This window comes from Cutibacterium sp. 37298 (assembly GCF_023838685.1).
Lineage (GTDB): Bacteria > Actinomycetota > Actinomycetes > Propionibacteriales > Propionibacteriaceae > Cutibacterium > Cutibacterium acnes.
This window is the reverse complement of the sequence record NZ_JAJNRJ010000005.1, coordinates 1-57,671: the sequence shown is the minus strand read 5'-3', so window position 1 is coordinate 57,671 and position 57,671 is coordinate 1. Positions and strand designations below refer to the sequence as shown.

The window sequence follows — 57,671 nt, the reverse complement described above, 5'->3', positions numbered from 1 at the left end:
CCGACCTCATCAGCCAACTGGCAACACGCCTGCGGGAGGAGCCGAACGCCACCGGCATGACGGTGGGCAACGAGTTCCCGCAGTACACAGCTCTGGCCCCGGACCATCATCATCCGACGCGCAGTGAGTGCACCGTCGATGAGGCCCAGACGTGGTTGGAAACGATGCTCGGGACCATGCGGGACCAGTGGCCGGACGGACGGTTCTGGTTCGGGTTCGACGACGACCTCTGGTTCGTCGACGACCATCCGTTCACCCCACGTCACGCCGTAACTCAGGGATCCGCTACGACCGTCCATTCTTGGGTGTTCGCCCAAGTAGGCCCCCGTTTTGGAGAGGGACATCCCGCCCTGACATGGTTCCCCCGCTATCTGCTCGAACTGGCCCGAGCCTGGAGCCCTAACCCCCAACGCCCACTCTGGCTGCAAGAAATAGGAGCACCTCGAACCCACGTACCCAACGCCATCGCCGCCACCTTCATGACAACAACGATGACATCACTAACCTCAACACCAGGCCTAGAAGCCATCACCTGGTGGTGCTCCCACGACGTCTCCCATGACCTACTCGATTTTCCAAAACTGGAATACTCACTCGGCCTATTCACCAACGACGGCAAACCAAAACCAGAAGCCCTGGCCCTATCAGACATCCTGCCCGACCTGCACAACGCCCAACCCCAGAACCAACTCGACGAACCACTCGAGTTCAGCGCCAACTGGGATACCGGTCAAGGCCGCTCAACGTGCTCCCCGATAGGCGATCTCTTCGCTCAGTGGGTTGACCAGGCAGAACGAACCGGGAAGGCTCCGCGGCTTCGCCGAGTGCGAACGCAACATTGCCCTGTGCCCTGAGCGATGGGCGCTTATTAGCATCGTTGTATGCGTATTTTAGTTGTAGCAGCCCGTGGAACAAATGGAAAAGGTAACCACCTTGTTTCGCAATCATGACCGTACGATGATTGAAGTAGGCAGGTCTGAGGGTGAGATTCTGTGCGACATCAGCAATGAAATACATCTGGATTCATTGTGGCGGCAGGCGGTCCATATTGACGCCGTAGCGTGCGCATCGGGGACGACACCCTTCGCACCCTTGAAGGAGTTGACCTTAGCCAATTTCAACGATGACTGACAAAACAAGGCGCTTTCCCAAATAAACCTCGTGCGTACAGGCATTAATCATATTTTCCGAGCGGGGATCCTTCACCTTGACGAGCGGAATCCTCTTCCGTGATCCTATTCCCAAGGGATCGGCAACCGATGTCGCCAACGCTTTCCGAAAATCATAACTCCCAAAGAGGAATGGTGCGAGCAGAGTTCTCCAATATCTGAAGAAATCATTAATGCGGGAATCTTTCATGCAACGCGGTATTAACCATTCCCGGCACAAACTCGGATACATTGCCGCCATTACAAGCAGCAGAGCGAATCATCGAGGAGCTGATCGTGCCGAATTCACGGCCAGCCGGGAGCAAAATGGTTTCAATACCGCTCATGGCCTTATTGAGGTGAGCCATCTGGAGTTCGTAGTCGAAGTCGCCACCAAATCGCAACCCGCGGATGATTGCGTCAGCTCCCATTTCGGTGCAGAAGTCGACCAGCAGTCCGTCAACGAGCGCCACCTCGACACCGGGAATATCAGCGACAGCATCCTTAACGAAGGCCACCCGCTCATCCATGGAGAAGATGCCGTTCTTCGCGGAGTTCACGGCCACTCCGACGACGACCTCGTCGATGAGTTCGGCTGCTCGGGTCACGATGTCAACGTGACCGAGGGTGATGGGGTCGAATGACCCTGAAAAGACTGCTTTCACTGCTGCTCCCTGCCCGCATCTGCCTCCGGCTCACCGGTACGTTGGGCGTAATAGACAACTGTCTCGCCGTAGCGAGAATTCCACGACTCGTATCCATCCGGAAAACGGGGATCCCGACTTCTCCGTGATCTCTCAACCACTAGCAGACCGTTGTGGGCGAGGGCCCCGTCGCACGCTGTCAAGATGAGGCTATCCATATCATCGGCGGCGAGGTCGTAGGGCGGATCGAACCAAACGACATCAAAGACGCGGTGGTTCTCGGCGAGGAAAGCCGTCACCGTCTGGGATAACACTTCGATCCTCAACCGGGTTGTCCGAGAATTATCTTTCATGACATTGCAGGCGCAGCGATCGCGGTCGACGGCAACCACCGTTGTGGCCCCCCTACTGGCAGCCTCTAAGGCCACGGCACCTGAACCAGCGAACAAATCGCAGAATGTCTGACCGGCCAATTGGTCCTCGGGAACCTCGTCAGCGGTCCCGTTCCATGCTGCCAAAGCGGAGAACACAGCCTCGCGTACCCGGTCGGTCGTCGGACGGGTCAGTCGTCCCGGCGGGGTAGTCAGACGTTTCCCGCCGGCACGTCCCGCAATAATCCTGCTCACTGCTCCAGGCTAGCGGTACCAGATTCCCATTTCTCCAGCCGCGTGCAGGGGTCATGTGATATTCCAAGGTGAAGAACCTCGGTAACTTTGTGCCAGTCGACTCCCGAAGTGCGCCGCATTCCGGAAGAATAGGCCCATGATCAATGAGGAGAACCCGATCACCGAGGTCCCGGAGGATAGCTGCTGGGGCTACCTGGATACCGCTGAGGTCGGTCGCCTGGCCACTAGTGTCAATGACCAGCCCGAGGTATTCCCCGTCAACTACGTCGTTGACGGACAGAGCATCGTCTTCCGCACTGCTGCTGGTAGCAAACTGGAGGACATAGTCACGAACAACCGCGTCGCCTTCGAGGCGGACGGCTGGACCGAGGAGGCCGGCTGGTCGGTCGTTTTGCGTGGCAAGGCCGAAATCATCACTGACGACGCCGAGCTTGCCCTGTGCGACAAGATGCCGCTACTCCCCTGGGTTCCTACTGTTAAGCGCAATTACGTTCGTGTCGAGGCTGATCAGATCACCGGACGCACCTTCGCCTTCGGGCCGGAACCGAAAGGCAACTGAGACTATTTCAGTAGGCCCGGATCGCTCTCGCGGTTCGGGCCTTCATGATGCTTCATAGCCGACGTGGCGGAGGGTCGGCTCAGTCTTCTTTAACGGGGGCGGCTCAACCCTGTTCCATGAGGTCACCCTCAGCGAGCATCTCGGTGGCGGTCACGACGTCAAGGAGTCTCGGATCATCGGGGGCTTCGGCCACCCACCGTTCGGCCAGGTCTTTCGATGCCGTCACAATCTCAGCGTGGTCGAGCACCCGCAACAGGCGTAGCGGGGACGAATAACCGGCTTGAGAGGATCCCAGCACATTGCCTTCATGACGCTGAGCTAGGTCAAGTTCGGCTAGTTCAAATCCATCACGGGACGCGGCCACGGCGTCCAAACGCTCGCGCGCCACCGATCCGGGCGGCGCCGTCGTCACCAGCAGGCAGAGCCCCGGCAGGTTGCCTCGACCGATCCGACCGCGCAACTGGTGCAGCTGCGAGACGCCAAACCGGTCGGCGTCCATGATGACCATCATGGTGGCATTGGGGACGTCGACGCCGACCTCAATCACCGTTGTGGAGATAAGCACCTGCAACTCACCCTTGATAAACCTGTCCATAACGAGGTCTTTCTCGGACGAATCTAGCCGGGAGTGCAGGGCCTCAACTCTTAATCCGGCGAGAGGTCCCGTCGCCAGTTGAGGAGCGAGCTCTTCGACGGCAGCTGCGGGAGGACGCCCACCTTCGACGTCGTCAGCGTCGTCGGAATTGATGCGAGGGCAGACCACAAACACCTGATGTCCGGCATCACACTCCTCCCGGATCCGCTGCCAGGCGCGGGTGAGCCAGGATCCGTGGGCGGGCAGGTCGACGACCGTGGTCTGAACGTCGGCACGTCCAGTCGGTAATTCTCTTAAGCTCGAGACCTCGAGGTCACCGAAGACCGTCATCGCCACCGTTCGCGGAATCGGGGTCGCGGTAAGAACGAGTTCGTGGGGGCGTGCGCCGTCCCCAGTGGTGAGAACACTGCGTTGCTCAACGCCGAAGCGATGCTGCTCATCGACGACGACTAATCCAATGTCGTTGTAAATCACTCGGCCCGACAGCAGGGAATGGGTGCCGACGATAATTCCAGCGACTCCTGAAGCAATATCGGCCAGTGCCGCCCGGGTGCCCGCAGCCTTCACCGAGCCGGTCAGTAGCGCCACACCCGTGGAGATCTCCGGGGCATCCAATCCCCCGCCGGACGCCAAGTCGCCCAACATATTGATAATGGTTCGGTAATGCTGCTGAGCAAGGACTTCGGTCGGCGCCAGCAGGACAGCCTGGTGCCCAGCGTCAACAACCTGCAACATCGCTCGCAGCGCGACGAAGGTTTTTCCCGAGCCAACTTCTCCTTGCAATAATCGGTGCATGGGACGATCTGCCGAGAGGTCGGCGTCGATCGCCCGACTCACCTCGTCCTGGCCAACAGTCGGGGTAAAGGGCAGGCGGTCCTCAAAGGCTGCCAGCAATCCGCCGTCGCGACGCGAACACACCGGGGCATCATGACGCTCTGCACTGCGGCGTCGCACCGCCATCGTCGCCTGGGTGGCTATCGCTTCTTCCCAGATAAGTCGTTCGGTGCCGCGATCAGCCTCAGCCACCGAATGCGGGTGATGGATGGCGTGGTAAGCTTCCCATAAACTCGGTAGGTCAGCTTCTTGACGTAACCATTCAGGCAGGGTGTCCTCGAGTTCGGGCGTGGATTCGAGCAGCATCGACTCCACTGAGGCGATTTCCCAGGTACGCAATTTCGACGTCTGCGGGTAAAGGCCCAGCAAACCATGACGTTGCACCTGGGCAGCCATCACCTTACCCTCCTCGCGACCTGCCACGACCTTCCCGTTGCGGTCAATCATGACGAAGTCGGGGTGGACGAGCTGCGGGTTCCCGCGAAACTCCCCCACCTTACCGACAAAGATGCCGTGAGTATGGGCCGAAAAAATGCGTTGCCAGTAGGACACGATGTGGGGTTTACCGAAGAACGTAACGGGCAGGCGCGCTTTACCGTCAGAAAGCATGACTTCCAGACGTTGACGCGGGCGTCTCTCCCTGCCAGTGACGGTCTTGTTGGTGTGAACCTCGACGCCGACAACATCGGCCACCAAGGCGACTTCAGTGTCAATGACTAAGTGGGACAAGTCGGTGGTTTCGGTGCCGGTGAGGTAGCGACGCGGAAGATGACCAAGGGCCTCTCCCACCGTGCCAACATGCAGCGCAGAGAAGGCCTTGGCCGTCTTGGCTCCCACCGCCTCCGCTAAGGGACGATGAAGCTCCTTCTGGGTGCGGGTACGCCACCTGGTCACTGCATTCACATCGTCACCGTATCGACCCATAACGACAAAGAACCCGCCTTACGGCGGGTTCCATCGTCAAACGCGGCGCTCAGCGGCTGACTCGACCAGCCTTGAGGCACGAAGTGCACACGTTCATGCGCTTATGCGTGCCGTTCTCGACGACACGGACGCGCTGAATGTTCGGGCTCCACCGGCGATTGGTCTTCTTCTTCGACCAGGGGACGTTGTGTCCGAAACCGGGGCGCTTAGCGCAGATGTCACACACAGCAGCCACTGGGAGATCTCCTGTTCAGGGCCGGGTGCACAACGCACCCGACGCAATCGTTGGGTTCGGCGGTTCCTTCAGGAACTGGACAAGACTATACGTTGAAGCGCCCGGAACCCAAATCGGATTCGGGGAGCCGGCGACCACACTTCAGATTTTGACGACGACAGGCACGATCATAGGCCGACGCCGCAGAGACCGCGATACCCACCGACCAATGGTCCGACGAACCACCTGTTGCAACCGGTGGGTATCGTCCATACCACCGGCCATCGCCTTCTCTAGCTCGGCGACAATCTGGTCGGTGATCTCCGCGAAGACCGAGTCACCCTCGGCAAAACCACGCGCCTGGACCGCCGGGCGAGACACCACTGACGCCGAGCGGGTGTCGACCACGGTGACGACTGACAAGAATCCCTCCTCACCGAGGATACGGCGATCAGTGAGCGTGTCCTCAGTAAGCTCCCCCACCCCAGATCCGTCAACAAGGATGTACGAGGCATCGACCTTGCCGACAACGCGCGGTACTCCGTCGACAAGGTCAATAACCCCGCCGTCCTCGACAAGTACTACGTTCTTCTCATCGACACCGGTGGCCTTGGCCAGATCGGCATTAGCGACGAGGTGACGCACCTCACCATGAATCGGCATTACAGCGCGTGGCCGCACGATGTTGTAGGCGTACAGCAGCTCTCCGGCTGCGGCATGGCCGGAAACGTGGACCAAAGCGTTGCCCTTATGTACCACGGTAGCGCCAAGCTTTGTCAGGCCATTGATCACCCGATAGACGGCATTCTCATTGCCCGGGATGAGAGAGGATGCCAGCAAAACGGTGTCCCCCTCCCCCACCTCGATGTCTCGGTGCTCTCGGTTGGCGATCCTTGCTAGGGCCGAAAGTGGCTCTCCCTGGGACCCAGTGGAGATGATGACGACCTCGTTATCCCGGTAGTGGTCGAGGTCGCGCAGCTCGATGACAGTGTTCCCCGGAACGTCAAGGTAGCCCAGGTCCTGAGCAACAGCCATATTGCGGACCATTGAACGACCGACGTAGCAGACCTTGCGGTGATGACGCACGGCCATATTGAGCACTTGCTGGACGCGATGCACATGGGAGGCGAAGCAAGCCACAATAAGCTTCTTTTTCGCCTTCTCGAAGACTCTCTCGATAGCAGGCTCGATCTCAGTCTCGGACTTCACGAACCCCGGAACCTCGGCATTCGTGGAGTCAACCATGAACAGATCGACCCCCTCCTCACCGAGTCGCGCGAAGGCACGCAGATCGGTGATGCGTCCGTCTAGCGGAAGCTGGTCCATCTTGAAGTCGCCGGTGTTAATGAGAGTTCCGGCATCGGTGCGCACACACACTGCCAAAGCGTCAGGAATGGAATGGTTAACGGCGATAAATTCCAGGTCAAACTGCTCGCCAACCTCAGCGACGTCGCCCTCGTGAACAACATTGAGTTTGTAGCCTTTAATGCGGTGTTCACGCAGTTTCGCCTCGACCAGCGCCAGGGTCAGCTTAGACCCGTAGATCGGGATATCGGAGCGACGTTTAAGCAGGTACGGCACCGCACCAATATGGTCTTCGTGACCATGAGTGAGCACTAGAGCCTTCACCCTGGCCAGCTTCTCCTCGTCGAGGTAGTCCAGCCCGGGAAGCAGTAAATCAACCCCGGGGTGGTCGTCCTCGGGGAAGAGCACCCCGCAGTCAATGACGAGCATCTCCCCGTTGATTTCATAGCACGACATGTTGCGCCCAACATCCCCCAAGCCTCCGAGGGGGATGATGCGCAAAACGTCCGGTTGCAGGTCCGGGGGTCTCATCAGTCCAGTCTCAGCCACATCCTCCAGGTTATCGGTAGACGACGACAGTACTCATACCGATCACGCCATGCTCGAGCTCGCCGCAAATCGGCCTGGTGATAGTAAAGGTCTTTGTTGGGATGGATTGAGCACGCCGGCAACAAAAGTATCGCCGCTAAGCAGTATTGGGATTGCTGAAGCTGCGCCAACGGCGACATCTTCTGGCGGGGCTCATAGACGTCCTCCCAAACCAACCGGGCAGAACGCCTTGTCCTGGCTACCCAGCATTGCTTCGTCATCCCGGGACGTATCGCCGACAATATCGAATCCCTCCTCGACGACGAAGGTGATGAACCCTCCCACGACGGCAAGGGCGCACGGAGCCACATATGTGATTCAGCTGGGCCGATACGTCTCTCGGATCACGTCCCATGAATCAACGAGGGGCCGCCACCTGTGCGGTGACGGCCCCACCGAGTCGCGACGGTCAGAAGCGAGGAATGTTCCTCATATTGGACGTGGCCATCGACACCGCTTCACCAGCACCACGATTGAGCACGATCTTGCTCATGGCGGTGGCAAACCCGATCATCTGCTCGCCCTTGATCTCAGGCGGCAGGGACAAGGCGTTGGGGTCAGTGATCACCTCGACTAGGGCTGGACCGTCAAAGTCCATAGCATCCGTTAGGGCACGGCGAATGTCGCGTGGGTCATCAACCCGCTCAGCGTGAAACCCAATCGCTTTGGCGAGGCCTGCATAGTCGACGTCGTGGACGTCGGTACCGAAATCAGGTAACCCGTTCACGAGCATCTCCAGTTTGACCATGCCGAGAGTGGAGTTATTGAAGGCAACCACCTTGATCGGCAAGTTGAGCATACGCGCTGTCACGAGCTCTCCAAGAAGCATCGAGAGGCCACCATCACCAGACACCGAAATAACCTGACGCCCCGGGTGGGAAGCCTGGGCGCCAATGGCGTGCGGCAGGGCATTGGCCATCGATCCATGCAGGAAGGATCCGATAAGACGGCGGGTGCCAAGGGGATCAATGTAACGAGCCGTCCACACGTTGCACATACCAGTATCGGCAGTGAAGATGGCATCACGGTCAGCTACCTCATTGAGGACGTGAGCGACGTACTCAGGGTGGATCGGCTTCATGTGCTCGACATTGCGAGTGTACGAGCCGACCGGGGCCTTCATAATCTTGGCGTGGCGCTTAACTGTGGCCTTAAGGAATTTGTCATCATGCTGTTTCAGCAGCGGGGTGACGGCGTCGCACAGGGCTTTCACATCGGCATGGATCGGGAAGGACACGTCAGTACGGCGTCCCAGCTTCTCCGGACGGTTCTCAACCTGGACAGTGAGGGTATCTGGGAGGAACTGGTTGTAGGGGAAATCGGTTCCTAGCAGGATGAGAACGTCGGCATCATTCATACCCTCGGCAGCAGCGCCGTAACCCAGCAAGCCGGTCATACCGACGTCAAAGGGGTTGTCGTATTGGATGAAATCCTTACCACGCAGGGAGTGGCCGATAGGGGCTTTGAGCTTATCGGCCAGAGCAAGGACCTCATCGTGAGCGCCTTCGACACCCGCGCCGGCAAAGATGGCGACTTTCCTGACGTCGTTAAGCAGCTTGACCAGTTGACGGACGTCCTCCGGGTTCGGCTCGATAGACGGCCGACGACTCGGGATGAAAACCGGGGAGGGCGCTGCAGCCTTCTTGTCGGAGATGTCGCCGGGAAGGGTGATGACGGAGACGGTGCTACCAGCAACGGCATGGCGGATGGCCGAATTCACGACGCGCGGAGCCTGCTCCGGGGTAGAAACCAGCTCACAGTAGTCGGAGCACTCCACAAACAGACGGTCCGGGTGAGTCTCCTGGAAGTAGCTCATGCCGATCTGGACGCTAGGAACGTGAGATGCGATAGCCAACACCGGAACTTGGGAACGGTAGGCATCGAACAGACCATTGATGAGGTGCAGGTTGCCCGGCCCGCAGGAGCCCGCACACACCGCGAGCTCACCGGTCAAGGTCGCCTCTGCAGCGGCTGCGAAGGCCGCGGCCTCCTCGTGACGGACGTGTACCCAATCAATGCCGCCCTTGACGGAGCCGCCCGTCTTACGAACCGCATCAACGACCGGGTTGAGGGAGTCACCGACGATGCCGTAGATCCGCCGCACCCCCGCATCGAGGAGCTGTTGGACGAGCTGTTCGGCAACATTCATGAAAGGGACCTCCGCGGTACTGACGACATGGGACAAGCGGCCGACCGGCCGCATACCAGCATACGACTTATCGTCCTAGCCTCACCTCACTCTTCGCGCGAAGCGGATCACCGTCCCGTGAGATCAGACAGTTTCACTTCGGTGCCAACCAGAGAGAAGTCGAGACCTTGTGGCGTCGCTTTAAGGGATTCATAATGCAGATTTCCCAGATTAGGAAGAGTAAACCGTGCGGTAATCCCTTCTAGGATCGGTTTGAGCAACACGTCAGGGATTGGGATGTCATCGAGGCTCGCCGACGGACTACTCAAGGTCACCCGCCGAGACGTGGCCTCGACCCCGGGTACGGCGGTAATACTGACGTCTACCCGAGCTCCCAATACCGACATCTCCCGCACGATCGTCACCCTGCCGGTTTCCCCGGTGTTGTCGTTATAGGTGATTTTTGCACCCGCCAACCGCGACAGCTCAGACCAGTCAACACGGCCAGAGGCTGACATCGTCTCGGCCACTGTCTGGGATTTCTCCCGGACATGCCGAATTCCATTGGCATGAACGTCGACGTCATGGAAGGTCACCGTGGTGTCGTCTCTGGTCACAGTCGCCTTCGGAATGGTCGCATCAAGCCCCTGCAACTCGTCGGTGACTAGCGCTTTGAGGAAAGGACGGTTGTGAATCGTCACCCCAACCGTCGAGGCATCGGCTCCCACGGACGTCGCAATAGTCGTTGCAATGTCCTTTTCAGCTCTCGCCCGAAATGTCTGATCAACAATCATTGCTGCGACCGCAAGCAACGCAACGACGACAATGGCAATCAGCCACTTAATAAAGCGATGGCGATGGCGGTCACGGTCGACCGTCACCACCGTGTCAGAACCGGTCCGTGGCCTCGGCGGAAGTACCTGAGTCGGCTCGCTTGGCGTCATCGAGAACGTAGGACGCTCATTCAAGTCCCAGCAACCCTTCAATACCAACAGTCAGACCAGGACGATCCAGGACTCCGCGAACCCCCGTCAGGACACCCGACATGAAGGAGACTCGGTCCATGGAATCGTGTCGGATCGTGAGAGTCTCTCCCTCAGCTCCGAATAGCACCTCCTGGTGGGCGACGAGACCGCGTAGACGCACGCTATGGACGTGAACCCCCTCAACGACAGCTCCACGGGCTCCGTCGAGCTGACTCTTCGTTGCGTCCGGGACCTCTCCCAAACCGGCCTCTTGACGCGCTGCCGCGATCTTGGTCGCGGTTGTGCGGGCAGTACCGGAAGGCGCGTCAACCTTATTGGGGTGATGCAGCTCGACGATCTCCGCAGACTCGTAGAACCTTGCGGCCTGCTCGACGAAGTGCATCATGAGGACAGCGCCGATAGAAAAGTTCGGGGCCACCAAGCAGCCGATGTTCGGATGGTCGGCGAGCTGGTCGCGCAGAACCTGATACCGCTCATCGTCAAACCCAGTCGTGCCGACGACAGTGTTAATGTCATGGGAAATCGCCCATGACAGGTTATCCATAACGGCGTCCGGAGTGGTGAAGTCGACGATGACGTCGGCTCCCGAAGCGTCGGAACGGTCGCCACCGCTATCAACAGCCGCAACAAGCTCGGTGTCCTCAGCTTCCTCGACGGCCTGGCACACCGCAGTTCCCATACGTCCCTTGGCTCCGAACACAGCGACCTTAATCATCTGGACCTTCCTTCCTGACGACGGCACCTCTCCTGGCGCCCGAACCAGACTACCTAGCAGGGCTGACGTTCCTGGGCCATGTTCAATCCGTGCGCAACGAACGGGCTGCCCCAGCACAATGCCGGGGCAGCCCGCAAACGTCAACTCCCTCAGTGAGAGTTACGACTCACTCATCAGCGTCGTCTTCGTCGGAAGCCAGCACCAAAGAGAGCTTGCCACGGTCATCGACCTCGGCGATCTCCACCTGGATCTTCTGACCGACCGACAGCACGTCCTCGACGGCCTCGACGCGTTTACCGTCGTTAAGGTCACGCATCTTGGAGATGTGCAACAGGCCATCCTTGCCGGGCAGCAGAGAGACGAAAGCGCCAAAGCTCGTCGTCTTGACGACGGTGCCGAGGTAACGCTCACCGACCTCGGGCATCTGTGGGTTAGCGATCGCGTTGATCATCGAACGGGCAGACTCGGCCGAATCTCCGTTATCAGCCCCGATGAAAATCGTGCCATCGTCCTCAATAGAGATATTGGCGCCAGTGTCGTCCTGAATCTGGTTAATCATCTTGCCCTTGGGGCCGATGACCTCACCGATCTTGTCCACTGGGATGTGGACGGTAATGATGCGCGGAGCAGTCGGGGCCATTTCATCGGGAGAATCGATGGCCTCGTTCATCACCTCAAGGATCGCGGTGCGAGCCTCCTTAGCCTGCTTGAGAGCACCGGCGAGCACGTCGGCAGGGATCCCGTCGAGCTTGGTGTCCAGCTGCAGCGCAGTGACGAACTCGCTAGTACCGGCCACCTTAAAGTCCATGTCGCCGAGGGCGTCCTCAGCACCGAGGATGTCGGTGAGAGCCCGGTACTTGGTCTTGCCGTCCTCGTCAGTCTCGCTCATGAGGCCCATGGCGATTCCAGCGACTGAGGCGCGCAGCGGCACACCGGCATTGAGCAAGGCGAGGGTGGAGGCGCAAACCGACCCCATCGAGGTCGAACCATTAGAGCCAATAGCCTCGGAAACCTCGCGGATGGCGTAGGGGAACTCCTCGCGGGTCGGCAACACCGGAATGAGGGCCCGCTCGGCGAGGTTACCGTGACCAATCTCGCGACGCTTCGGGGAACCAACACGGCCGGTTTCACCGGTGGAGTACGGCGGCATGTTGTAGTTGTGCATGTACCGCCGGGTGTTTTCCGGGGAGAGGGTGTCAAGCTTTTGCTCCATATCGAGCATGTTGAGAGTCGACACGCCCAGAATCTGGGTCTCGCCGCGCTGGAACAGGGCTGAACCGTGGACCCGCGGAATAATGCCGACCTCAGCCGACAGGGAGCGGATATCACGCGGTCCACGACCGTCGATTCGCACGCCTTCATCAAGGACGCGCTTGCGGACGATCTTTTTCATGACGGCCTTGAACGCTCCGGAAATCTCAGCCTCGCGTTCCGGGAACGTCTCAGCGAGCTCGGCCTTGATGCGGGCCTTGAGCTCGGACTCAGCCTCCTGACGCTCCAACTTCGCAGCAATCTGCTCGATGCGGGAGAGCTCGTCAGCAGCCTTCTCCTCGACGGCAGCGTAGACGTCATCCTCGTAGTCCTTGAAAACCGGGAAGTCGTAGGTCTCCTTAGGCAGCTTGGCAGCCAGAGCGACCTGAGCGTCACACAGCACCTTGATGAAAGGCTTGGCGGCCTCCAGACCGGTAGCGACGACTTCCTCCGTCGGAGCGGTGCGCCCGCCGCGCACGAGGCCCCAAGTAGCCGGGGTTGACTCTGCCTCAACCATCATGATGGCAACGTCGCCGTCGGCTAGCGCACGACCAGCGACGACCATATCGAAGGTCGACTCCTTACGCTGATCGACGGAAGGGAAGCACACCCACTGGTCGTCGATGAGAGCCATCCGGACGCCACCAACCGGCCCGGAGAAGGGCAGACCAGCAAGCTGGGTGGACATCGAGGCGGCATTGATGGCAACGACGTCGTAGTAAACGGCCGGGTTGAGAGCCATGACAGTGACGACGACCTGGACCTCGTTGCGCAGTCCCTTAACGAAGGACGGACGCAGCGGGCGGTCAATGAGGCGGCAGGCGAGGATGGCACCCTCGGACGGGCGTCCCTCACGGCGGAAAAAGGAGCCGGGGATACGCCCGGCGGCATACATGCGCTCCTCGACGTCGACCGTCAGCGGGAAAAAGTCGATGGAATCGCGAGGAGTTTTAGCGGCCGTAGTGGCCGACAGCAGCATGGTGTCACCATCAAGGTAGACGGCGGCGGATCCATCCGCCTGCTGAGCCAGCAGTCCCGCCTCAAAACGGACGACATGCTTACCAAACTTGCCGTTATCGATAATGGCCTCGGTGAACTCGAGTCCAGGTCCCTCCACAGGGATATCCTTTCGCAGGGCCGACCACCGCCCGCAGGCGCTCCACAAGGCGCCCCTTTAGAGACCACACCGGTCTTCGATCGAAGCCGCCGGGATCGCGCCCCGGTGGCCACTACCGAGGACCCATGTGTCATGGGGAGGCAGTCGACGGTTACAGTGATTCTTAGTGTGGTTATGAGTCTACGGCATCAGCGACCAATCCCACGAATTGCCGCGATGCACACGGTGACCATCGCGGGTTCAGACGAGACCCGCGCATCGTGCGAACATAGCGAACGGGGCGCCCGTAGGGACACCCCGTCACATATGATCTAGAGCGCTCAGCGGCGCAGACCCAGACGAGCGATTAACTCACGGTAGTGCTCAATATCATTCTTCGCGATGTAATTGAGCAACCGACGACGCTGACCAACCATAAGCATCAGGCCACGACGAGAATGGTGATCGCCCTTATGAACCTTAAGATGCTCAGTGAGCTCGGCAATGCGCTTGGTGAGGATGGCAACCTGAACATCGGGGGAACCCGTGTCTCCAGGATGGGTCGCGTACTCTTCAATGATCTTCTTTTTCTCGGCAGCATCCATCTCAGTAGGTCCCTTTCTGTCCGTTGCGCGGCGTCCCCGACGCTCTTACTGCAGGAGACTCTTCCAAGGCCGCGGCCGTTCTGACGGCAACTGGGAGAGAATATCAACTCTGCCCATTAGGCGCGAATCCTGATGCGAGATGAGATATTGCCGACCGGGGAGAAGCCCCCAAAGAAATTCCACGCTCAGCGGGCTCAACTGACGCCCCAAGAGAACCGGACCCGCCCAGGCCGCACCCCTCAGGACAAAACTCGCTTGGCTGTCTCGACATCGTCGGCCATCTGAGAGATCAATGGCTCAATCCCATCGAACTTGATCTGGCCGCGCAGCCTCTCAGCGAAGGTCACCGCGATGTCCACCCCGTACAGCTCCAGGTCATCACGATCAATGACGTAGGTCTCGACGCGACGCTCGACCCCATCGAAAGTCGGATTGGTGCCCACCGAAATTGCCGATGGAAGTCGACGGCCAGCGTCCGGACCGCTGGTGGGCTCCAACCATCCGGCGTATACACCGTCGGCAGGAACAGCGCGGTCCTGGGGCACCACGAGGTTGGCCGTCGGGAATCCGAGTTCACGTCCGCGCTGGTCACCCATGACGACAACCCCACCAACCTCGAAGGGCCTGCCCAGCAGTTCTGCTGCCTCGGTGACCTTACCTGCAGCGACGACCTCGCGTACCCGGGTTGACGATACCGTCACCCCCGAGATAGCCACGAGGTCCATGGCGTGCACCTGGAAGCAGCCGTGTTCGGCCAAAGCATCCGGCGTACCTACCGCGTGACGTCCAAAGCGGAAATTCTGACCCACCAGCACATGCCTGGGCTGTAAGGGTCCGAGCACCCGATCAACAAACGCCGCAGGAGCCCAACTGGCAATCTCGGTAGTGAAATTGACTACGCGCACTTCGCTGGCGCCGGCATCCTTGAGCCACTCGATCCGTCGCTCCAGCGAACACAGCAAGGCCGGGGCCTGATCAGGAGCCACAACGGTCAGCGGATGGGGCCAGAAAGTGACGACGACGACGTAGCCGTCCGGATCCAGCCTCTTAGCCTCTTGAACCAGGGCCTGGTGGCCTCGATGCACACCATCGAAGTTTCCGATGACTACAGTCGACGATTCCTCGGGAACAGACACGTTGGGCAGTCTATGGTGCGAATCCAGTTGAACCCGAATCCGACCGAGCGTGCTTCCCTCACCCAATCCGTAAAGGGCAGCGACAGCCCGGAGACTGAATACCGTGGTCGGCAACGGGCTGCCGCACGGGCGGCCCGTATCGATGTCTGACTTACTTCTCGGCGAGTTGGCCAGTCTTAAGCTTGTCGACCCAGTCGTTGTTACGTGAGATCCATTCTTCGACGGCCTTTTCCTGGTTCTTGCCACCGTACTTGTCCGCAGAGAACATAGTGTCCTCGAGGTCGGAAAGCTTGTTGTCGTCAAAGGCCATATTGCGCACCAACTGGGCCACCTTCGGAAAGTCCTGCTCAAAGCCCGGACGGCCGAAACTGTAGATCACCTCAGCATTGCCCATAGCCTTCTTGGGATCCTTCAAGTCGCGGACCGGGAAGGCACCGTAGGCCCAGTGCGGGCGCCACAGGGTCACTGCGATGTCCTGACCAGCGCTGGTGGATTTCTTAAGTTGGGCCAGCATGGCCGGGGTTGATGAAATCTTGAAGTTGAGATTCTTCAACCCATATTTCGGGATGGCCGAGTCCTTGGTCGCCTTAGTCAAACCAGCACCAGCCTCAATCCCATACAAAGTATTGTCGTACTCATCGCCCATGGTTTTGAGGTCCCCGATAGTACGGGCCTTGGAATCCTTATTGACCGCAATAGTCAATTTGGCGTTGTCGTACCAACAGCCAAGGTTCTCCATCTTATCGCCATACCGCTTTACGTAATCGGCGTGAGTCACCGGCAGCCAGCCGTCGGTAAGGAGGTCGATATCCCCGGCGACAAGTCCGGCATAGCCTGGGCCAGCGTCGAAGCCCTTGATCGTCACCTTGTATCCGTCCTTCTCCAGGACGTTCTTCATAATCCCGGCAGTCGCGAAGGACTCATCCCAACCGTTGAAGGCACCAATGGTGATGTCCTTCTTGCCGTCGACCTTCATGGAAGTGGTGTCCTTCGACCCGTGACCAGGGGTGCAATCGGCCCACTTCGTGTTGACGTTGTCAGAACCGACGTCGGAGCCACCGGATTCCCCGTTTCCACTGTTAGTGGCACCACACCCAGATAGAGCCAGGGCCCCGACCGTCAGGGCGGATGTCACGGCGATGACCTTGCGTCGAACCATGCTTCTGCTCATCGGTACTTCCTCGTGTTCATGTGCATTGACTCAGCTCGCCCGCTGCGCCCGGGCGAGCGGAGTGCGATTGGCTAGTCCGTTGGTGATGCGGTCTAGGTATACAGCGACGATAACCACCGCCAAGCCAGCCTCCATGCCTAGGCCAATATCAACTTGGGACAGGGCTGCGACGACGTCACCGCCGAGGCCACCAGCACCGACCATGCCCGAGAGCACAACCATGGACAGGGCCAGCATGATGACCTGGTTAACACCGGCCATCACCGTCGGCATAGCTAGCGGCATCTGAATACGCCACAGGATGTGACGGGGGCTAGCACCGAATGCGGCGCCGGCCTCAACGGTCTCAGTGTCGACTCCACGGATGCCCAGCTCGGTGAACCGCACTCCCGGCGGCAGCGCGAAGATGATGGTCGCGATGGCACCGGGCACCTGTCCAATACCGAAGAGCACGATGACCGGAACCAGGTATGCCAAAGAAGGCATCGTTTGCATAAAGTCGAGGATCGGTTTGATGATGGCCGAGAATCGCTTCGACTTGGCCGCCCAGATACCCAATGGGATTGCCAGGATAAGGGCCAGGATGACCGCAACCACCACTAAAGCGAGGGTTTGCATGGTGTTGTTCCACTGGTCCATGGATCTCACCAGATAGAAACCGATGAGGGCAAACAGGCCCACTCTCCAGTTGGCGCAGGCCCAACCGATAGCGGCAAAGACCGCCATCATGACTAGGTATAACGGTTTGGACAGCACCAGATTAAGACCGTGGTACATGCCACCGATGACAACGTTTGTGAACGTGATGAGCCAGTCAAAGGCGTTCTGGAACCAGTCAAAGAAGGTCTCGATCCAGCTACCGAGCGGAATTCGAGGGTTAGCGAAATTGAAGCCCATGGCGATCAGGCCTCCTTCTCGATCGTCGCAATCTGGTCAGCCGGCGGAAGACCGACCGGGTTACCGGTATCCCTGATAATGGGAAGCTTTCCGGTGTTCTCCAAGGACATGACAGATCCCTCTCCTGCCTCGTCGCGAGCTCGTGACATCGCGTCGAGCAGGGTCACCCGAGAGATGACACCCATGAGGTGGAAGTCCTCGTCGACAACGGCCAACGGCACCCTGGCGTTGCTGGTCGGAGCGAAGAGCTCGGACAACGGAGTGTCGGTCCGCGCCGTGAGGATGCCGCTAGTTTCCACCGCGTCAGCAATACTGCGATCTCCGCGGCGAGCAGCCTCGATGACCTCTTGATCGCCGACCGTGCCAAGCAAACGACGATGCTCATCGACAACGAAGACGCCAGCCCACTCGCGCTGGTCCAGGATCCGCTGAACTCGTCGAGGTTCTGCCGACCGAGAGACAACAGCCTCAGTGGGACGCATGACGGCTGACGCGGTGAGCACTCGGCTGCGGTCGACGTCCTGAACAAAGTCCGCAACGTAGTCGTCAGCGGGTTGAGTAAGGATCTCATCGGAAGTACCGATCTGCGCGACACGACCATTGCGCATCACGGCGATGTGATCGCCCAGGTACATGGCCTCATTGAGGTCGTGGGTAATGAAGATGATGGTCTTATTGAGAGCACCCTGCAGCTCGAGAAGCTGATCCTGCATTTCGCGACGAATAAGCGGATCAAGGGCCGAAAAAGCCTCATCCATGAGCAGGATGTCGGTCTCGGCTGCGAGTGCACGAGCCAGACCAACTCGCTGCTGCATGCCACCGGAAAGCTGATGAGGATACTTGTCTCCCCACCCATTAAGACCGACAGTGTTCAGCCACTCGTTGGCCTTCTCAAGGCGTTCCTTCTGCTTGAGCTTGCCTTGCAACTTCAGCCCGTAGGCCGCATTTTCACGCACAGTAAGATGAGGAAGTAGTGCGAAGTGCTGGAAAACCATTGAGACGTGGTCGCGACGCAGCGCCCGCATCTGAGCATCATTCATGCCAGAAACGACTTTGCCGGCAACCTCAACGGTACCCTCAGACGGGGACCACAGCCCGTTAATCATCCTGATGAGGGTGGACTTTCCGGATCCCGACAGTCCCATGACGACGAAGGTCTCCCCCTTAGCGACCTCAAAGCTCACGTCAATGACAGCCGCGGTGCCGAGAGAGGCGAGTTCTTCTCGAGACTCCCCTGCCTTGAGTCTTTCGATCACTTGTCGCTCATTTTTACCGAAAACCTTGTACAGGTGGGATGCTCGAACTAAATCCACGTCGTACGGCACCTTTCGTATGGAAGATTTGGAAATAACCCAGGCGACACAAAACGCCACGGCCTCATGTCACGGCGACATCGATCACCGAAATGGCGGGCCGACATCGGCGCAAATTAACCATTTGATGGTATCACGCTATATCTATGTATGCAAATGCGAATATTTTATTCATAACAATACGAATCGTTATGAAATGTTTACAACAATGCTAGAAATACGCGTCTGTGTGTGAGTAATATCGCCCGGAGCGCCAAAGATCACTTCGACCATGGCTATGCAGCTGAGCGTATTATGGCGCGCTCTATCCAAAGTGGTGTGACGGCGTCGTCACACCAGCACACATATTGCGCGACTCTGGCCATCTTTCTCGTCATCCGGACGATATAGGGCCAACAATTCACCAGTTTCCGCAATTATTGCGGTCACTTCCGCCGGCACCGTGAAATTTAGACGTCGACCCACCCGGATAGCAGCTGCTTGGTCCGCAGTGACGTGAACAACGGGGAAACTGAGTGCAGCGGCCTCAGCCATTGTCATCGGGGTGGGTGTGACGGCGTCCTGCGCGAAAATATCTACACAGGCAGCGGTGAGATCGAACGGGCCGACGCGAGTACGACGCAGGGCGGTGAGATGTCCCCCGACTCCAAGATCCGCACCGATGTCACGAGCCAGCGCCCGCACGTAGGTTCCCGAGGAGCACGTAACCTCGACGTCGGCGTCAATTACCTGACCGTGACGTCGAATAGCAATAGCCTCAAACCGAGAAACGGTGACAGTGCGCGGCCGTAGGACGACGTCCTCACCAGCACGCACCTTGGCGTAGGCCCGCCGGCCGTTAACCTTGATCGCGCTGACGGCAGCGGGAACCTGTTGGATCTCTCCGGTCTGACGCGCCATCGCGGCGTGAATGGCCCTGTCTTCGATTGCGGAAGCGTCGGTGGTCACAGTGACGTCCCCCTCCGCGTCATCAGTGACGGTGCCCACCCCTAGCCTCATGGTGGCGGTGTAGTCCTTATCATGCAAAGACAAGTCGCCCAACAGGCGAGTCGCGCGATTGACCCCAACGACGAGGACGCCGCTGGCCATTGGGTCAAGAGTTCCAGCGTGGCCGACCTTGCGAGTACCCATGAGGCGCCGCACCCGCCCAACCACCTGGTGAGACGTGACGCCGGCAGGTTTGTCAACGACGAGGACGCCAGACTGGAGAGTATTCATCGGAGCCAGTATCCCGACTCAGGAGGGCTTCAACAAGCTGGTCTGCCCAAAGTCACGCGGTGATCATGTACAGGGCCATTTTCGAGGCCTCAACTGCCCTCACCGCGTGGGGCAGACGCGTTGTGAAGTGCACTATGCCCCCAGGGTTCAGAGTCACGGTGCGCCCCTCGGCAGTGATTTCGAGCTGACCTTCAAGAGCCTCGACGATGACGGGCATCGCGGCAGTGTGCTCCGACAGCTCCTCTCCGGCAGCAAAGGAGAACAGGACGATGTTCACCCCCTCGGCTCGCATGACAGTTTTGGAAACAGTTGACCCGTCAGAGTAATCAATCTGAGCGGCGAGGTTTTCGATGAACCCGAGGTTGTTCGTTTCCGTCATGGGGTATCCCTTCATGGTCATTGCTGTGGCGGAGTGATCACTATGATCCACCCGCAGCGAGCACGGTCCCGGCACGATCGTTGCGGGCGAAGAAGCCCCGCATCATCAAGACGCCCACGCACCATATCAGGATCGCCTTACCTTCGTGATCGGCACCATCGTCAAACCAGCGAAGCCGAGGCACGTTATCCACCACCATGTAGAACGATGATCGACGAGAGGGCTTCTCACTGACGTCAACAATGCGTTTCGATTCGACTCACCAACTGCGCAACGGGCGTCGAACACGGAAGGACTACTCCGGTAACAGCATCAATCCACCTAGCGCAGCGAGCCAGTCAGTGAAGCGAGGCCAATCCAGTAGAAGCGTCATAGCGGCGTAGATGTCGCAACGGTACCTCAAGTGGTTGTTGGTCGATTCGATGCTAACTTGATCGTTACCCCAGAGGGGTGCAACCGAACAAACACCCGGCGGAAATACTTGCAAGATCTGCTCTCGCATCAATCACCCCTCCATCTCGCAATCTGAGTCCTGACCTTCTGGGCACGATCGCACCTCAATGCACAGCGTCCATGCACGAGATTACACAGGGATCATGTACGAGTCTTGCCATCCGGTTGCATGGGCCCAGCACCATATGTAAGCCCCCCACCCTGTGCAACCGATTGCACATAGATATTGAACCAAATTCAACAAAGAAAAGTCTGCTAATAAAAGCAATGATCAGAGATGTGGCGCGAGCCGAATACCCAAGACGAACAACCCGAATCGGGCATTCGTAATGCACAATCCTGGGCCTGATAACTATCGACAGCCGCACGGCTTCTATGGTGCGTCGACACGACCAACTGACCTCAAAGAGATCGATGACCACAGGCATGCTGCAACGTCGCACTGGAAGGGTCAAGACCGGTATGAGGGTAATAGGTCCTCCTCTACCTGACGAACGGTACGCGAGTGTGTACCGCAACCGCATAGAGCGACTCATCGCGCCACTGCCTTTCCAAAAGTCGGAAAGAAGCACGCACAATGCCGCAAGACCGGGGCGCAGGTGCGGTGCTAACTTCATGCCAACCAACAAGGTCGAGCACAAGGAGGTGATCTCATGGACCGAGAAATGTGGATCCTCAGGCAACTGGAGACATCGCTGACAGCCTCCGCCGAAGCGCTGGCAGAACGCCTGCAGGTCAGCCCCCGCACCATCACCAACGCCATCAACACGCTCAACCGGATGCTGGCCCCTGCGGCGTCCGTACGCCCCACCGGCGGCCGTTACCGCCTCTACATTCTCGACCCACAGGAATACAGCCAAATCCGTGGTCGTCTGGTCCGCGCCACGGACTCCCTCAACGACCCACGTCATCGCCGCGCACAGGAGTTCGGAGTCCTGCTGTCTGCCAAACACCCGGTGACCTCGGACGACCTGGCCGACATCGTCTGCACCTCCCGAACAACCGTCTTGGCCGACATTGCCCGATTGCGTGAAGCCCTGAAACCCCTCGGAGTACGCATCGAGGGGCGTTCCAACTGGGGTTTCAGCCTCGCCGCCGAGGAACTCGATCTGCGTCTGGCCGAGCTAACCCTCTACCCCGCCGAACTCGTCGACGAGTACCCTATCGACGACGACATCGTCGCCGTCGTTTCCCGGATCACCGGGCAGGCTCACCTGTCCAGGCCATCACGTCACTATGTGCGTCGCTGGCTCACCGTTCTACTCGATCGAACCCTCACCAGCCACCCACTAGACGAGATGCCCGAGGAGTACCAACGTCTTCGCAACACCCCCGCCCACCGCATTGCTTCCGAACTTCTCACCGAAGCTGAAGATCTCGTTTCGACCACCTTCCCAATCGAAGAGGAGCTCTTCCTCGCCATGTCAGTCGCCGGAATGCGCACCCCCGACAGTGCGCAGGGTCGTCAGCTCTTCCCCGCTGACGAGGAGGTTCCCGGCCTCGTCGACGCCATCTTTGAACGTATCGCCGAGGTCATGCAGATCCATCTGGACGCCGACGAGCTTGCTGACGAGTTCGCCCACCACCTCACGTTCATGCTCAACCGGATACGTTTTCGCGTCACGATCGACGAGGAGTCGGTGCGCAGCATTCGCTATCAGTACCCGGTGGCCCATCGGATGGCCGAGATCAGCCGCGACGTCATCGAGGAACGCACCGGTATGCGGATCAGTGACTCCGAAACCGGACTACTGACGGGCTATCACCATAGTATTCCTCGACTCCCACCGTGCCTGCCCCTACCTCAGGTTGGCGATCGTCACAGCGACCGGACGGGTCTCAGCCAACCTCATGCGGATCCAGCTCGATAAAGTGCTCCCCCACGGCACCAAGTACCTCATGCTGACCGGCGACGAGGCAGACGAGTCGACGCTGGCCAGAACGGATCTCGTCGTCGCCACCCCCGATGTCGACATCACGGCCCTTGCCTTCGGCGACGTTCCAGTCATTCAGCTCGGCCAGGTCTTTGATCCCGCCGAACTCATCAGCCGGATGTCAAGGTTAAACCTGCGTGGTCACGTCGACCTTCAGCTCACCGGGGCCAACTCGTCGTTACTTATGTCGATGCTCTCCCCCGACCGTTTCATGGCCATGCCAGCAGGAACCGATTACTGGTCGGCAACCGAGGCTCTCGTAGCCTACTTAGTTGACCAGGGTCTGGTCGACGAGACCTTCCTGACCACACTGCGGGCTCGCGAGAACGAAGCAACCATGCTACTCGACGGTCTCGTCGGATTCCCCCACGCCACCATCCCAGGGGCCGAACGCATCGTGCTGGCGATGGCGACCATTCCGCGCCGCCCAGAGCAGCCCGGTGCTCGCGTCGTCTTCCTTATGGGTGTTCCCGACAAAACCGACTACGACGACACCATCCTCATCACCGTCTACGACGAGATCATTCGCCTGACCAACGACCCAGACCTGCTCAACCGGCTAAGCCAGCTCACCAGTTATGAAGATGTCTTCTGGCTCATGGCCTCCCGCCCCTGCAATCCCGTCTGCCCCGAGGAGAGATGATGTTCTGGCCCGTTCTTGCCACCGTCGCAATCATCTATGTGTGCAATGCCACCCTAGCCATGCGCCAGATGAGGAATTTCTCCACGACCTACACACTGCTGCGCAAACGCGGAAAAGTCGCCATCGGCAAACAGAAGAACGCGCTGAGTCGGGGCGCCATCGTCATGTTCCTGCTCGACGATAGGGACCGTGTCGTCGCGGGCCGTCGTATGAACGGCATCACCGTTCTGGCCAGGTTCAGGGACTTCCCGGTCTTCGACGGGTTGCCTCTCGAAGAGATCGACCCTGCATATGTGCGAACTGATCGAGTAACGCGGCGCGCCATCGCCAACGCCCGTGACAACTTCCTCACAGCCCTGGCTGGCGAGATCCCGGTCGAGCCCCCGACCCCGCTTATGAAGGTCATCAACCGAGTCGACGCCAAGGTAGGACACACCCGTGAACGACCTGCGGCTGACACCCGGCACGTCGTCCGCAGACGTGGGCTCACCGCCGTCGACTGAACGGCTCCGCTCAACACAATTCTCTCTCCCCCCGTGCTTCCGCAGCCGGGGCCATCCCGAACGCCACCACATACGAAGGAGTTGACCATGCACTACCTGGTGGAGGCCGCTGAATGGTTCGTCGGCCTGTTCCAAGAAGGTGCGAAGACATTCGTGAGCTGGATGGGAAGCATCGTGCCCCTGGTGCTTATGCTCCTCATCGCCATGAACTCGCTCATCCGCCTCATTGGTGAGGACCGGATCAACCGCCTCGCCCAGAAAGCCGGAAACAATCCCGTCAGCCGTTATCTTCTGCTCCCCTTCATCGGCTCATTCATGCTGTGCAACCCGATGGTGCACTCCCTGGGCCGATTCCTCCCGGAGCGCTACAAGCCGAGCTACTTCGCTTCGGCGGCCCAGTTCTGCCACACCAGCAACGGGATCTTCCCACACATCAATCCTGCCGAACTATTTATCTGGCTCGGCATCGCCCAGGGCATCACGAAGGCTGGACTACCGACCGGGCCGCTGGCGATCCGCTACCTGCTCGTTGGCCTCGTCCTCAACTTCGTCGGTGGCTGGGTGACCGACTTAACTACCAGATACGTGAGCAGGCAGCAGAAGGTCATCCTCCCCGACACCATGGACGGGAAGATCGTCCACGTCGACACCCTTGTGGAGGCCTGAGATGACCGAGTACCACTCCGTCACCGTTTCCCATGGCTCCGGCGGCTACGGCGGCCCCCTCACCATCACCCCTACCGAGGCTAAACACAAGCTCGTCTACATCGTCGGCGGAGGCGTCCGGCCCCCGGTCGTTGATCGCATCGCCGAGCTGTCTGGTGCCGAACCGGTCAATGGGTTTAACACCTCCATCCCCGACGAGGAGATGATGGCCGTCATCATCGACTGCGGGGGGACCCTAAGGTGCGGAATCTACCCTCGCAAGGGAATCCCGACTATCAACGTCATGCCAACCGGTAAGAGCGGTCCGCTGGCCCAATACATCAACGAGTCGATCTACGTCTCCGCCGTCGACGTCGACCAGGTCCGGTTGGCCGACTCACCTACATCCTCCGCCACTGTCACCTCCCCCGCTATAGCCGCCGCTGCCGCGCCACGGTCAAAAGCCGGAACAGCAGGCACCGTCCAGGGGGAATGGAGCACTGACAAGAAGATTTCCAAGGCCGTCGCCGAGAAGAAGAACAAGACCGTCATGGACAAGATCGGCCTGGGCGCCGGCAAGGTCATCTCGGTGTTCTACCAAGCCGCTCGAGACGCAGTGCAGGCTATGCTGACCACCATCATCCCCTTCATGGGGTTCGTAGCCATGCTTATCGGCATCATCAACGCCTCCGGATTCGGTACCTGGTTCACCAAACTTCTCATCCCGCTAGCCGGCAACGGCATCGGGCTCATCGTCCTTGGCCTCATCTGCTCGCTGCCCTTCCTGTCGCCCCTGCTCGGCCCAGGAGCCGTCATCGGTCAGATCATCGGAACTCTCATCGGCGTGGAGATCGGCAAGCACAACATCCATCCCAGCTTGGCCCTTCCAGCGCTGTTCGCCATTAACACCCAAAACGCCTGCGACTTCATCCCGGTCGGCCTAGGACTAGCTGAGGCTGCCCCGGAAACAGTCGAGGTTGGCGTCCCCAGCGTCTTGTACTCGCGATTCCTTAACGGCGTCCCACGAGTCGCCATCGCCTGGCTGTGCAGCATCGGCCTGTACGCATCCTGACACTCAAACCTGATCCGGAGAACATCAATGTCTGTCATCTATCGCAATCAGATCTGCGCCGTCGGCTCGCAGGCCGAGTCCTTTCTCAGCGAGAAAATGCTTGTCACATTCGGGGGTAAGGCACCTGACGAACTTCGCGACTTCTGTTACGCCCTACCTGAGGCGACCTCGAGCGGCACCATCGGTGTCGGCGACGTCCTCGCCATCGGCGAGCACCGCTTCCCCATCACAGCAATTGGTGCCCTCGCACAGCGCAACCTCGACTCCTTAGGGCACGTCACCCTCGTCTTCGACGGCGCCGACGAGCCCCGGCTCGAGGGGGCCCTCCACGTACGCTGTGGCGGTGAGCTGCCCAGACCGCAGGCCGGCAGCACAATCCTCATCGAGTCAGCATGATCCGCACCGAGGTGACAATAGGCCACCCTGCCGGGATCCATGCCAGGGTGGCTGCACAGGCCGTACTACTGGCCTCCGGCCACTCGGCCAGTGTTTTCCTGCGATCCTCACGCGGGACGGCCAGTCTTACCCGGCTAGCGGACCTGCTGAGATTGGACGTCCACGAGGGCGCCGTCGTCGAGATCCTGGCCGATGGCCCTGACGAGGTCGAAGCACTGCACGAGGTCGCGACATTCCTCACGTCCGCCACAAACGACCCCGCACCACATACTGCATCAGACGAAGGGAACGATTGACCATGAGTGACGAGATCATCGCGGCAGCCGTCGCGGGCGCCGGGGACACCGACGTCGTCGAAATGGGACGGGGAGTCCTCGATCGTGCCGGAAACGTCCTGGCTGAGCACATGTGCCGCGTCAGGGCCCACAACCTGCCCGCCCTTGTCGTTGCCGACGAGCGCACCTGGGCAGTGGCGGGGAAGGCCGTCGAAGCCGGCTTACGCTCGGCCGGGGTGGCGGCCTGCGACCCGCTGGTCTTCCCTGCCGAGCCTTGCCTGTACGCCTCTTTAGACAACGCCCACACCATCGCCGACCGGCTGCGCACCCTAGACGCCGAGACCGGTTCGGCAGTCGTCCCGATCGCGGTCGGGTCAGGAGCCATTAACGACCTGACGAAACTGGCCGCCAAGAACGTGGGACGGAGTTACGCCGTCGTCGGAACTGCAGCCTCCATGGACGGCTACACGGGGGCCGGGGCGCCCATCAGCGACAATGGGGTCAAAGTGACGATGCAGTGCGTAGCACCGCAAGTTGTCATTTTCGACTTGGACATCACCGCCGCCGCACCACAGGTCATGACAGCATCCGGATATGGCGACTTGGCTGCCAAGATTCCCGGTGGTGCAGACTGGATCATCGCTGACGCCGCCGGGGTAGAGCCACTCGACCAGCATGTGTGGGCCCTCGTCCAAAGCGGCGTCCGGGATGCCCTATCACGTCCCGATGACCTGCGCCGCGGCGATCCGGAAGCATTCTCCGGGCTCGTAGAGGGTCTCATTCTGTCAGGCCTGGCGATGCAAGTTTACGACGGCACTCGTCCGGCATCTGGGGCCGAACACTACTTCAGCCACATCTGGGAGCTGACCCACGTGGGCACCGACCGCAACCCACCGCTGTCCCACGGGCACAAGGTCGCCATCGGGACCCTGGCCATGCTGGCTTTCTACGAGAAATTCCTCGATCGTGACCTGAGTAGTCTCGATGTCGACGCCGCGGTGGCGGCGTGGCCGCAGTGGCCCGCCGTCGAAGCTAATATTCGGTCAACCTTCGACGGAGCCCTGGCCGATCACGCGGTCGCCGAGACACGAGTAAAGTACGTCGAACCGGGAGAACTACGTGCCCGACTCACCCGGGTCATCGACGGATGGGAAGATACCCGCACGGCCCTGACTAAGCAGCTCGTGCCAGCCCGTGACTTCGCCGACCAGCTGCGTCGCGCAGGGGCACCGTCACGTCCCGAAGACATCGGGCTGACTGCCGCCGACGTACAAGCGACCTTCCCCAAAGCGATGTACTACCGCTCTCGCTACACCGTCCTCGACTTAGCACGAGAGGCCGGCTGGTACGACGAACTCGTCAACGAGGTCTTCTCCCCCGACGGCCTGTGGACATGATTCCTGTCACACCATGAACGGTGACCTCGGGCCGATTACCCGGGGCCACCGACGTCATGCAGGCAACTAGCCCTTCACTCCTCCTCGTCACGATGACGATAAGGATCAGTCTCACCGGCAGGTATGGCCCCCTCAGAACGACGTGCAATCTCAGCATCAGAGGCAGCGGCCCGAGCTAAAGCGTCCTCAATGGACTTGGCAGTCTCCGGGGTAGCGTCGCGCACGAACGTCAAAGTCGGGGCATAGCGCAGGCCGAGCCGCTTGCCGACGGTGGAGCGCAGTAGTCCCTTGGCCGATTTCAACGCAGCTGCGGTAGACGCAATCTGCTGGTCAGTGCCCATGGCCGTCCAGAACAGCGTGGCGTCACGCGAGTCGCCGGTCAGACGCACGTCGGTAATCGTCACGAACCCTAACCGGGGATCTTTGACGCGGCGCTCGAGGGTTTCGGCAACGACAACCCTGATCTGGTCGGCCAGTTTGGCGACCCGGGGATTGGGTGGCTTCATGATCTCTCCTCGCCATTCGTGTCCTGAACCGGGTCCCTATCTTTCCACACCAGACACACCAACGCACACGACAGCGAGTCTCAACGCGATGGCCCGGGTGTGTGCCATTGCAGCACTACTCCGACGACGACCAATACAGCTGCCATAGCGAGACTCAACACGTCAAAGGGGCTCTGGTTCAGCAGCGCCCACCAGTAGGGAGTCGCCGCGGAATCCTTGGTACCCAGGATCCAGCACGACAGGACGAAGATGGTTCCCGGCAGCCACGCCCAGGCCACCGACAGTACGACGCTGGCGACCATCGCCAGTCCCACCAGCAGGACATGGTTGCGCGCAAACCACAGCACCCACCACTGAGAAATGGGTTGGTCACCGTTGAACAGGACGGCCCATGCCACTGGCCACACCAGAACGATGACGGCCCACACCACCCTCATGGTGCGAATGGGACGGTCGGGGAAGGCCTGCTCCCGTTGTGGGTCCGGGGAGGAGAACAATACGGAGGCGATGATGCCACTCAGGCTCGAAGGCCCCAGCCCCACATCAACCGACCTGCTGCCGGCAAACGGGACGGTGACGAGGTCGCCGCCAAGGTGATGGGCACAGACCATTCCCACCGTCAGATAGGCCACTACGGCCACCAGACCGCGACTGCGCAGGAACCATCCGAAGCAGGAGAGCCGACCCGTCATGGACAAGCCCTCACCTGTGCCACCATGGATCGCAGCGAGTCCGGGGCGAGGGGTTGACCGTCCATGACCGACACCAGTGCGTCGTCAAGGATTTCGACCGTCCCGTCACACTGTGAGGACGTGGAATCCTCGACTCCCAACAGGTTGTCACCCAGCAGGGGTGCGTTGAGATCCCCGGCCCATTCTCTCGCTGTGGAGGAGGTCGACACGTGCGTCCGCACCGGCAGGTAACCGGCCTTCCCTGGTCCTCCCTCGGGGGCGTAGACAATGCGTCTCTGGACCCCGCTGGCCATCAACAGGTCATCGACGCGGCCCATCGCCGTCGCGTACTCCTCCAGCCGCCAGGACAGGTCACCGGAGACGCATGCCATGGATCCGTGCTTGCCGACCTCACGACACCGCCAATCATCCGTGGATTCCCACACCTCCTCCGACCGAATCGTCGCTGCGGCGTCAACGATGACCGCTGCCACCAGAATCGTCGCCGTGAGCCACCGCCACCAAGGCCCACCACCGGGTGTCGTGATCACGGCCACGAGCACCAAGGAGACGACGATGACGGCACAATCGAGTCCAGCCCACAACGCGATGGCGTGCCAGGTGAGATGCGAAGGGGCGCCGTCGATGGCCGCAGGACCAGACCATCCGATGAGCAGGTCATAGGCCTCAGGAACGGCCCCCGCCACCAAGTAGACCGCGATGGCAGCGACAGCGGCGAGCAGATAGGAACCAGCCGCCACTCCAAGGACGGCCCCCAGGGCCAGGAATGCCGTGGCGGCCATGGCGGTGAGGACCGAACCCATCACGAGTCGCGGATCGGCGTCACCGGAAGCCACCAATGCGAGGATTGCGGTCGTTACCCCCACAGCCAGGAGCAGAACGGCTCCGACACCCATCAGCCAGGTGGTGACGATGGCGGCGGTGGCGCTGCGCGGCCAGGCTCGGGATGTACGCGTGACCCCGGCGCGGCGAAGACGGGCGCCGTACGCCACCCCGACTCCGCAGCACACTGGAGACAGGATGACCGTGTCCACCGAGACACTCCCCGTCGTCAAGGCGAAGGACTTCCACACGCGGGGATACATGTGCATCAGGCCAACGCTCGTGGCGACCCACAACACGGCAAGCCCCAGCCCAGACCAGACGGCCTGCCGAAGACAGGCTTTCATCGGTCCCCCTCAAGGAGCTCGGATTCTGCGCGACCTTGCATCAGGTGCAGGTAACCTTGCTCAGCCACTGACACGTGGTCCTGTGAATCAGATTCTCCTGCTGCAGCCATCAATTCGGGCAGCGTGCCGCTCCAGGTAATGTGTCCCCCATCGACCAGATGCACCTGGTCTGCGGACAAGGCGACGTCATCCATGAGATGGGTGGACAGCACGACGACCCGTGAGGCCGCCTGCTCGACGACGTGGCGGCGAAACGAGATCCGCTCCCCCGGATCCAGGCCCACGGTCGGCTCATCAAGAATGAGCACCTCGGGGTCGTGAACCAGTGCCGCCGCGAGGAAGACCCGACGCTTTTGACCGCCCGACAGAGTACCGATGGGCTGGTGGGCGAATTGACCGACGTTCAGATCGGACATGACGCCTTGGCACCTGTGCCTGACCTGCGTGGACGGTACTCGATACATGCGCGCACAGAAGGCGAGAAAGTCTTCGACCGGCCACGACGGTGACCAGGTGCATTCCTGCGGAACGTACCCGATGTGGGCCCGGTACCCAGAGCCCTCCCATCGTCTCCTCACGGGTTGCCCGTCACGACGTAGCGTCCCGGCCCTCGGTCGTTTGATTCCGGTGAGCACAGCAAGCATCGTCGTCTTGCCCGCACCATTGGGGCCGACCAGGGCACTCACCCCCACCGGAAAGGTGGCCGATACCGGCCCCAGTTGCCAACCCGACCGGTATCGAACGACCACCTCGTCAAGTTCAATCGTGTCAGAACTCACCAATTCAACCCATCGCTGCACTTATCACGTCGAGCCACTAGGTCGATACAAATCTTAGAAGAACGTTGCCAACCGCCTCTTTGATTACGACCAACGCGGATCTTGGCGTCAGCATCCCATCTGTACGCCTTTCCACCAACCAAACGCCCAGTGCTGCCTGATGCCCCGGTTCTTAAGACTTTCGGTATACAGTTTCCACCCGGCATGGGCTGACAGGTATAATAAAGAACGGAAGCGTCGATCTTGCCGTAACCGCCCCTGTCAGTTTTCTTGTGACCCGCGACAGTGAAAATGTAATTAGCCTGAGAATGCCAGACACCATCTGATGACATGTAGGCTTTCTTATGTCCTTGGGTTTTTCCTGATGCTTTCGCCGATCCTCCTGTGACAGAAAGACTCTTCCACGATGTCACAGGAGTCGCTCTGATAGTATCAGCAAGTCCCGGCGCAGCAGAACACAAGCCAAAGACAGACTCGGCAAATGCAAACATAACTACAATGCGACTCTTCTTATACATTCGTCAGCCATCTTTCCAGTACATCGCGCAACGGGGCAACACCGCCCTATTGCTACCGAATTGTGAATGATAATATCCTTCGGGTCGCAATGGGCCAAATCGGCGGCAAAACACGAACGGGGCGACCACGCTTCCACGTGGACGCCCCGTTCAGGACAGTGACCAAGCTCAGTCGCGAGGCTTCTCCACCATCTCGTAGCACTGGATCTCGTCACCAACGTGAATATCGGAATAGTTGGTCAGGGTCAGACCACACTCGTAACCCTCACGCACCTCGGTGACGGCATCCTTCTCGCGCTGCAGCGTGTTGATCTCGGTCTCCTGGATCACCACGCCGTCGCGGACGAGACGGGCCTTGGCATGACGACGGATGGTGCCGTCGGTGATCATGCAGCCCGCGATCGTTCCAACCTTCGAAGAGCGGAAGATCTGGCGGATCTCCGCGGTGCCCATTGCCTTCTCCTCGTAGATCGGCTTGAGCATGCCTCGCAGGGCGGCCTCGATCTCGTCGATGGCGTCGTAGATGACCGAGTAGTACCGGATGTCAACGTTCTCCTCGTCAGCCATACGCTGGGCATGGGCGGTCGGGCGAACATTGAAGCCCACGATGACGGCGTTGGAAGCGGCAGCCAGCGAGACGTTGGTCTCGGTGATGGCACCGACGCCGCGGTCAATAACGCGCAGGTCAACCTCGTCGCCCACATCGATCTTGGCCAGGGCATCCTCGAGCGCCTCAACCGAACCAGCACCGTCGCCCTTAAGGATGAGCAGCAACTCCTCGGTCTCGCCCTTCTCCAACTGTTCAAACAGCTGGTCAAGGGTCTTGCGACGCGACGACCTGGCCTGCTGGGCAGCACGCATGCGGGCCTCACGCTTTTCAGCAATCTGGCGCGCCTTGCGGTCATCGTCAACAACCAGGAAGTTATCGCCAGCGCCGGGTACGGAGGTCAACCCAAGAACCTGAACCGGGGTAGCCGGAGCAGCCTCGTCGACGCTCTCACCTTGATCATTGATCATGGCGCGCACACGTCCATAGGAGGACCCGGCAACGATGGAATCGCCAATATGCAGGGTGCCACGCTGGATCAGGGCGGTGGCCACCGGACCACGCCCCTTATCGAGGTGGGCCTCAATGGCAACGCCCTGAGCGGCCATATCGGGATTGGCACGCAGATCAAGGGCTGCGTCGGCAGTCAGCACGATCGCCTCGAGAAGATCATCGAGACCCTCATGGGTACGAGCAGAGACATTGACGAACATCGTGTCGCCGCCGTACTCCTCCGGCACTAAGCCGTACTCGGTGAGCTGTCCACGGACTTTATCCGGATCAGCCTCAGGCTTATCGATCTTGTTGACGGCTACCACAATCGGCACATCAGCGGCCTTCGCGTGGTTCAAAGCCTCAACGGTCTGAGGCATCACGCCGTCATCAGCAGCCACGACGAGCACCGCGATATCGGTGGACTGGGCACCGCGAGCACGCATAGCCGTGAACGCCTCGTGGCCAGGAGTATCGATGAAGGTGATAGCCCTCTCGGCGTCGTCGACCTCGGTCTGGACCTGATAGGCGCCAATGGCCTGAGTGATACCACCGGCCTCGCCTTTCACCACGTCGGTATGGCGCAGGGCGTCCAACAGCTTCGTCTTGCCGTGGTCAACGTGACCCATGACGGTAACAACGGGGGGACGTGCAACGAGGTCAGAGTCGTCGCCCTCGTCCTCACCAAACTCGAGATCGAAGGACTCCAGCAGCTCGCGGTCCTCGTCCTCTGGGGACACGACCTGGATCTGGTAGTTGAGCTCGCCGCCCAGGATCTCCAGGGTGTCGTCAGATACCGACTGGGTAGCCGTGACCATCTCGCCCAGATTGAACAACACCTGCACCAGCTGTGCCGGCTCGGCATTAATCTTCTCGGCCAAATCGGTTAGCGAAGCACCACGGCGCAGTCGGACGGTCTCGCCATTGCCCTTACGGACGCGCACACCGCCGACCAGCGGTGCTTGCATCTCATCAAACTCTTGCCTGCGCTGCTTACGGGACTTACGACCCCGACGGCCGCCGCCACCGCGTCCGAAGGCACCCTGGGTACCACGACCACCGCGGCCACCACGACCGCCTCCGATAGGACCACGAGGCCCACCGCCGAAGCCGCCGCCAAAACCGCTACCGCGGGATCCACCGCGACCACGGCCACCACCACGTCCACCACGTCCGGTAGTAGCCTGACCGATCTGCGAGGACTGGTGTTTCGGCATCATGGCCGGGTTCGGGCGCGGCATACCGGAACCGCCGCGCGATCCCTGGCTGCCACCCGGACGGGGCATACGCTCACCCTGACCGGACCGGGATCCACCGGAACGTTGTCCGCCCTCAGAACGATGACGACTTTGCCCCATGCCCTGACTGGAGGCGAACGGGTTATTTCCGGGACGCGGAGCTCCGGTACGACGACCGGCGCCCGGACGCGGACCGGGACGAGCAGCGGAAGGCAACCCAGCGGATCCACCCGGTCGCGGCCCCGGACGGGCACCCGGCTTCGGAGACTTCGATGGCGCGCCAGGCTTCGGCTTCGGGGCCGGAGCGTGGGGCTTGAGAACATTCTGACCCGGCTTCGGAGTCGGCTTGGACTCCGGCTTCGCTGCGGGGGGCTCCTGCTGGGATGAAGCGCCGGAGGATTTGATGAGACCCGGACGTGGAGTCGCACTAGTACGTGCTGCAGAGCTGCGACCAGGCTTGGGGCCACTGCTAGATCCGGGGCGAGGACCAGGCGTGGGCTTCGGCCCGGGCCCCGGTTTGGGGCCGGGAGCCGGCTTGGCCGTCGTGGTCTCCTTGGAAGTCTTCTTAGACGACGTCTGCGACTTACGCGCCGCCGGCTTCGCGGCTTTGGCGTCATCGGCCGGTTCAGCAGAACCGATCTGATCACGTAGTCGTCGCACAACTGGTGCCTCAATAGTTGAGGAAGCCGAGCGGACAAACTCGCCCATATCGTTGAGCTTCCCCAAAAGCTGCTTGCTTGACAGTCCGAGCTCCTTCGCGAGCTCATAGACGCGGACCTTGGCCACTACTCTCCTTCGGGCCCGGCCGCGATGGACCTGGGCCTAATTGTTGTGAATCCTCATTGGTGCGAACTCATCGAGTGTTCATGAGCATCTGCCCACTTCCTATTCAGTCCCCTTGAGTCGGACGAACCGACCCACCGGGGGGGACACGATTCGGTGAGACCGCCGGACCTCCCGACGACATGCGTAACCAACTTTACCGAAAATGGCCTTATGAACCCAACTCACCGCGCTGACAACCGCTCTTGGCAAGCCGAACGCACCACCACGCGGGCACGGAATGACCTCGCGAATCCACCGGATACCGCGCGTTTCCAGCATTCGTCATCCACATGGACGTGGGCGCCCCTGCCCTGAGCGTGTCCCGTTGGATCGGCCACCACAACTCCGTCGACTAGTACATACCGAGCCATGTTCGCCGGATCATCGACGTGTCGGCAGCCGACGCAGGTGCGCTGAGGTCGTGTGGTCACTGCCCAACCTTAAACCAACCCACAGACGCATGACGCCCGACCCTACGGCCGGGCGTCGTCGTGTCTCTAGCAGGCAGTCTCAGACCTTGTTATCTGGACGAATATCGATCCGCCATCCCGTCAGGCGAGCAGCCAGTCGGGCGTTCTGCCCCTCGCGGCCAATTGCTAGCGACAGCTGATAATCCGGAACAATCGCCCGAGCGGTCTTAGCCTTCGGGTCAATGACCGTCACCGAGGACACCTTGGACGGAGACAGGGCAGCGCCCACAAATTCGGCCGGATCCCCTGACCAATCAATGATGTCGATCTTTTCCTCATCTAACTCGTGCATCACAGCACGTACCCGCTGACCCATCGGACCAATGCACGCTCCCTTGGCGGAAACGTCAGGATTATGCGAGACGACAGCAATCTTCGAGCGGTGACCGGCCTCACGAGCCAGCGCCTTGATCTCGACGACCCCCTGCTCGATCTCAGGTACCTCCATAGCAAAAAGCTTGCGCACCAAGTTCGGGTGAGTGCGCGAGACAATGACCTGCGGGCCACGGGCTTCCTTGCGCACGGCCACGACGTACACACGGATACGACGCCCATGGGAATATTTCTCCCCGGGAACCTGTTCCGCCGGAGGCATAATGCCCTCCAACGAGCCCAGGTCGACGCGAACGGTCCGGGTATCGCGGTAAGACTGCTGGACGACTCCGGTGATGACGTCACCCTCAACCGCGGAAAAATGACCGTATTTCTGCTCGTCCTCGGCCTCGCGCAGCCGTTGGAAAATGACCTGCCGGGCAGTTGATGCAGCTACGCGTCCGAAGTCCTCGGGAGTGCCGTCGTACCAGCCGACGACCTGACCCTCCTCGTCCTTCTCCGGGAGCATGACGGCGACATTCCCAGTCTTGCGGTCCAGCTGAACCTTGGCACCGTTAACCGGAGCCTCAGTCTTGTCATATGCGTTGAGGAGGGCGTCCTCTAGGGTCGTCAGCAGATAGTCAAGCGGGATGTCTTTGTCCCGCTCGATCATGCGCAGAGTTGACAGGTCGATGTCCATCTCAGTTCTCCTCCTTTGACGCTTGCGCGTCACGACGATTGAGCTCCACCTGGACGACGGCCTTCGCCACGTCAGCAAGCTGGACCTCACGAGTGGTGTACACGGGCTTATGCGGTTTGGAGTTCTCGGCCTCGACCTCGAGGGTCACGACCTCCTCGCCAGCCTCAGCGATACGACCGTCAAAGGTCTCTCCAGACTTCTGCCCCTCGGCCGGATTGAGGGTGAACCGCACCAGGTGCCCGATGTTGCGTCGATAATGGCGCGGCTGGGTGAGGGGGGTAGAGACACCGCGCGAGGAGACCTCGAGGGTATACGGGGACTCCCCCATAGCGCCGGAATCGTCAAGGCAATGCGAGATCTCGGCGGTGGCCTCAGAGATCTCGTCAAGGCTAGGTCCGTGACCGTCAGGGCCGTCACCGTCGATCGTCACGCGCACGAGGCGACGACGTCCGGCAGGCACAACGTCGACGCGATCAAGTTCGAGCCCGACCTGGGACACGACCGGTTCCAGTAGGCGTGTGAGCCTCTCTGCATTCATCTGTGTCTCATCCTGTTGTCGTTGTAAATTGTCCGCACTGAGTTTAGCCACTCCCCCAACCAACCGGACTCGGCCGCCTCACCGACGGCTATAGCGATAATGCAGCTCAGGATCGATAAGCTGAAGCCATGATCGCCAGGAGAACCATTCTTGCCAGCGGAGCTGCCTTCGTCACTATCGGATTGACGGGCTGTGGCCACAATTCTCCTGAGAAGAAGACGACTGAGAAGAAGACGACGCCAGTTCGTGCAACAACCACGGCATCTGCACCACACCGAAGCGACGCGGTATCGACGGAAACACTGTTAGCGGACCTCTCTACCAAAGCCGCTCGCAGCGCCACTGACGGCCAACGGACGATGCTCAACCAGGTTGCCGCAGCTCACCGCCGCCACCTCGAAGTGCTGAGCCAGTCCAACCCGTTCTCCGGCAGTACCGCCACACCGTCTGCGGCCATTTCCCCCACCCCACGCACCGCTGGCCAGGGATCGCCGCTGGCTCTGTTACAACACCACGAAAAGGCTGCAGCTACCCAGTATCTGGAGATCTGTCAGACGGCTCAGGATTCCTCTGAAACTCTGTTGTGGGCCAGCCTGTCGGTGTTCTGTTCGGCCTTCAATCCTTCTGCTCCAGCTCCCCAGCCGACCCCGAAGGTCGTTCCGGTAACAGTCGGGCAGGAACCTCTCACCAATGCTCAGCAGGCGCTACTGACCCACCTCAACGCCCTCGTCGCAGGCTTGGAGTGGGGTATTGGACGCCTTGGGGAGAACGACCCGCTGCGCACCTGGGGATGGGATCGACGAGAACAAGTTCTTGCGCAGCGCGCAGAGGTGCGTCAAAGCATTCGGGATGCATCAACAACCCCGACCCCCGACGTGCCCGGTTACCCGATGTCGCCTACCCCCGTCAACGATGCAGCAACCCGGTCGTTGTGGTCTGGATTGGAAGCGAACGTGCTTTCTGGTTGGGGCCGCGTTACAGCTGCCAGCGGGTCGGCTGCACGTCCTCATGCAGTCGCTTCAATGGTGAGTCAAACCCAAGTTCTCGCCCATTTGGGTACTGGCGTGACGACCTGGCCAGGTTGGGTCTAAGCCACACCTAGGACCACGAATCCTCTCTGGTTAGACTCTCCAGATCAGCTGAACGAGCATTCGCACCGCCAGAACACTGGTAACGATAAGAAACATCGTCCGTACGAAGCCGTTGCCATGTTTCATAGCTGTTCGGGCACCGATTAATCCCCCGAGAACATTTGAGATAACCAGCGGCCAAGCGATATGCCACCAGACGTGGCCGTGGATCGCCAACGTGGTGATAGTGACGAGATTTGTTACCGCGTTGCAAATCTTCGCCATTCCGGAAGCTTTAAGGAAAGAATACCCGCCAACAGCGACGTACGTAAGTACCCAGAAGGTTCCGACCCCCGGCCCGATAGCGCCGTCGTAGCACCCGAGGAACAACCCGATGATCGGAACCAGGATGGGGTGTTTGCCACCCTCGCCATTGTGGCCCGCCCCCAGTGACGGCCTCCTCCAGGTATAGATGCCGATGGTGACCAGCACCACCAGAAGGATGGGCGTGTAGACAGCCCGCGACATGTAAGTGACGATGCGCGCACCCAGCACGGCACCTAGACCAGCCAGAACGGCCGTCCACAGGAACATCCGCCAATCTGGACGCTGTTTACGCAGATACCCCACTCCAGCCGTGAGGTTCCCTACGACCTGGGCTACCTTGTTCGTGCCGACGATCGTCGCCACCGGTGTCTCGGTCGGTAGACCGACCAGCAAGGATGGCAACATGATGAGTCCGCCTCCGCCCACCACGGCGTTGACCCAACCCGCCATAAAGGCGGCAAGGACAAGTCCAGCAAAGACCCAAGACGTCACGTGTCAACCTTCCCTGTGACACCAGCAGTAGGGGTCCCACCCCGACGGGGCGGGACCCAATATGTGTTCTCGGTCCGGAAATGCCTCAGGCCCAAGGATGCGCCAGTAGCAACTCCGTGTTGTGATCGACCGATGTACCGAGCCTACCCATTCTCGTATGGATGTCGTTCGCACCAAACTCTCGGTACAAACTGGCCAGACCATCTGGGTCGGTGGTGTCGTAATCGGCCTGGTACGGAGCATTCGACTCGATGAGCGTGGTAAAGATGCTCACGGTGCCGTCGCGATTGTCGGCAAGCTCGATGATGCGGGCCATCTGGGGAAAGTCGACGTGGGAAGCCGTGTTGATCTCCCACCAGCTGCGACGGGCATCGAGAGCATGGTGGTGTGCGGTGATGTTGTTCGCATGCACGTGTCCATTGACCCAGGCAAGCACGTTCGGGTAATGCGATAGCAGGGAAACCAATTCCGGGCCGAGATGACGGATGCCCGTACCGTCGCCGGGGAGGACGGGGTTGTTCATCGTCATCGAGTCGTGGTGACTGAAGAGGACGAACATTGTGTCGCTCACATCGTGATGATGACGCACGCCGAGATCGTCGTAGTACACGCTACTGCCAGCGCGCAGCACGGATTTAAGCCACTTCCACTGACGGTCGTCGATAGAACCATCGGTGTACCCGGCCCGGTTCGTCGAGTCCAGGCTGATTCCGGTCACGCCGTTGGCAATCGAGAAGGTGTAGTAACCGCGCACGGCATTGAGGTCATCCTCGCTGAAACCATGACCGTGCGGGCCCGAACCATTGACGCCGTCACGCAAATGAGCCTTGATGAATTCGAAGGGGGTGAAGGGCACGCGACGTTCGTCCGCGGTAATCTGTCGAGTCAGCGACGCAGCATCGTTGGACAGGGCGACTGGTCCGTTTCCCTGAGCCGCCTGGAGGTAGGCCTTGGTGTCGTTGTCACTGGCGAAACCGGTGATTTTGCGATCACTGGTGTACATCGTCTTCAGCAATCCCCAGTCAGAAGGCAGGGTGCCCTGGATCGAATCGTCGTGGTTCCCGAATACCGCATACCACGGAATCTTCACGCCGGAAGAGGACACGGGGGCCATAACGCGACGGAAATAGCCGTCTACTTGGGGGAAACCGGCACGCTTGTATATGTCATTGCAATGCGATTCGGGATTGTAGAACAGTGGATTCCCGAAAGTTTGCACACTTTCCCAGCGATCGCGGGCACCGGTATTGGGAACGATCGTGCCACCGGCCAACAACGTGAGATACCAGTCGAGTTCCACGTGTTCGTGATTATCGGTGTTGTCACCAGTGCTGACGAAAGCGTCAAAGGCCCGGCCAGTAGCCGGACCGCCCTGAAGCGCATTGACTCGGCGCACCAAAGAGGCCGTAGCGAGCGGCCCCAACGCCTCCTGCGGGCGGAAGGCCGGGCCAGCCAGCGGATGCAGGAACTCGACCCTCATCGGTGACTGCACGTCGGTCACGTGCAGGTCGGTCACCTGGACGAAGGACGCCAAGCCATCGCGGCGGTCGTCGCGTCCGCTCTTGCCCCTAGCGAGTTCCTCACGAACGACGAGCGGGTAACCGCGCTGTGCCTTGATCCTGCGGTAGCCGCTGCCCGGATCTCGCAGACCCACCTGTTCAAGGGTGGTGCCGGACGTGGAATGGAGACGCTTCGACGCATGGGCCAACGTCGGGGTGGTGCCGGTCACCGCCGCAGCAGCGACCAGGGTCACACCGCCAAGAAACGTCCGCCGTCCCAGTGTATTTCTGGCCGCTTTGTCGACATTTCTGGTCAACTCGTCTTCGTTCTCGGGCATCATTCACCTTTCGCAAGGTCGAGGGGCCGTTCAGCCTGACTTACGAGCACCATTGTCAGGGTTTATTGGGTCACTTCCGCGCCAGTTTTCGAGAACAGTTGGCGATCATACAGCAACGTGCAGATGTCGGTCAGTTAAACGATCAACGCCACTTCAGCTTTCACCCGCGCACCTCCTTGAGGACGGCGCACACAGCCTCGGCCACGCTAACCTGACGGTTCTCACCCGTACTACGGTCGCGAACTTCGACTAGGCCATCCTTGAGCCCCCGGCCGACGACCACAGAGGTTGGCATGCCGAGAATCTCGCTATCAGCAAACTTCACTCCAGGGGACGCCTTGCGGTCGTCTAGGAGGACTTCGAGACCAGCCTCGGCCAGTTCACTGGCAATGCGCGTGGCCTCGTCAAGGATCTCCGTTCCCTTACCGGTGGCGAGCACCTGGACGTCGTAGGGGGCAACCTCACGTGGCCAACACAACCCCTTCTCGTCACAGGTACCCTCAGCGATAGCGGCCACGGCGCGGGAGACGCCCAGACCATAAGAACCCATGGTGACCGTCACCAGCTTGCCGTTGTGATCGAGCACCTTGAGCCCAAGGGCATCAGCGTATTTCTTACCAAGCTGGAAGATGTGGCCGATTTCGATGCCGCGGGCTAGGTGGAGTTCACCACTGCCGTCAGGAGCCAGATCACCTTCGCGAATCTCGGCGACGTCGATAACGCCATCGGGGGTGAAATCGCGACCGGCTACAAGATTGAAGACATGTCGATCCTTCTGGTCAGCTCCGGTAATCCATGACGTCCCGGTCACGACGCGGGGATCAACGAGGTACCGCACCTTTGAGGAGTTGTCCTCGCCGAGGGCTCCCGGCCCGATGTAGCCCTTTACCAACTGCGGATTGGCAGCAAAGTCCTCTTCTGTGAACGGTTCAACCACCGCGGGCTCCAGAACCGCTTCCAGTCGCTTCTCATCAACGTCACGATCTCCAGGAAGCCCGATGGCTAATGGCTCGCGGGTGCCGTCAGGATGGGCCACCATGAATACAACGTTTTTCAGGGTATCGGCCCCAGTCCACGGACGGTCTGCTCGCGGACGCACCTCATTGGCGATCCGGACAAGCGACTCGATGGTCCGGGCGTCAGGGGTATCAACAACCTCAGCCTCCGGCAACCCGTCGATGGGCAGCGGATCAGGAACGGCCATCCGGACGGCCTCCACATTGGCGGCGTAACCGCCGGAAGAACGAACGAAAGTGTCCTCACCGTTGGCTGCAACGGCTAGGAACTCCTCGGATCGAGATCCACCCATTGGGCCGGACATGGCCTTGACAATGGCGTAGTCGAATCCAAGTCGGTTGAAAATGCGAATGTAGGCGTCGCGTTGAGCCTGGTAGGCCTCGTCGAGCCCTTCCTGAGCGACATCAAAGGAATAGGCATCCATCATGACGAACTCACGACCGCGCAGGATGCCGGCACGCGGACGAGCCTCGTCGCGATACTTGTTCTGAATCTGATAGAGGCACAGTGGCAGGTCCTTGTACGAGGAGTACAAGTCCTTGACCATGAGGGTGAACATCTCCTCATGGGTCGGTCCCAGCAGCATGTCCACCCCCTTACGGTCTTTGAGACGGAAGAGGTTATCGCCGTACTCGACCCAGCGTCCGGTCTCCTTGTAAGGGTCAGAAGCGAGTAGCGCGGGGAAACTCACCTCCTGAGCCCCGATGTTAGCCATCTCTTCGCGACAGATGGCCTCGATCCTGCGCATCACTCGGAGCCCGAGCGGGAGCCACGAGTAGACGCCGGGAGCGACCCGGCGGATATATCCAGCCCGGACGAGCCAGCGGTGGCTAGGGACCTCGGCATCGGCCGGGTCTTCTCGCAGGGTTCGGACGAACAGCTGTGACATGCGCGTCAACACGACGTGTACCTTTCCGACCGCGCTCGACCCTCCGCCGCCCTTCGGCGTGACCGGCCACGGCCATGTCGAATCCTAGCGGCAGGCACCACCGTCTCGTACGTCATCGCCAACCCTAAGTAGAATCGATAACCGTTCTCATTATACAGTTAGCCGAACATCACAGGACGACAATGGAGGCCACCGTGAAACGGTTCGCATCGCTCCTTGCCGCCCTACTGACGTTCCTGATGATCAACTCGCCATCGGCGAACGCGGCAGCGCCGGACCAGGAGCTCCTGCACAACGGCCATGTCGACGCCGCCCACACCGAGGGGGATCAGGCAACCGACAGGCCCACCACTCAAGTACTCGGGGATAGCAATGACCTCAACGATCGCTATTCCACCGACATTTCTCCTTCACCGGATGCCGACGACAGCACCGTGCTCGACCACGGACACGCCGATATCTTCCGGGTGGGATCGGCCCCCGACGGCGGTATCGACCTCAAGCTCAAAGAGGACGTCACCGGTGACGGGGCACTCCACACCCCTGAGAACGTCCTTCTCAAAATCAAAGATTCCGCTCTCACCGATATCCCGGCCAGCCTTCCTGGCGCCCCTCAAGGATATGTCCTGCCGCTGACGCAGAACCAAGATCTGCTGTGGCCAGGGTGGGAGACCTCCGACGTCAAGCGTAACGGTTTCGATTCGGTCAAGATCACGGTCAGCAACGTCAAGGGCCCCGGCAAAGTACACCTGTTCTCCCAAGGTTCCTTCGGTGCCGTCCAGCCCCTGCTTGACGGCAACGCAACCGAGCTACCTGGCACTATCACTGTCGCTCAGCCGTCCCACGTGCACGCTAACTGGGTGTTTGGCAAGACAGGTGTGTACACCATGACCGTTCAGGCCACAGCGCACAAGTCCGGCAAGAAGTTCCAGACCACGCCGCACACCTACACCTGGGTGGTCGGCGACACGACTCCCCTCCCGGAACCGTGGGGAAAGCCAACTCCGCCGCCGACGCCCACTCCGTCCCCAACTCCAAGCGTCACCCCGACTCCGTCGCTCTCCCCCGAGCCCCGGCCAACATCGAGTATCACCCCGCCCAAGACCTCGGTCGCACCGAAACCAACCCCTGCCCAGTCCCAGAAGCGATCTCTGCCCCGGGAACAAACCCGTAAGCCAGTTCTGAAGCCACAAGCCAACAAGACGCCCTGCACCCAGAGGTTGGTCCTTGACCATGGTCACTCCGACGTTTTCCGCGTCGGATCGGCCGCCAAGAACGGCCTTGATCTCAAGGTCAAGGAGGACGTGACCGGCGAAGGAGTACTCCATGCCCCGGAGAGCGTGCTGCTGGCCGTGAAGGACTCTGCCTTGACGACCATCCCAAGGGGATATCCCGGTGCTCCCAAGGGTTATCTGCTGCCCATGACGCAGAACCAGAATCTGCTATGGCCGGGATGGGAGACCTTTGACGTCAAACGCAATGGTTTTAGCGACGTCAAGATCAACGTCCGTAACGTCAAAGGACCCGGCAAGGTACACCTGTTCTCGCAGAGCTCCTTCGGCAACGTTCAGACTCTGCTCGACGGTGGTTCACACACCATGCCTGGCACAATCACCGTCAAGCAGCCGTCCCACGTACATGCCAACTGGGTGTTCACCCAGCCCGGTCTCTACCAGATGACGGTTGACGCTATCGCCGTTCGCAACGGCACGACCGTCAGCACTGGAGCCCACACCTACACCTGGGCTGTTGGTTCCATGGCCATCGCCGCCGCCAATAGCTGCTCAACCGACCGCGTCGCCGGCTCCCAGGCTCGCAGCAACACTGGCACTCCGGCCCCCGAGAAAGACAGCACCAGGGGTAGCTCCGACAAGCCATTCGATGACCTTGGCGTGGTCCATAACACTTTAGAAAATGGCAGTGCCAGCTCGAATGGGTCGACGAGAATGACACGCAGCGGCTCCTCTGCCAAGAAGAAGGTCTGCCACCCGGTAAAGATCCCGAACAAAGCGGCCGCCGTGAAGAAGACCGTCACTCGGTCTGCTGGCCAGTCGGCAGCTATCGCCACCGAGGGTCACTTCGACTGGGGCGTCCAGCTACAGTCTGGCAAGCTCATCTCGTCCCTCAAAGATGACCGCTCTGCCCCGGCGACGTGGGTCGATCCATCGAGCATCGTGATGGCAGTTGGGGACAAAGCCAATACCACCGCCCCTGCCGGCATGGAGTTCATCGCCAAGGGCGGTACCAAGGTGTGGCTCATCGGCGCCACCCAGGTACCTGGCGTGCCGTGGCTAGGCGTCAATACGATGCACGAGTCCATCATTAACGGGACCACCGGCCCGGTCCACATGCACCTGGACAAGGTCAGCGGCCCTGGCAAGATGGCGGTGTTTATGTCCGGCACCTTCGGTGGCGGCGTGGGCCAGCGAGTTTTCGACAACGTCGGTGGACCGACCGGTTACACCGTCCCGGCGAACACCCATGCCCATCCGAATTGGGTGTTCACCGCCCCAGGCCACTACACCGTAACTGTCACTCAATCGGCCACGACCAAGAGTGGCAAGAAGCTCAGCGCCACTGGCATCCTCCACTTCGCGGTGGGTATTAATGCGTCGCCGGTTGCGGCTTCCTTGGGCAAAGTGCCTGCCTCGCCCAAGGCCGACCAGAACGCCGATCCGGGTTACACCATCGTGGGACGTACCCCCGATGACAAGCCGTGTGATCTCAAGGCGGCCGGCCTGCCTGGTTCCGGTGAAAACGGCGAGTTCGGTGACACCGGCATCGTTTCTTATACGAACCAGGGTCTGGTGTCCGGAACCTTCGTGGTTCTCGGCCTAGCTGGCGCTCTCCTCCTGGCGAGGAGACGACGCGGGTGAAGAAACGCCTGTTATGCCTCGTGGCCGCGCTGAGCCTGCTGGCTGGGTGCGGCCACGCTCCCGCTTCCCGTGACAAGCTTTCCGTAGTAACGACCACGCCTATCCTCGCCGACTTGACGCGTCAGGTTGCCGGTGATCGTGCCACCGTCACCTCCATGGTGCCTTCAGGAGCAGACCCCCACACGTATGAGCCGTCGCTGCGTGACGTTCGGACCGTCGTGTATTCGAAAGTCGCGCTATCGAACTACCTCATGCTCGAACCTCATGCGGTCATCAAGACCATCGACTCTTCCCTACCTACGGGATCTATCAATGTCTCCCTGGCTAAGGAAGCCCAGAAGTACGGCGCACAAGTGATCCCGCTGGTTGAAAATGCCAACCTAGACACCGTGTGGCTGGGGTTGCGCGTCATTGGCCAGGACGCCAGGCGGGGAGCCGACCGCTCTTCCTCGGTCTACCTCCAGCTGACGTCGGTGGAGGGGCCTGGGGACTTCACTGCCTATATCACTGGGACCTTTGGTCGACCTCAGATCTACTACTCGACGGCTGACGGCGTCGACGAGCGTGACGACGTCGAGCTTCCCACCGACGCCCACACCCACATGTCGTGGGCCTTTAGCAAACCGGGGGTGTATGAAGCGGTGTTCGCGGCCACCCTATCGACTCCCCAGGGCAACACGTCGTTCGGCGCCCAAACCTTGACGATCGCTGTCGGGGCCGATCCGCGAACGATCCCTGAACTTGCCGATCGAACTGTTGTCGATCAGGGACACGCAGACCTGTCTGCCGACATCGACGAGGGCACAATGACAATCCTGTCCGACCCGACAGGTGGCGGCGTGCGTACCCAGAAGCGTCTGGACCCCGACAAGACAGTCGTGTGGGTGCCCCCGAAAGCTCTCACCGAGATACCCCCATCGCCGGCTTTCCGCTTTCTGGGGCATCCCGGATCCTCGATCCACCAGCTGCCTCAGGCTGTTCTCGGCGCCCATGTTCACGGCGAGATCGACCCCCACCTGTGGATGAGCATTAAGAACACCAAAGCCTATGTGCAGGTCATCCGTGACTCTCTCATCAAGGCTGATCCTCACGAAGCGCAGACCTATCGCGAGAACGCTAAAAGATACCTAGCCAGACTGGAAGAGACATCGCACTATGTCGATCGCAAGATTGCGAGCATCCCGAGGGGACGGCGTCAGCTCATTACAAGCCACGACGCTTACGGTTACCTTGCCCAGGCTCACGGTATGCACATCGCTGGGTTTGTCACTGCCAACCCCGGTGTGGAACCGTCCATGGCTCAGCGACGCAAGCTCAATCAGACTATCGCTGACCTCAAAGTGCCGGCGGTGTTTCTGGAACCCAACGTGTTACGCGGTTCCTCGGTGCTAGCCGCGATCGCTGCTGAAAACAGCGTCACGGTGTGCCCCATCTACGGCGACACCTTCGATGACCACGTCACCAACTACATCGACCTCATGAGATTCGACGCCGACTCCCTAGCCAAGTGCTTGGGATGAGGCCCACTGTGGAGGCATCCATGATCAACCGTCCGCTGGCAGCCTTGTCTGCCATGTTCATCGCACTCACCACCGGCGTCACCCTGTCCCAGCCGGCCCACGCGTCACCCACCCCTCCGCCCGATCCCGCTCTCAAGCAGACCGTTTCAGATAACGAGAAGGTGGCGAAAGGTCCGGCTGAAATCAAGCGCGGCCACGTCGACATCGGTCCCCGCATCGTCGACGGAAAGTTCTCCCTCATGGCCCGTGACGACTCCGCGAACCCGCCAGTCTGGCGCAACACTGACGACACGGTGCTGCGCGTCGCGGACGCTTCGCGTATCGACGTGCCCAACGATGACACCTATTCCTTCCTGGGTGACATGCGCGGGGAAAAGGCCTACGTCATTCCTCAGACCCAAGACCAAAAAGTCGTCTGGCTGGGCTGGAACACCCAAGCCCCCGAGATCGTCAAAAATTTCCCGCGTGGAACCGATCTCGTCTTCACAAGACATGACGGCCCGGGACAAGCTCACATGTTCATTGAAAACGGTTTCGACTCCCCCATGCCGCTGTATAACTCCACCAAGTCTGGCGAGCAGCTGGTTCATATGGAGGCCAATACGCACGTTCATGCCAACTGGGTGTTCTCTGATCCTGGAGCGCAGACCATTTCCGTCGACGTTCGCGGTACCGACGGCACAGGGGTTAAACATTCTTACTCGACGAAGTTGAGGTTCGCTGTCGGTGACACAGGGTCCGCTAACGAAGCCCGCGCCGTAGGATCTTCGCCATCGGTCGCTGCATCTTCTTTGTCAACAGCCGCTGCTACTAACGCCTCGGCTCCGACCACAACTGAGAACTCCTTTGACGATTCCGGAGCTGGCACCCTATGGGGGCCTGGGATCATGGCCGGAGCCCTCATCATTGGCATCATCATCGCCGCTTTGGTGGGACGCTCCAGATCAAAGACATTACGCGACGAAGTGTGGAACAAGGAACACACCGACTCAAGCGAAGCTCATAGGGATTTCGGAAACGAGTCCAGATGAATGACCTCGGATCCATCAAGATCACAGACGTAGCCGTCAATGTGGGCGGGCTGCAGGTGCTCCATGACGTGAACATATCGGCCAGCAAGGGGGACCTACTGGCTCTGCTCGGTCCAAACGGTGCCGGCAAGACAACTATCCTGCGCACCATGCTCGGCCTGGTGAAGCCGGCTAAGGGCACTGTGGAAGTCGCTGGCGCGTCTCCTGGAAAGGGATGGCGCCATATTGGTTATGTTCCGCAGCGCCACGAGTTTGCGTGGGATTTTCCGATCAGCGTCGCCGGCGTCGTCATGAGCGGACGTACCCGCCACATCGGGTGGCTTCGTCGGCCTTGCAAGGACGACCACATCGCAGTCCGTGACGCTCTGCGAACTGCCGGAATGGCTGAACTCGCCGACCGTACCGTCGGGGAATTATCGGGAGGCCAGCGTCAGCGCGTACTCATTGCTCGCGCCCTGGCCACGCGCCCGTCAGTGCTACTGCTCGACGAGCCTTTCACCGGTGTCGATATGCCCACTCAGGAGCAGCTCACCGAGCTGTTCATCGAGCTGTCAGAGGCCGGGACGACCCTCGTCATGACGACCCACGACCTGGCCCAGGCGATGGCCACGGCCGACCGAGTGTGCCTGGTCAATCGGACCGTCATCGCCGACTCGACCCCCCAACAGCTGCGCGACCCGGCTATGTGGATGCAGACCTTCGGGATCTCCGGTTCGTCGCCTCTGCTGAGAATCGTCGGCGCAGACGCCGCCTGAACGAAGGTGATCATGCTCTCCCCTCTCGACTTCTTGTCCGACCTCATCAATCCCCTGCTGAGTTTTCTGCCCAAGGCGCTGCTCGTCGCCATGGTGTGCTCGGTAGTCGCCGGGGTCATCGGTTCGCACGTCGTTCTGCGCGGGATGGCGTTCATCGGTGACGCCGTTGCCCACTCGGTGTTTCCCGGGCTGGCCGTGGCCTTCCTCATGCAGGGGTCGCTGCTGCTGGGCGGCTCCATCGCCGGGCTGACTACCGCGATCCTCGTGGCGATCGTCTCGCAGAACCGGCGTCTCAAGGAGGACTCGGTGATCGGCATCCTCTTCGCCGGGGCCTTCGCACTGGGCATCGTCATCATCTCGCGGGCGCCGGGGTATTCCGGATCGCTGCAACAGTTCCTCTTCGGGTCAATCACCGGTATTACCGACGACGACATCGTCATTGTGTGCGTCGCCGGGGCGCTCGTGCTAGCGCTGGAATGGGTCGTCCATAAGGAGCTTGTCACCGTCGGACTCGACCGTGAGACGGCGCAGGCCTCGAACTTGCCCGTGTTCGCTCTGGACCTGTTGCTCTACGTGCTGGTGACGATGACCGTCGTCATCTCGGTGCAGGTCATCGGCAACGTCCTCGTGCTGGCCCTGCTGGTGACGCCGGCCGCCACCGCCCGACTGCTCACCGACCGGCTGGGGCATATGATGGTCCTGGCACCGGTCATCGGCGGATTCAGCGCCCTGGTGGGCTTGTACCTGTCATGGTCGATCGACCTTCCGGCCGGTGGGACGATCGTCCTCGTGGCCACCGCAGTGTTCTTGGCATGTTGGCTAGTCGCCCCGCACGGGCTACTCGCGCTCCGTCTGGATTGCACAGCCCCACATCATCGGCATGCCAGGGTTGCAGACGATACTCATCGCGCCCACCTCGAGATCGGCTCGCACGTCACAGACCCTCAGTAGAGAAGCGTCGCCATTGTCCCGACCCGCTCGAACCCGACCCTCCGGTAAATGCGTAAGGCACGGGTGTTGAAGTCGTTGACGTAGAGTGAGACGGTGTCGTGGTCACGCCGGGCCAACTCGACGACGGCAGCCATCGCCGGGGCGGCCATACCACGACCACGCCATGCCGGGTCCATCCACACCCCCTGGATCTGGCAAACATTCCCCCACGTGACGGCGACGTCGGACTTCCAGCGCACGTCACCGTCGTCAACGATGCCAAGACCACGCCCCTGCCGCACGAGCTCGAGCATGTGACGTCGGTACCCATCCCCGGAGTCCAGCGGGCTGACGCCGACCTCCTCGGTGTACATGGCAACGGCAGCCCGGAAGTACGGTTCGAAGTGTCGCTCATCGATCCGAACCACCCGAGCATCCGGGACCACTCGGGGCCGATCCGACATGGCCAGCAGAGGTTGGCAGGAGCGCACCTCACGCGGCTTTCCCCAAGTGTCCGGGCCGATCTGGGCCAGCCGCTCGTACAACGGAAGGACCGCCACGTCCGCGCCCATGATCGACGAGGACCGCCGCCAACGTCCGACCTTCGACGCCAAGGCGTCAACAACGGCGCTGTCCCGGCCGTCGTCGATCACCGGCACGAGATTGGCCCCGATGTGGACGAGCCCGACGAGTTCACCGCCTCGGAAGGCGCCGTGGACCGGGCATCCTAGCCGGGCACTGTCCAGCCCGCTCTGACGGATCCTCGACAGCAGGAAGACGTTGGTGACCGGGGCACGCGAGAGGAACTCGATGGTCTGGCTCAGGTCGGCGTCGTCGAGCTGCCTGACGCGGGTCCTCACCTCAGGAGACCGTGACCTCAACGGCCCCGGTGGTGTCCATCTCGTCCGCCATCCGGTTGGCCTCCTGAACGAGGAACTGAACGATCTCGCTTTCCGGGACGGTACGGATGACCTCGCCATGCTTGAAGATCTTGCCCTTGCCGTTGCCGGCGGCAACACCCAGGTCAGCTTCGCGGCCTTCTCCGAGCCCATTGACGACGCAACCCATGACAGCGACGCGCAGCGGAGCATCAATCCCTTCAAGGGCATCAGTAACGTCATTGGCCAGCGTTAGAACATCGACCTGGCAACGTCCGCAAGACGGGCAGGAGACGATCTCTAGACCTCGGGGACGTAAGTTAAGTGATTCCAGGATCTTGATACCCACCTTGACCTCCTCGACCGGATCAGCCGACAAGGAGACGCGTATGGTATCGCCGATACCCTCGGCAAGGAGATGCCCGAAGGCCACCGCCGACTTGATGGTGCCTTGGAAGGCCGGACCAGCCTCAGTAACGCCCAAATGAAGGGGATAATCGCATTTGGCGGCGAGCTGTTCATAGGCACGGATCATGACGACCGGGTCGTGGTGCTTCACCGAGATTTTGAAATCCCGGAATCCGTATTGCTCAAAGAGGCTGGCCTCCCACAGTGCCGACTCCACCATAGCCTCGGCGGTCGGGGCTCCGTATTTGTCAAGCAGACGTTTGTCGAGAGACCCAGCATTCACGCCGATTCGGATGCTCGTACCGTGCTCGGTGGCAGCCTTACAAATCGATTCGATCTGGTCGTCGAACTTGCGGATATTGCCGGGGTTGACGCGTACCGCGCCACAGCCAGCCTCGATCGCTTGGAAGACGTACTTCGGCTGGAAGTGGATATCGGCAATCACCGGGGTCTGGGACCGTTTGGCGATGATCGGTAGCGCCTCGGCGTCCTTATCGGTTGGGCATGCGACGCGTACGATGTCACAACCTGCAGCGGTCAAGGCGGCGATCTGCTGCAGGGTGGCACCAACGTCGTGAGTCTTGGTGGTTGTCATGGACTGCACTGAAATGGGTGCGTCACCACCGACGAGCACATCTCCCACCTTGATCTGGTGCGTCTTACGACGTGGCGCCAGGGTCGGAACGGGAGAGGTAGGCATGCCCAGGTTCACGGTCATTGACGTGTCACTCCTGAAATCGCGGGTTGTCGTCTCCATTGTGTCACCACCGTCGCCGCTGTAGTGACGCTGACAGCGAGCCCCCAGTCCTAGTCGTCGGACCCGTCAATACGGCGCTGGGCTGGGTACCGAAGGCTCTCCATACCGCGCCGGGCACCCTTGAACACTTTCCTTTGACGAGTTTCTTCAGCCCTCGAGCGGGAACGGCACATCGTTGAAGGAGGCCAATTCCAAGTCCACTGCCACGTTCCAAAACCGAGTAAGTTCCTCAAAATCTACCTGTCCCGAAGCGCGTTCGAGTTCATCAACCAGGAATTGCACCCAGGTACGGAACTCATCGCCTCGGTGCAGATCCACCCATCCCAAAAACTTATTAGGAAGATTAGCTCCAGGTTCCGGAGCATCGGTGCGAGAGGCCCAGTCAAGGTAGAGACCTTCAGCCACCACCAACAGCACCAACACCGTGGGATAGTGGTGAGTATTAACAGCCTCATGCATGAGGTTCTCAAAGGTGCGAGTCGGTTCCGACAGCTGCGGATGGGCACGATCAGCCTGAGACACTCCAAGTTCATCGAAGGTAGCCTCAAACCAGCCTGATTCCTCACTGCATATCATGCCCAACTGACGTCCGAAAACCAGCTTCACCTCCACGGTTTCGGCACGGACGAGGGCCTCGCCCAACAATTCCAAGAAAGGAACGAAAAACTGGTTATCCTGAATAACGTAGTGAGTTAGTTGCGCATCATCGAGTTCACCGGAGAACAGTTCATTGACGAATCGGTGGTTGATCGCTGTGGTCCAGGCCTCAGAACGTCCGGCAGATAGCGCAGCAACACGTCCGCTTGGGGCCACAGCGATGCCTGCAGTGGTAAGCGGGGCAGGCGAAGATGACGTGAAAACGTTCATATCTCCATCGTGGCACTGACGCGGTCCATGCCAACCATCCATGGGCAGCGGGTGAACCCAACCCTGCCGGTCGATCTCGCCGCATAGCCCGATGCGCCAGGCAAACCTCTCGGTCGGGTAACGGGGCAGGCAGAAGGCTGATCAGACTCCGGTAGGTGGCAGGCCTGGCTGAAGTGCGGACCCTTGTCCGCAAATCAGGGCCACGACAGTCGTGCTCGGGCCGACCGGACCGACGACCGAGGTCACCAAGGGAGTCGAGGAGGCCGTCGGTACTGGGCTGCGGGCCGGAGTCTGCATCGAGAAGCCCACCAGGGCTGGCGAGTGATCCGATGCACCGAACGGGCTGGTGGTGTAAAAATCGGTCACGTTGTCGTTGCGACGCGAGTACTGCATGGCCACCGACTCAGACCCGTTGATATCCCAGATACCGGCGCCAGAAACCAGCTCGTGCGCCTTGGCATTGGCGAAAATGTGGTCCAGGGACCCGACGCGACCGGAGAACTCGTAGCTCGCGGCATCTGGATCATGTTCCTCGACGACCTCGCTAAACCCGGAGGTCTTCATAGCGCGGATCGGATCCTCCATGGCATAAGCATTGAAATCACCAAGCATAAAAACCGGGTCATCAGCGAAGGTCTTGTTGACCCAACCCGTCAGTGCCTTAGCCTGGGCGACGCGGCTTGGGTTCGACTTACCCTGGTCGGTGCCGTCATCCTCCCCGGAACCCTTGGACTTAAAGTGGTTGACCACCGCCACGAAGGTGCGCTTGGAGCTCTCCGGCTGGAAGCGTTGGGCCAACGGCTGACGGGCGTTCGCGAAGGCTGGGTCGGCCAAGATCTGTGAGGCTCCCACTGGGCTCACCTTGCCCACTTTGTAGATAAATGCCGAGCGAATGACGTCTTCATTCGGGGGCACGACGGTCGGGCTAGGAACGTAGGACCCGTAGAACCAGCGGCCTTATTGAGGGCGCCAACCAGGTGGACTAGAGATGCGTCACGGGACTGGCCACGATGCCAGGTGATCTGGACCGAATTCTCGACCTCTTCGAGCGAAACAACGTCTGCGCCCAAACCATTAATGGCCGTCACAATTTTCGCCTGCTGATCAGCGAAAGCCTTCGGGGTATATGCGCCACGAACCAAGCAAGAATTAGCCGAAACAGGTGTGCTGTCATGGTCGACATACGCCTTACAGTCCGGCTCGTCCTGACCTACATCGGTGAAATAGCTCAACATGTTAAAGCTAGCAAGTTTGACGTTACCACCCACGGCCGGCGGGTGAGCCGGACGGTTATTGCCGGCTTCGATCGGGGAACACTTCGAGTCAGCGCCGACGACCTGCCCCGTGGGCTGGAAGTTCCATCCGAACCGCTGGTCCATCATGACCGGCGAGGTGAAGTCAACGTGGGTGCCAGTGCGCATCGGGATGTCCTGCGACAGGTATGGCAGCGGGGACTTTTGGGCGTCGACGTTCGTCATAAAGTTCCAGGAGGCGCCGTCGTCGAGATTGATCTACTTGGCCTTGTTGGCGACCTCTACAGCTTCAGCGCCCCTGCCAGGGAGGGCAACCTCGGTGCCCTGATAGCGGGGTGTGTTACCGTCGGCCAGACCAATCTGGCCATACTGGTTGAGTCCGTAGTTATTGGTGATGGTGTAGCCGCTGGTGGGCTTGACCAGCATGCCCTCGTAGGCTTCCCGCCCGGCGTCGGTGGCTGGCAGGGTGGCAAGCTCGGTGGCTTTGACGGGGGCGCAACCGGATTTGCGATCGACCTGGGTGCTGCCACCAATTTCCGTGAGGTCGTGGTATTCCCTGACGGTGCCCTTAACCGTCACGCAGTCACCAACCTTGACATGGGCCGCCGCCCACGTCGAGTAGACGAAGATACCGTCGGAAGCATCGGTGGCTTTCTTTGGGGTACCGCCGCTGCCCGGAGTCTGTATATAAATGCCGTTGTATCCGCCCGTCGGGTAGGTAGCGGTGACGACGTCTACCGTCGAGACGGTCTGGTCAACCATCGGACTGGTCGGGCTAGCTCCCTGAACCTTGGAGATGGGAGTCTCCACGGGCGTTGAGGTCGGCGCGGGTGTCGGCGTTGGAACTACTCCGGAGTTCGTCGGAGTGGGGACGCCAACGGTAGAGTCAGCGAAATTGTCGTCGCTATCGACTCCGTTGCGACGCTCGATCGACGTCATCCTTGACCTAGCTGGAGCAGCTTTCGTCTCTACCATCGAAGCAGCTCCGTACCCGACCAGATCGACTGGCACACCCGATGCGTCGCTCATGCGGACCGAACCATTCGTCACACTCATGGACGCGGTGCACTCAGCATCCGGAGTCGGCAACGCCGTGCTACCGCCGTCGCCCTTGGCCTCCTGAATAAGGAAATATCCACCGGCCTTGACACTGCCATTGAGAGTACAAGTATTAGCCACCTTGCCCTTGCCGGTCAGGTATTCCAGCTTCCACCCTGTGAGAGGATGTTTGAGGAAGTGGGATTCAACAGTTCGACGAAACCGTGAGTCCACGTAGCACCGGAGTGACCTCCCCCGCCATAAACCTCATTGATGACGACATGGTCGGCGCCCGCCGGATCGGCATGTGCAGGCTGCCCCGCGACGATTATGGCCGTACTACATGACACAGCAGCCAGACCTATCAGGACGTGTCTAGACATTGTGGTCATGGCAATCCCCTCTTGAGGCAGGAAACATACGCGCGTTACCTTGCCACGGTCGACACGAGGACAGGAATGCTCATTATTGATAATTCACCAAACATTCCCGCATTGCGAGCGATAATTTACAGCTCATTCACCGACACGAAGCCATAATTAGAAAATTTCTACCGGCGATACGACATCTGCGACAACGAGGACGAGCCCCATCACGAGCATAAGCGCCCCGATCGTCCATGCCACCGGCAGCATCATCGCGGTGTCCGCCGGGCCAGGATCAGGCTTTCTGACAAGTTTAAATAGCCCCCGCTTACCTGCCTCATAGATGGCTCCAGCGATATGTCCACCGTCCATGGGCGGCAGTGGCACGACGTTGAACCAGAACAAAAAGAGATTGAGGCCACCCAGCAAGCTTGCCCCGGTGGCGATCTTGTCGCCCAAGGTCAGCTGGGAATCGCCGGCAACATCCCCGGCCACCCGAGAGGCTCCAACGATGCTCATCGGGCTGTTGGCGTCGCGAGCCTGACCGGTCACCAGATCGGAGGCGACGTTCCAGGTCAGAACTGGAAGTCTGGCCAATGCGCTCAACGACTGTTTCGACATCGTCCACATCTGGGAGACGGTATCGCCCGGCCCAGAATGAACAATGACCATCGTCGGACTCACACCCAAGTAACCCGCCTCGACTGTACGACCGGGATTGCTGAGGTCAGGCACCTTGGTGAGGAGGGTGTGCGTGGGCGTAAGGCTGACGAAAGCGCCATCGCGTTCCACTCCGAGACGCACTTCGCCGCCATCATTACCACGGATGAACTCCTGAAGTTGCGACCAGGAATCCACCTGTCGACCGTTAAAAGAGACGATGCGATCCCCCGCTCGCACACCGGCCTCGGCAGCTGGTGCACGACGGTCTTCCTTGGAGCATGGGCCGCTGGTCTGGGCGGAGTGGACGCAGGGAGTGACTGCAGCGACGGTCGTCGTCTGGTCGGCTCGTCCGTGAATGCCGAAAACCGCCCAGAACAGCAGGAAGGCCAACAGCAGATTGGTAAGAATCCCACCGCTCATGATGATGAGGCGCTGCCACACCGGCTTGTCACTGAAAAGCCGACCTTGGTCGGCGTCTGTGATGCCTTCGACCTCAGCAACACGCGCCTCATCAGCAAGTCTGGTAAGCCGATTGCTGTGACGATGGTGGACCTTGGCGGGGTACATCCCGATGAGGCGCACATAGCCACCCAGCGGGATCCATTTGAACCCGTACTCCGTCTCACCGCGCGTGAACGACCAGATCTTCGGTCCGAACCCGGCAAAGAACTCGGTGACCTTGACCCCGAAGATCTTCGCCGGGATGAAGTGACCGCATTCATGGAGTAGCACCGAGAGGATGATGAGGCCAAAAAAGACGATTCCGGCCAGCACTTCGACTACAACTATCACCGGCGAATCCCCCGGGCACACACCTCGGCGGCGCGACGACGACCCCAGGCGTCGGCGGCCAACACGGCGTCGAGGGTGAGGGCCTCGTCGCCGACATGTCGAGCACCAAGGGTGTCGTTCTCGTCACCGGATAGGTGCTCGTCAAGGACCGCGGCAATGGTGTCGGTGATGTCGAGGAAACCGATACTTCCGGCACAGAAGGCGTCGACACAGGACTCGTTAGCGGCATTGAACACGGCCGGCGCAGTACCCGCAACATGACCGGCGCGTCGGGCTAATTCGACGGCCCCGAAAGTGTCGCTGTCAAGGGGTTCGAAAGTCCACTGAGTAGCCGTCGACCAGTCGCAGCCGGCAGCTGCGTCAGGAAGGCGATCCGGCCAAGACAGTCCCAAGGCAATCGGCAATTTCATGTCGGGAGGCGAAGCCTGAGCAATAGTGGCGCCATCCCAGAACTCCACCATCGAGTGGACGATGGATTGAGGATGGACGACGACGGTGATGTCATCGAGATCAACGTCATAAAGTAGGGCCGCCTCGAGCAGCTCCAGACCCTTATTCACCAGAGTCGACGAGTTAATGGTGATGACCCGGCCCATATTCCAGGTGGGATGCTTCATGGCCTCGGCAGCACTGACATCGGCGAGGGAGGCACGGTCGCGACCGCGGAAGGGTCCGCCGGATGCGGTCAGAACGAGGCGACGCACCTCGTTGCGCCCGCCCCCTCGCAGGCACTGGGCGAAGGCGGAATGCTCAGAATCCACGGGGACAATCTGTCCTGAGGCGGCCGCCTGAGTAACGAGCCTGCCACCAATGACCAACGACTCCTTGTTCGCTAAAGCCAAGGTAGTCCCTGCGGCCAAGGTGGCGAGGGTCGGTCGCAAACCAGCCGCGCCGGTAATGGCATTACAGACAACATCAGCGGGCATAGCTGCCAGCTCTGTCGACGCATCCGGGCCAGTAAGGATCCGAGGATTGGGCACGACAAGGCCCCGTGATCCAGCCTGCACGGTCAAAGCCCGCTGAAGCTCCTCAGCGGCATCCTCACGAGCGATAGCTACGACGGGGATAGAGAAGTCGATTATCTGCTGAGCTAGTGAGCCAACATCCGAGCCACCTGCCGATATGCCAGCGACCTCAAACTGGTCACGACGTGACGAAATGACCTCTAGAGTTTGGGTTCCGATCGATCCGGTGGAGCCGAGAATGATGACCTTCTTCACCCTGCCAGTGTGTCACGGCGTTACCACAATCCACAGTCCTGTTCTTCGGTACCCACAGCACTCATTAACGGCCCTAGAGTGGAAGCCATGACTGACAGTGTTCTCGACGTCACTGCAGACGCGCTCGAGCAGGCCGGGGCTCACCCCCACCGGCTCGTCGTCCGCCAGCACGGTCAGGTCGTTGGTCGACGACCTCAGGGCACCAAAGACCCCCCACCAACCCAATTTAGCCAAAAACATGTACAAAACA

49 protein-coding genes and 4 pseudogenes (1 of these 53 running past the window's edge) are annotated in these 57,671 nt (G+C 60.2%); 16 read left to right on the top strand and 37 right to left on the bottom strand.

Annotated features, from left to right (window positions below):
- A protein-coding gene (locus LRP59_RS11030; RefSeq protein WP_002514270.1) for a hypothetical protein crosses the window boundary here: on the top strand, window positions 1-854 show its 3' portion. Its footprint begins 346 nt before the window's first position; only the last 854 of its 1,200 coding nucleotides appear in the window; the start codon falls outside the window, past its left edge; the stop codon is at window positions 852-854.
- A gap of 485 nt (window positions 855-1,339) precedes the next feature.
- Here the strand turns inward: LRP59_RS11030 and coaD are convergent, their stop codons facing one another.
- Together coaD and LRP59_RS11020 are read right to left on the bottom strand one after the other, a co-directional pair.
- The gene (coaD, locus tag LRP59_RS11025; RefSeq protein ID WP_002514272.1) at window positions 1,340-1,813 is read right to left on the bottom strand and encodes a pantetheine-phosphate adenylyltransferase; all 474 of its coding nucleotides are present in this window, start codon (window positions 1,811-1,813) and stop codon (window positions 1,340-1,342) included.
- Complete coding sequence (locus LRP59_RS11020; protein ID WP_002514273.1) at window positions 1,810-2,418, bottom strand: RsmD family RNA methyltransferase; 609 nt, start codon at window positions 2,416-2,418, stop codon at window positions 1,810-1,812. The genes coaD and LRP59_RS11020 overlap by 4 nt, the downstream gene beginning before the upstream one ends.
- Before the next feature lie 136 nt (window positions 2,419-2,554).
- On the opposite strand from LRP59_RS11020, the gene LRP59_RS11015 reads away from it, so the two are divergent.
- The gene (locus tag LRP59_RS11015) at window positions 2,555-2,977 is read left to right on the top strand and encodes a pyridoxamine 5'-phosphate oxidase family protein (protein ID WP_002514275.1); all 423 of its coding nucleotides are present in this window, start codon (window positions 2,555-2,557) and stop codon (window positions 2,975-2,977) included.
- Between the two features lie 103 nt (window positions 2,978-3,080).
- Here LRP59_RS11015 and LRP59_RS11010 read toward each other — a convergent pair whose 3' ends face one another.
- The 16 genes and pseudogenes from LRP59_RS11010 to LRP59_RS10935 form a co-directional block, all read right to left on the bottom strand.
- Complete coding sequence (locus LRP59_RS11010; RefSeq protein ID WP_002514276.1) at window positions 3,081-5,330, bottom strand: ATP-dependent DNA helicase RecG; 2,250 nt, start codon at window positions 5,328-5,330, stop codon at window positions 3,081-3,083.
- A 49-nt stretch (window positions 5,331-5,379) separates the two neighbouring features.
- The gene (gene rpmB / locus LRP59_RS11005) at window positions 5,380-5,565 is read right to left on the bottom strand and encodes a 50S ribosomal protein L28 (protein ID WP_002514277.1); all 186 of its coding nucleotides are present in this window, start codon (window positions 5,563-5,565) and stop codon (window positions 5,380-5,382) included.
- A gap of 141 nt (window positions 5,566-5,706) precedes the next feature.
- Complete coding sequence (locus LRP59_RS11000) at window positions 5,707-7,380, bottom strand: ribonuclease J (RefSeq protein WP_002521330.1); 1,674 nt, start codon at window positions 7,378-7,380, stop codon at window positions 5,707-5,709.
- Between the two features lie 210 nt (window positions 7,381-7,590).
- Entirely contained in the window at window positions 7,591-7,746 is a 156-nt protein-coding gene (locus LRP59_RS10995) for a hypothetical protein (RefSeq protein WP_002521331.1), read from the bottom strand.
- Between the two features lie 100 nt (window positions 7,747-7,846).
- Window positions 7,847-9,640, bottom strand: a complete 1,794-nt coding sequence (locus tag LRP59_RS10990) for a pyruvate dehydrogenase (RefSeq protein WP_002521332.1) — start codon at window positions 9,638-9,640, stop codon at window positions 7,847-7,849.
- Window positions 9,641-9,693: 53 nt separating this feature from the next.
- Window positions 9,694-10,509 carry an LmeA family phospholipid-binding protein gene (locus LRP59_RS10985; protein WP_002521333.1) on the bottom strand — a complete coding sequence of 272 codons (816 nt, stop codon included), beginning with the start codon at window positions 10,507-10,509 and terminating at the stop codon, window positions 9,694-9,696.
- Window positions 10,510-10,525: 16 nt separating this feature from the next.
- Window positions 10,526-11,266, bottom strand: a complete 741-nt coding sequence (dapB, locus tag LRP59_RS10980; protein WP_002514281.1) for a 4-hydroxy-tetrahydrodipicolinate reductase — start codon at window positions 11,264-11,266, stop codon at window positions 10,526-10,528.
- A gap of 166 nt (window positions 11,267-11,432) precedes the next feature.
- Complete coding sequence (locus LRP59_RS10975; RefSeq protein ID WP_002514282.1) at window positions 11,433-13,634, bottom strand: polyribonucleotide nucleotidyltransferase; 2,202 nt, start codon at window positions 13,632-13,634, stop codon at window positions 11,433-11,435.
- A 320-nt stretch (window positions 13,635-13,954) separates the two neighbouring features.
- Window positions 13,955-14,218, bottom strand: coding sequence for a 30S ribosomal protein S15 (rpsO, locus tag LRP59_RS10970; protein ID WP_002514283.1), 264 nt, complete (start codon window positions 14,216-14,218; stop codon window positions 13,955-13,957).
- 239 nt (window positions 14,219-14,457) lie between these two features.
- A complete protein-coding gene (locus LRP59_RS10965) occupies window positions 14,458-15,468 on the bottom strand; it encodes a bifunctional riboflavin kinase/FAD synthetase (RefSeq protein WP_002521335.1) in 1,011 nt (336 codons plus the stop codon).
- 37 nt (window positions 15,469-15,505) lie between these two features.
- Complete coding sequence (locus tag LRP59_RS10960; RefSeq protein ID WP_002514285.1) at window positions 15,506-16,513, bottom strand: glycine betaine ABC transporter substrate-binding protein; 1,008 nt, start codon at window positions 16,511-16,513, stop codon at window positions 15,506-15,508.
- A 42-nt stretch (window positions 16,514-16,555) separates the two neighbouring features.
- Window positions 16,556-17,422 (bottom strand): proline/glycine betaine ABC transporter permease, encoded by an 867-nt coding sequence (locus tag LRP59_RS10955; RefSeq protein ID WP_002514286.1) that lies wholly within the window; start codon window positions 17,420-17,422, stop codon window positions 16,556-16,558.
- Window positions 17,423-17,427: 5 nt separating this feature from the next.
- On the bottom strand, window positions 17,428-18,747 hold the full coding sequence (locus LRP59_RS10950; protein WP_002521336.1) for a glycine betaine/L-proline ABC transporter ATP-binding protein: 1,320 nt from the start codon (window positions 18,745-18,747) through the stop codon (window positions 17,428-17,430).
- Between the two features lie 318 nt (window positions 18,748-19,065).
- The gene (truB, locus tag LRP59_RS10945; protein WP_148378648.1) at window positions 19,066-19,953 is read right to left on the bottom strand and encodes a tRNA pseudouridine(55) synthase TruB; all 888 of its coding nucleotides are present in this window, start codon (window positions 19,951-19,953) and stop codon (window positions 19,066-19,068) included.
- Window positions 19,954-20,005: 52 nt separating this feature from the next.
- A complete protein-coding gene (locus LRP59_RS10940; protein WP_002519306.1) occupies window positions 20,006-20,353 on the bottom strand; it encodes a cupin domain-containing protein in 348 nt (115 codons plus the stop codon).
- Window positions 20,354-20,372: 19 nt separating this feature from the next.
- A pseudogene (locus tag LRP59_RS10935) lies at window positions 20,373-20,620 on the bottom strand (hypothetical protein).
- Window positions 20,621-21,438: 818 nt separating this feature from the next.
- Here LRP59_RS10935 and LRP59_RS10930 point away from each other — a divergent pair.
- The 7 genes and pseudogenes from LRP59_RS10930 (at window position 21,439) to LRP59_RS10900 (ending at window position 27,650) form a co-directional block, all read left to right on the top strand.
- Window positions 21,439-23,362 (top strand): annotated as a pseudogene (locus LRP59_RS10930) (BglG family transcription antiterminator).
- Window positions 23,359-23,865 (top strand): transcriptional regulator GutM, encoded by a 507-nt coding sequence (locus tag LRP59_RS10925; RefSeq protein ID WP_002521340.1) that lies wholly within the window; start codon window positions 23,359-23,361, stop codon window positions 23,863-23,865. The pseudogene LRP59_RS10930 and the gene LRP59_RS10925 overlap by 4 nt, the downstream one beginning before the upstream one ends.
- An 87-nt stretch (window positions 23,866-23,952) precedes the next feature.
- On the top strand, window positions 23,953-24,531 hold the full coding sequence (locus LRP59_RS10920) for a PTS glucitol/sorbitol transporter subunit IIC (RefSeq protein ID WP_002514294.1): 579 nt from the start codon (window positions 23,953-23,955) through the stop codon (window positions 24,529-24,531).
- Between the two features lies 1 nt (window position 24,532).
- Window positions 24,533-25,582 (top strand): PTS glucitol/sorbitol transporter subunit IIB, encoded by a 1,050-nt coding sequence (locus tag LRP59_RS10915; RefSeq protein ID WP_002514295.1) that lies wholly within the window; start codon window positions 24,533-24,535, stop codon window positions 25,580-25,582.
- 27 nt (window positions 25,583-25,609) lie between these two features.
- On the top strand, window positions 25,610-25,978 hold the full coding sequence (locus LRP59_RS10910) for a PTS glucitol/sorbitol transporter subunit IIA (protein ID WP_002514296.1): 369 nt from the start codon (window positions 25,610-25,612) through the stop codon (window positions 25,976-25,978).
- The gene (locus LRP59_RS10905) at window positions 25,975-26,274 is read left to right on the top strand and encodes an HPr family phosphocarrier protein (protein ID WP_002514297.1); all 300 of its coding nucleotides are present in this window, start codon (window positions 25,975-25,977) and stop codon (window positions 26,272-26,274) included. Before LRP59_RS10910 ends, LRP59_RS10905 begins: the two co-directional genes overlap by 4 nt.
- Before the next feature lie 2 nt (window positions 26,275-26,276).
- Window positions 26,277-27,650, top strand: a complete 1,374-nt coding sequence (locus LRP59_RS10900; RefSeq protein WP_148378651.1) for a sn-glycerol-1-phosphate dehydrogenase — start codon at window positions 26,277-26,279, stop codon at window positions 27,648-27,650.
- Between the two features lie 74 nt (window positions 27,651-27,724).
- On the opposite strand, the gene rbfA is transcribed toward LRP59_RS10900, so the two are convergent.
- From rbfA to rimP, 8 genes are all read right to left on the bottom strand, one after another.
- On the bottom strand, window positions 27,725-28,156 hold the full coding sequence (gene rbfA / locus LRP59_RS10895; RefSeq protein WP_002514299.1) for a 30S ribosome-binding factor RbfA: 432 nt from the start codon (window positions 28,154-28,156) through the stop codon (window positions 27,725-27,727).
- Window positions 28,157-28,236: 80 nt separating this feature from the next.
- Window positions 28,237-28,848 carry a hypothetical protein gene (locus tag LRP59_RS10890; protein WP_002514300.1) on the bottom strand — a complete coding sequence of 204 codons (612 nt, stop codon included), beginning with the start codon at window positions 28,846-28,848 and terminating at the stop codon, window positions 28,237-28,239.
- Complete coding sequence (locus LRP59_RS10885) at window positions 28,845-30,017, bottom strand: hypothetical protein (protein ID WP_002514301.1); 1,173 nt, start codon at window positions 30,015-30,017, stop codon at window positions 28,845-28,847. The genes LRP59_RS10890 and LRP59_RS10885 overlap by 4 nt, the downstream gene beginning before the upstream one ends.
- Entirely contained in the window at window positions 30,014-30,817 is an 804-nt protein-coding gene (locus tag LRP59_RS10880) for an ABC transporter ATP-binding protein (RefSeq protein ID WP_002514302.1), read from the bottom strand. Before LRP59_RS10880 ends, LRP59_RS10885 begins: the two co-directional genes overlap by 4 nt.
- Window positions 30,818-31,482: 665 nt before the next feature.
- Complete coding sequence (gene infB / locus LRP59_RS12175; RefSeq protein WP_002514303.1) at window positions 31,483-34,377, bottom strand: translation initiation factor IF-2; 2,895 nt, start codon at window positions 34,375-34,377, stop codon at window positions 31,483-31,485.
- 221 nt (window positions 34,378-34,598) lie between these two features.
- Window positions 34,599-34,847 (bottom strand): YlxR family protein, encoded by a 249-nt coding sequence (locus LRP59_RS10860; RefSeq protein WP_002517020.1) that lies wholly within the window; start codon window positions 34,845-34,847, stop codon window positions 34,599-34,601.
- A 79-nt stretch (window positions 34,848-34,926) separates the two neighbouring features.
- On the bottom strand, window positions 34,927-35,898 hold the full coding sequence (nusA, locus tag LRP59_RS10855) for a transcription termination factor NusA (protein ID WP_002514304.1): 972 nt from the start codon (window positions 35,896-35,898) through the stop codon (window positions 34,927-34,929).
- 1 nt (window position 35,899) lies between these two features.
- Entirely contained in the window at window positions 35,900-36,436 is a 537-nt protein-coding gene (gene rimP, locus LRP59_RS10850; protein WP_002521351.1) for a ribosome maturation factor RimP, read from the bottom strand.
- A gap of 128 nt (window positions 36,437-36,564) precedes the next feature.
- On the opposite strand from rimP, the gene LRP59_RS10845 reads away from it, so the two are divergent.
- Window positions 36,565-37,527: a DUF4439 domain-containing protein gene (locus tag LRP59_RS10845; protein ID WP_002514306.1), complete on the top strand. Its 963-nt coding sequence runs from the start codon at window positions 36,565-36,567 to the stop codon at window positions 37,525-37,527.
- A gap of 30 nt (window positions 37,528-37,557) precedes the next feature.
- Here LRP59_RS10845 and LRP59_RS10840 read toward each other — a convergent pair whose 3' ends face one another.
- The 3 genes from LRP59_RS10840 to LRP59_RS10830 form a co-directional block, all read right to left on the bottom strand.
- Window positions 37,558-38,325 carry a TSUP family transporter gene (locus LRP59_RS10840; protein WP_002514307.1) on the bottom strand — a complete coding sequence of 256 codons (768 nt, stop codon included), beginning with the start codon at window positions 38,323-38,325 and terminating at the stop codon, window positions 37,558-37,560.
- A gap of 85 nt (window positions 38,326-38,410) precedes the next feature.
- On the bottom strand, window positions 38,411-40,165 hold the full coding sequence (locus LRP59_RS10835) for a TIGR03767 family metallophosphoesterase (protein ID WP_002532483.1): 1,755 nt from the start codon (window positions 40,163-40,165) through the stop codon (window positions 38,411-38,413).
- 157 nt (window positions 40,166-40,322) lie between these two features.
- Window positions 40,323-42,068, bottom strand: a complete 1,746-nt coding sequence (locus tag LRP59_RS10830) for a proline--tRNA ligase (RefSeq protein ID WP_002521355.1) — start codon at window positions 42,066-42,068, stop codon at window positions 40,323-40,325.
- Window positions 42,069-42,250: 182 nt separating this feature from the next.
- Here LRP59_RS10830 and LRP59_RS10825 point away from each other — a divergent pair, with 182 nt between their 5' ends.
- Genes LRP59_RS10825 through LRP59_RS10805 form a run of 5 tightly spaced genes read left to right on the top strand, consistent with a single transcriptional unit; the run spans window position 42,251 to window position 49,201 of the window.
- The gene (locus LRP59_RS10825) at window positions 42,251-44,944 is read left to right on the top strand and encodes a TIGR03773 family transporter-associated surface protein (RefSeq protein WP_002514310.1); all 2,694 of its coding nucleotides are present in this window, start codon (window positions 42,251-42,253) and stop codon (window positions 44,942-44,944) included.
- Window positions 44,941-46,464, top strand: coding sequence for an anchored repeat ABC transporter, substrate-binding protein (locus tag LRP59_RS10820; protein WP_002514311.1), 1,524 nt, complete (start codon window positions 44,941-44,943; stop codon window positions 46,462-46,464). The genes LRP59_RS10825 and LRP59_RS10820 overlap by 4 nt, the downstream gene beginning before the upstream one ends.
- Window positions 46,461-47,495 carry a choice-of-anchor M domain-containing protein gene (locus LRP59_RS10815; RefSeq protein WP_002521358.1) on the top strand — a complete coding sequence of 345 codons (1,035 nt, stop codon included), beginning with the start codon at window positions 46,461-46,463 and terminating at the stop codon, window positions 47,493-47,495. Before LRP59_RS10820 ends, LRP59_RS10815 begins: the two co-directional genes overlap by 4 nt.
- Window positions 47,492-48,250 (top strand): anchored repeat-type ABC transporter ATP-binding subunit, encoded by a 759-nt coding sequence (locus tag LRP59_RS10810; RefSeq protein WP_002514313.1) that lies wholly within the window; start codon window positions 47,492-47,494, stop codon window positions 48,248-48,250. The genes LRP59_RS10815 and LRP59_RS10810 overlap by 4 nt, the downstream gene beginning before the upstream one ends.
- A gap of 12 nt (window positions 48,251-48,262) precedes the next feature.
- The gene (locus tag LRP59_RS10805) at window positions 48,263-49,201 is read left to right on the top strand and encodes an anchored repeat-type ABC transporter permease subunit (protein WP_002514314.1); all 939 of its coding nucleotides are present in this window, start codon (window positions 48,263-48,265) and stop codon (window positions 49,199-49,201) included.
- Here the strand turns inward: LRP59_RS10805 and LRP59_RS10800 are convergent.
- The 8 genes and pseudogenes from LRP59_RS10800 to dxr all read right to left on the bottom strand — a co-directional run bounded on the left by LRP59_RS10800 (window position 49,195) and on the right by dxr (window position 57,421).
- The gene (locus tag LRP59_RS10800) at window positions 49,195-50,040 is read right to left on the bottom strand and encodes a DUF4081 domain-containing GNAT family N-acetyltransferase (RefSeq protein WP_002514315.1); all 846 of its coding nucleotides are present in this window, start codon (window positions 50,038-50,040) and stop codon (window positions 49,195-49,197) included. The genes LRP59_RS10805 and LRP59_RS10800 overlap by 7 nt on opposite strands.
- A 1-nt stretch (window position 50,041) precedes the next feature.
- Entirely contained in the window at window positions 50,042-51,223 is a 1,182-nt protein-coding gene (ispG, locus tag LRP59_RS10795) for a flavodoxin-dependent (E)-4-hydroxy-3-methylbut-2-enyl-diphosphate synthase (protein WP_002521360.1), read from the bottom strand.
- Between the two features lie 147 nt (window positions 51,224-51,370).
- Entirely contained in the window at window positions 51,371-52,090 is a 720-nt protein-coding gene (locus LRP59_RS10790) for a TenA family protein (RefSeq protein ID WP_002514317.1), read from the bottom strand.
- Between the two features lie 115 nt (window positions 52,091-52,205).
- Window positions 52,206-52,702, bottom strand: a pseudogene (locus LRP59_RS10785) (nuclease); the annotation flags it as partial.
- Between the two features lie 245 nt (window positions 52,703-52,947).
- Window positions 52,948-53,568, bottom strand: coding sequence for a hypothetical protein (locus tag LRP59_RS10780; RefSeq protein WP_002514319.1), 621 nt, complete (start codon window positions 53,566-53,568; stop codon window positions 52,948-52,950).
- A gap of 33 nt (window positions 53,569-53,601) precedes the next feature.
- Complete coding sequence (locus tag LRP59_RS10775) at window positions 53,602-54,615, bottom strand: hypothetical protein (protein ID WP_002514320.1); 1,014 nt, start codon at window positions 54,613-54,615, stop codon at window positions 53,602-53,604.
- A gap of 305 nt (window positions 54,616-54,920) precedes the next feature.
- Window positions 54,921-56,201 carry an RIP metalloprotease gene (locus LRP59_RS10770; RefSeq protein ID WP_002514321.1) on the bottom strand — a complete coding sequence of 427 codons (1,281 nt, stop codon included), beginning with the start codon at window positions 56,199-56,201 and terminating at the stop codon, window positions 54,921-54,923.
- Complete coding sequence (gene dxr / locus LRP59_RS10765; RefSeq protein ID WP_002514322.1) at window positions 56,198-57,421, bottom strand: 1-deoxy-D-xylulose-5-phosphate reductoisomerase; 1,224 nt, start codon at window positions 57,419-57,421, stop codon at window positions 56,198-56,200. The genes LRP59_RS10770 and dxr overlap by 4 nt, the downstream gene beginning before the upstream one ends.
- An 87-nt stretch (window positions 57,422-57,508) precedes the next feature.
- Between dxr and LRP59_RS10760 the strand changes: the two are divergent.
- Window positions 57,509-57,671 (top strand): annotated as a pseudogene (locus LRP59_RS10760) (6-aminohexanoate hydrolase); the annotation flags it as partial.

Bases quoted from the DNA above. Each gene is read 5' to 3' on its own strand.
- LRP59_RS11015 (WP_002514275.1), top strand. From the start codon at position 2,555: ATGATCAATGAGGAGAACCCGATCACCGAGGTCCCGGAGGATAGCTGC.
- LRP59_RS11010 (WP_002514276.1), bottom strand. From the start codon at position 5,330: ATGGGTCGATACGGTGACGATGTGAATGCAGTGACCAGGTGGCGTACC.
- LRP59_RS11000 (WP_002521330.1), bottom strand. From the start codon at position 7,380: ATGAGACCCCCGGACCTGCAACCGGACGTTTTGCGCATCATCCCCCTC.
- LRP59_RS10990 (WP_002521332.1), bottom strand. From the start codon at position 9,640: ATGCGGCCGGTCGGCCGCTTGTCCCATGTCGTCAGTACCGCGGAGGTC.
- LRP59_RS10985 (WP_002521333.1), bottom strand. From the start codon at position 10,509: ATGACGCCAAGCGAGCCGACTCAGGTACTTCCGCCGAGGCCACGGACC.
- dapB (WP_002514281.1), bottom strand. From the start codon at position 11,266: ATGATTAAGGTCGCTGTGTTCGGAGCCAAGGGACGTATGGGAACTGCG.
- rpsO (WP_002514283.1), bottom strand. From the start codon at position 14,218: ATGGATGCTGCCGAGAAAAAGAAGATCATTGAAGAGTACGCGACCCAT.
- LRP59_RS10960 (WP_002514285.1), bottom strand. From the start codon at position 16,513: ATGGTTCGACGCAAGGTCATCGCCGTGACATCCGCCCTGACGGTCGGG.
- LRP59_RS10955 (WP_002514286.1), bottom strand. From the start codon at position 17,422: ATGGGCTTCAATTTCGCTAACCCTCGAATTCCGCTCGGTAGCTGGATC.
- truB (WP_148378648.1), bottom strand. From the start codon at position 19,953: ATGAATACTCTCCAGTCTGGCGTCCTCGTCGTTGACAAACCTGCCGGC.
- LRP59_RS10940 (WP_002519306.1), bottom strand. From the start codon at position 20,353: ATGACCATGAAGGGATACCCCATGACGGAAACGAACAACCTCGGGTTC.
- LRP59_RS10925 (WP_002521340.1), top strand. From the start codon at position 23,359: ATGATGTTCTGGCCCGTTCTTGCCACCGTCGCAATCATCTATGTGTGC.
- LRP59_RS10920 (WP_002514294.1), top strand. From the start codon at position 23,953: ATGCACTACCTGGTGGAGGCCGCTGAATGGTTCGTCGGCCTGTTCCAA.
- LRP59_RS10915 (WP_002514295.1), top strand. From the start codon at position 24,533: ATGACCGAGTACCACTCCGTCACCGTTTCCCATGGCTCCGGCGGCTAC.
- LRP59_RS10910 (WP_002514296.1), top strand. From the start codon at position 25,610: ATGTCTGTCATCTATCGCAATCAGATCTGCGCCGTCGGCTCGCAGGCC.
- LRP59_RS10905 (WP_002514297.1), top strand. From the start codon at position 25,975: ATGATCCGCACCGAGGTGACAATAGGCCACCCTGCCGGGATCCATGCC.
- LRP59_RS10900 (WP_148378651.1), top strand. From the start codon at position 26,277: ATGAGTGACGAGATCATCGCGGCAGCCGTCGCGGGCGCCGGGGACACC.
- rbfA (WP_002514299.1), bottom strand. From the start codon at position 28,156: ATGAAGCCACCCAATCCCCGGGTCGCCAAACTGGCCGACCAGATCAGG.
- LRP59_RS10890 (WP_002514300.1), bottom strand. From the start codon at position 28,848: ATGACGGGTCGGCTCTCCTGCTTCGGATGGTTCCTGCGCAGTCGCGGT.
- LRP59_RS10885 (WP_002514301.1), bottom strand. From the start codon at position 30,017: ATGAAAGCCTGTCTTCGGCAGGCCGTCTGGTCTGGGCTGGGGCTTGCC.
- nusA (WP_002514304.1), bottom strand. From the start codon at position 35,898: ATGGACATCGACCTGTCAACTCTGCGCATGATCGAGCGGGACAAAGAC.
- rimP (WP_002521351.1), bottom strand. From the start codon at position 36,436: ATGAATGCAGAGAGGCTCACACGCCTACTGGAACCGGTCGTGTCCCAG.
- LRP59_RS10845 (WP_002514306.1), top strand. From the start codon at position 36,565: ATGATCGCCAGGAGAACCATTCTTGCCAGCGGAGCTGCCTTCGTCACT.
- LRP59_RS10835 (WP_002532483.1), bottom strand. From the start codon at position 40,165: ATGATGCCCGAGAACGAAGACGAGTTGACCAGAAATGTCGACAAAGCG.
- LRP59_RS10830 (WP_002521355.1), bottom strand. From the start codon at position 42,068: ATGTCACAGCTGTTCGTCCGAACCCTGCGAGAAGACCCGGCCGATGCC.
- LRP59_RS10825 (WP_002514310.1), top strand. From the start codon at position 42,251: ATGGAGGCCACCGTGAAACGGTTCGCATCGCTCCTTGCCGCCCTACTG.
- LRP59_RS10815 (WP_002521358.1), top strand. From the start codon at position 46,461: ATGAGGCCCACTGTGGAGGCATCCATGATCAACCGTCCGCTGGCAGCC.
- LRP59_RS10810 (WP_002514313.1), top strand. From the start codon at position 47,492: ATGAATGACCTCGGATCCATCAAGATCACAGACGTAGCCGTCAATGTG.
- LRP59_RS10805 (WP_002514314.1), top strand. From the start codon at position 48,263: ATGCTCTCCCCTCTCGACTTCTTGTCCGACCTCATCAATCCCCTGCTG.
- ispG (WP_002521360.1), bottom strand. From the start codon at position 51,223: ATGGAGACGACAACCCGCGATTTCAGGAGTGACACGTCAATGACCGTG.
- LRP59_RS10790 (WP_002514317.1), bottom strand. From the start codon at position 52,090: ATGAACGTTTTCACGTCATCTTCGCCTGCCCCGCTTACCACTGCAGGC.
- LRP59_RS10780 (WP_002514319.1), bottom strand. From the start codon at position 53,568: ATGACGAACGTCGACGCCCAAAAGTCCCCGCTGCCATACCTGTCGCAG.